The organism is Actinomycetaceae bacterium MB13-C1-2 (genome assembly GCA_035621235.1).
Taxonomy (GTDB): Bacteria; Actinomycetota; Actinomycetes; order Actinomycetales; family Actinomycetaceae; genus Scrofimicrobium.
This window is the reverse complement of sequence record CP141731.1, coordinates 1,378,922-1,436,592: the sequence shown is the minus strand read 5'-3', so window position 1 is coordinate 1,436,592 and position 57,671 is coordinate 1,378,922. Positions and strand designations below refer to the sequence as shown.

Sequence of the window (57,671 nt, the reverse complement as noted above, 5' to 3'; positions counted from 1 at the left end):
AGTCAATCGATGGCATGATTGTTCCCCCAATCGGTGCTGGTGGAGTGAAGGTAATTTCAATCGGGATGTTTGTTCCCGAAGGCCAGCCGATTATTTGGCGCGGTCCGATGCTCCACAGAGCACTGCAGCAGTTCCTGGCGGACGTTTTTTGGGGAGATCTGGACGTTCTACTCATCGACATGCCCCCTGGCACCGGCGATGTCGCAATCTCGGTTGCGCAGTTACTTCCGGGTGCCGAAACTCTGATAGTGACAACCCCCCAGGTGGCGGCGGCCGAGGTTGCCGAACGCTCCGGTTCGATCTCGACCCAGACACAGCAGCGCGTCATCGGTGTCATCGAAAACATGTCATACCTGGAGCAGGAAGACGGCACTCGACTGGATATCTTCGGGAAGGGTGGCGGCCAGATTGTCGCGAACCATCTTTCAACCCTTCTCGGATACAACGTCCCGCTTCTTGTCCAGGTTCCCCTGGACATAGAACTCAGGGTCGGAGGCGACAAGGGTGACCCCGTAATCAGCAACGCGGATGCTCCTAGCGCCATGGCCCTTGGTGAACTGGCACAGAACATCGGGTCAAAGGCTCGGGGGCTTGCTGGCCGCCCGCTTGGCGTCGCGCCGATCATTCACTAGTTTCGTCTCGCAGAGCCGTTGTTTTCACCGGGATGCCGGTAGATTTGAGTTAGGTGGAGCGAGAGGGCGGCGATGGCAACCGATAAGAACACGATTTGGTCCTTCTGCGAGGAGTTCCCTTTGGAATCTCCAGAGATCCAAGCAGCACGTGAAGTTGCGCTGGAGCTGGGGGTTGACCCTGTTTCTCCCTCAACCGGAGCGCTTCTGCGTGCGGTTGCGCGGTTAAGAAACGCAAAGTCAGCAGTTGAGATCGGGACCGGAACGGGTGTCTCCGGGCTGTGGATACTTGCGGGGATGGCGTCCGGAGGCGTACTAACTACGATCGATCCTGAGAGCGAGTTCCAACGGGAAGCTGCAAGAGCATTCCGCCAGGCACAGGTTCCCTCGCCCCGGACTAGGTTCATCAATGGAAGAGCGCTCGATGTCCTGCCTCGCCTGGCTGCTGACTCGTACGACATGGTCGTGCTGGACGGCCTTCCTGAAGAAACGTACGCATATGTCGAACACGCGAACCGGATTCTGAAGTCCGGGGGTGCAGTTGTGATCCCGAACGGTCTGTGGTTTGGAAACGTCGCGGACCCTGCCAGGCGCGATCCTCACACTGTAGCGATGCGTGAGGTCTGTAAGGAGCTAGAGGAGTCAGATTCGTTCGATCTCGCTATGCTCGCCGTAGGTGATGGAGTACTACTAGCAACGAAACGCTAGGGTCTCGCGTCGTGGTATGAACCCGGACCATCGGTGTTCGCCCGTCTATTCCATTGGCTAGGAAGCCAAGACTGGGGATCAACCCAATACATCCGACACACGCCGACCCGGATTTTAAGCATCCGCGTCCCCGTGGCCGGGAATGCGGATTGCAAAAGGTCGAGGACTTTCATCCTCGACCTTTTCTTGTCGGCTTCCTCGCGCCACCGACTACGCGGGAACGGCTCCCTTTAGAGCCTCTGCCAGTGCGGTTGCCTCATCCGGGGTCAACTCAATCACCAACCGGCCCCCGCCCTCGCTGGGGATTCGCATGACAATCCCCCGTCCTTCTTTGGTGGCTTCTAGAGGCCCGTCACCTGTGCGAGGCTTCATTGCTGCCATTACAGCTCCTTACGGCAAGTACGACTACGCGAGCCCAAAACCCGCTACAGGGCCTAGTCTACCGTGATTTACCCACCGATTCGCGGGACTTCTTCCCTGCGGACGACGCTCCACCCGAGATCAGCCCCCGTTTGTCATGGCTTCAATCCCCGCCCAGACAGCTTCCACGGCCTCCTCGGGAGTATCGACAACCTTCACAATGTTTAGGTCTGCGGCATCAATAAGACCACGCTGAACCAGTGATGTTCGCAGCCATTCCAGCAGAGGAGCCCAGAACTCGCTGTCGACCAACACGATCGGGAAACGCTCAATTTTCCGGGTTTGAACCAGAGTCATGGCCTCAAACAGTTCGTCAAGCGTGCCGAATCCCCCGGGTAGCACGATAAAGCCACGAGCATACCTAACGAACATGACTTTTCGGACGAAGAAATATCTGAAGTTGATCCCCAGGTCAACCCACTGATTCATCCCCTGTTCAAAGGGGAGTTCGATGCCTAGACCGACCGAAACCCCGCCTGCCTTGTAGGCGCCCTTGTTTGCGGCTTCCATGATGCCCGGACCGCCTCCAGTCACCACTGAAAAGCCCCGTTCAGCGATCAGACGACCAATCTCCTCCGCCACCTGGTAGTCCTTGGTCCCAGGCTTTGTGCGAGCCGACCCAAAGACAGAAACGGCGTTAACAATGTTCGAGAGCGAACCGAATCCTTCTACAAACTCGGACTGAATCCTCATTACCCGCCACGGATCGCTGCTTCGCGACTGAAGTAGCGCCGAATCGGCGGTGTCTGTGGGGATCTGCTTGCCACGCATTATTACGGATCCTCGGCGGTAACTCTCGCGTTTTGTCATTATTTCGCTCCCTATTGTCTGACGCGGGCCCATATACACGGGCGCGTCAGTTCTCGTCTAGTGAGGTTACACGGTGACTAATCCCAATGCGGCGAGACCTTCCGTTCGACTGTCTTACTGATCAGTTTCCGGTAGTTTTGGATGCATGACCAATGACGTTTTTGAGGGGCAGAGCCCCAAGGACATGGCCGAGAAAGCAGCGAGGGCAATCCGCGAACATTCCGGTGTAGACAAGTACGATATTGCCCTCGTTCTGGGTTCGGGCTGGGGCGGCGCTGCCGAGTTAATCGGCGAGACCATTGCCGAGTTGCCCGCCGCGGAGGTTCCTGGTTTCCAGGCTCCGGCTGTGGCCGGACACGGCGCGACGATGCGGACAATCAGAGTGAAGGGAACCGACAAGATAGCCCTGGTCCTCGGTTCACGTACTCACTTTTACGAGGGAAAAGGACTGCGAGCAGTTGCCCACGGCGTCCGTACCGCCGCCGCGCTTGGGGCCGAGCAGATGGTCCTCACCAACGGCTGCGGTGGACTAAACCCAGAGTGGAAGCCAGGCCAGGTGGTGTTGATTCGTGACCACATTAACCTAACGTCCGAATCTCCAATCGAGGGAGCCAACTTCGTTGATCTCACCGACCTCTATTCCCAGCGTCTACGCGACGTAGCCCACACCGTGGATGGGACGTTGCCCGAGGGAGTCTATGTTCAGTTCCGTGGCCCGCACTACGAGACACCGGCCGAAGTCAAGATGGCTGGAATCATTGGCGGAGACCTGGTGGGGATGTCTACAACGCTTGAGGCAATCGCAGCACGGGAGGCGGGACTTGAGGTACTGGGTCTATCCCTGATGACCAACCTAGCGGCAGGTATTTCCGATGCCCCGCTGTCGCACCAGGAAGTAATAGAGGCAGGAGCTGAAGCGGCACCTCGGATCGCCGGACTCCTCGCGAACATCGTCCAGCAGCTCTAGGCAAGACAGGAAAGACTATGAGTTACAACCGTAATGAAGTTCTGGCGTGGATTCAGGACGACCCCGATGTAAACGACGCAAAGGTACTGCAGAACCTACTTGAGTTAGCTGACGGCGGCGACACTGGAGCAGCCGCAGAGCTGTCAGATCGCTTCAGCGGCATGTTGACATTCGGCACCGCCGGTTTGCGCGGCGAGTTGGGGGCGGGACCGAACCGCATGAACCGTGCGGTCGTTATCCGTGCCGCTGCGGGCCTCACCGCATACCTCAAAGAACAACTTCCGGACGGATTCACCGTTGTCGTCGGGCATGACGCCCGTCATGGATCACGCCAGTTTGCCGAAGACACGGCCGCTGTGGTCGAGGCGGGTGGAGGTCACGCATATCTCTTTGACCACGCTCTCCCTACCCCTCTCACCGCGTTCGCGCTCCGACGGCTTGGGGCTGACGCTGGAGTTGTTGTCACTGCGTCGCACAATCCTCCCGCAGACAATGGATACAAGGTCTACCTGGGCGGAAAAGTCGTAAGTGACTGGGGTCAGGGATCTCAAATCGTAACTCCGTACGACGGCGCGATTCTTGAGAAGATCATGGCAGTACCGTCAGTGGCCTCGGTTCCCCGCGCCGAATCCGGCTGGGAGGAACTCGGTGATGACATGGTGCAGGCGTATGTCGACCGCATCAAGAAGGTTGTGCCCGAGGGTCCGCGCGACCTGAAGATTGTTCTCACCTCAATGCACGGAGTTGGTGGAGATACCGCGCTAAGAGCCCTTGAAGCAGTCGGGTTCACCGATGTGACCGTGGTTGCGGAACAGCACGAGCCCGATCCCAACTTCCCCACTGTCACGTTCCCCAATCCAGAAGAGCCAGGAGCTCTAGATCTAGCAATCTCACTGGCGCGCGAGGTCGGTGCAGACATAATCCTGGCAAACGACCCGGATGCTGACCGCTCGTCCGCCGCGATCCCTGATGCCTCAACCGCCACCGGCTGGCGTCAATTGACCGGCGATGAGGTGGGTTCACTTCTTGGAGATCAGACCGCTCGTGAAATCACAGGCGGAGAGAAAGTGGCATCAGACGAGGGGCCGAATGGACCAACCCTGGCGAACTCGATCGTCTCGTCAAGACTTCTGTCTAAGATCGCGGCAGCACACGGCCTGCACCACGAGTTCACCCTGACTGGTTTCAAGTGGATCTCCCGCGTGCCCGGCCTGGTATTTGGCTATGAAGAGGCAATCGGATTCTGCGTCGATCCTCAGTATGTGCGAGACAAGGACGGAATCTCTGCGAGCACTAAGCTGGCGGCTCTGGCTGCGTCGCTGAAGGCGGAGGGACGCTCGGTCCAGGATCGTCTTGACGAACTGGCCAGGGCGTTCGGTCTGCACGCCACAGCACCACTAACAATCCGCGTTGAGGACCTATCGCTGATCGCCAAGGGCATGGAGAACCTTAGGACCAACGGCATCACCTCAATCGCTGGAGCGTCTGTCGTGGAGACGGTCGACTTAGCCATTGGAACCGAGGACTTGCCGCCCACGGATGGTCTGCTGTACGTGACCGACCGCGATGACAGAGTTGTGGTTCGCCCCTCCGGAACTGAACCCAAGCTAAAGTGCTATATCGAAGTCATCGAGAACATTATCGATGATGACGTAGACACGGCCAGGGCACGCGCAGCAAAGCGCCTTGATGCGATTAGAGGCGACATGCGCTCGGCAATAGGGATCTAGGTAGTCTGCGGGTCCCCTCGTTTGATATGACAAGACCGGCCTGCGGATAATCTCCAAAGGCCGGTCTTGTGGGTGGAATTTAGTCCTCTAGTCCATCTAGCACTGCCTTTGTACCGGATAGACCCAGGCGGGTTGCCCCCGCGTCGATCATTGCCTGGGCTGCCGCTGCGTCACGGATTCCCCCCGACGCCTTTACCCCCAGATCGGGACCAACAGCTGCACGCATTAACGCGACTGCGTGTGCACTTGCACCACCGGATGGGTGGAACCCGGTCGACGTCTTCACAAAATCTGCGCCTGCACGCTTGCAAGCTTTGGACGTCTCCGTAACTTCCTCGTCCGTCAAAGCAGCTGACTCGATGATGACCTTTAGCAAGGCGCCGGGAACTGCATCGCGAACCGTCTTGACGTCGCCCTCAACCGCGTCCCAGTCGTGCTCCTTGACGAAGGCGAGGTTGATAACCATGTCTACTTCATCAGCACCATCTGAGACAGCCTGTGCCGCCTCTGCAGCCTTGATCGAGGACTTCACAGCTCCCGAAGGGAAGCCGACAACAGTCGCCACCTTCATTCCTTCGGGAACCTTTACGGGAAGCATCGAAGGCGAAACACAAACTGAAAACACGCCAAGCTCGGCACCCTCATCGATCAGGGCCTGCACATCCGCTGCCGTTGCCTCTGGCTTCAGTAGCGTGTGGTCAACCATTCGGGCGACTTCACTTCGGGATGTCATTTAAACTCCTTCTAACTCTTGTAACTCGTCGGCGTGCGAAATTGTCATAGGCCCGCAGGTGGTGCATTACGGACCCGGCTCTTCCGCAATATCCGAGTCCGGCCAGTCTCTCGGCTTAGTGTCCGGGACCGTCTACTCGGTCAAGGATGATCGAGGGAACATCTGTTGGCCTGTCCACACTGATCTTGATTGCGCCGTCTAGCGCCTCGATTGAGCGCTCAAAGCGTTCTGGCGTGTCCGTATGAAGGGTAAGCAGTGGCTGTCCCTTTTTCACGGAGTCACCCGGTTTCGCATGGATCTCAACTCCAGCGCCGGCCTGGACCGCCTCACCCTGACGGGTGCGACCTGCACCCAAGCGCCAAGCGCAGATCCCGACGCCCCAGGCGTCAAGTTCACTCAGGTACCCGGATTCCTCCGCCACAATCTGCTCTTGGTACTTCGCAACTGGCAAAGCTGCAGCTGGATCACCACCCTGATCGGCAATCATCTGGTTCCAGCGGTCCATTGCTCGCCCATCGCTCAGAGCAGCTTGCACGTCCACGTCGTCCTTACCCACAAGACGCAACATTTCGCGGGCCAAGCTCACGGTTAGGTCGACAACGTCCTGAGGACCGCCGCCCGCCAAGACTTCAACCGATTCACGGACCTCTAGGGCATTGCCGACCGTAAGACCAAGCGGAGTGGACATGTTGGTGAGCAAAGCCGATGTGCGCACACCCGCGTCCTCGCCCAGCGCAACCATTGTCTCAGCGAGCTTCTGCGCCTGCTCTAACTCACGCATAAACGCCCCAGAGCCGACCTTGACATCGAGTACCAGCGCCGAGGTCCCCTCCGCAATCTTCTTCGACATGATCGACGAAGCTATCAAGGGAATGCAGTCAACAGTCGCCGTTACGTCACGCAGTGCATATAGCTTCTTGTCAGCGGGCGCGAGCCCTGAGGTAGCAGCACAGATAACGGCGCCCGGACCATTTTCCAGCATCTCAAAGATCTGCTCCGAATCCAGGTTCGGATCCCAGCCTGGAATCGACTCTAGCTTGTCGAGTGTGCCGCCCGTATGGCCCAGACCGCGTCCCGAAAGCTGTGGCACCGCCACATCAAAACATGCAACAAGGGGTGCGAGTGGCAGAGTGATCTTGTCCCCCACCCCGCCCGTCGAATGCTTGTCGGCCGTGGGCTTGGTCAGCTTCGAGAAGTCGAGACGCTCACCCGAGTTCATCATCGCCATGGTCCAGCGAACAATCTCCTCGCGATCCATTCCGCGAAGAAAGATAGCCATTGCCAAGGCCGACATTTGCTCATCGGTAACGACGCCGCGCGTATAGGCATCAATTACCCAGTCGATCATCGGGTCAGGAATCCGCCCGCCGTCCCTTTTGATTCTGATTACATCTACGGCATCAAAGGCTTCTGTCTTTGCCAACACCTATTCCTCTTCCTGATTCTGTTCAGCAACTTCGCTGTCCCAAACGCGTTCGAGGTCCGCCGGGCCAAACCCGCCCGGCAGCACCCGGTCCATCGTCATTCGCCCTTCCGGCATTTCGAGGACCAGTTCCGCGCCACCATGCTCCCAGAGCAACTGGCGGCAACGCCCGCAGGGTGAGGCTGGTTCTCCCAAACCGTCAACGCAGGCGAATGCCACGAGGCGGCCGCCGCCGGTGCGGAATAGATCAGAGATCATTCCGCACTCGGCACACAGACACACTCCGTATGCGGCGTTTTCGACGTTGCAACCAGTCACGATGCGGCCGTCGTCCACGAGTGCCGCGGCCCCAACCGGGAACTTCGAGTAGGGCACGTAGGCGTTTTGCATGGCGCTGACCGCCGCGCTCCGTAGTTCTTGCCAGATCGTTTCGTCAATCTTTGCTTTAGTCACTAGTCCTCCAATAGTGATCCGGTTTACGGATATGGTTTGCCCTCGGCTGCCGGAACTCGAACGGCTCCGACGAATCCGGCTACAGCAAGGATGGTGACCAGGTACGGAATCATTAGCAGGTATTCAGCCGGGATCCCTCCACCGACCGCCTGCATGATGATTCCCAGGTTGGTAGAGAACCCGAATAACAGCGCTGCCATTAGCGCCCCGACCGGGTTATAGCGACCGAGGATCATGGCAGCCAGAGCGATAAAGCCGTTTCCTGCTGCCATGTCCTTCGAGAAGGCAAGCCCTTGACCCACGGTAAAGAAGGCGCCGCCGAGCCCGGCAATGGCGCCACCTAGAAGGACGTTGTGCCAACGAATGGAGTTGACCTTGATTCCCACCGTGTCAGCGGCCTGAGGCTTCTCACCAACAGAACGCATCCGTAGTCCCCACCTCGTTGAGAACAGAGCGAACTGAAGGATGATCACGGCCGCATACATCATGTAGACCAGGATTGTCTGGTTGAACAGGACCGGACCAATAATGGGAATGTCCTTCAAAATTGGAATCGGTAGCTGTGGCAGTCTCATCGCCTTGTTAAGGTGCGGTGAATCGCGGAGTAGCGTCGAGAAGATGAACGACGTGACGCCGAGTGCAAGCATGTTCAAGACAACGCCGACAACGATATGATCCGCTCGGTACTTGATTGTGAACAGAGCCAGCAGTGCAGCAAGCAACATGCCCGCGATCGGCGCACCGATCAGGCCCATCCACGGTGAACCAAAGGCGGAGGCCGTAATTGCACCAGCAAAAGCTCCGAACAGGAGCTGGCCTTCGATTGCGATGTTGACGGTTCCGGAACGCTCATTTATGACACCTGCAAGAGCACCGAAAACCAGCGGGGTAGCAAATGCCAAACCGCCCGCTAACAGCGAGACGACCGGGAGATTAGCGCTTGGACGGTCCGCAACAATCCAGACGAGGAATGCAAATACGAATGACACCCCAACCACAACGAGTGTCCATCCGGGTACCGCCCTTCGGTTGATTGCCTGGACCCAGACGAATACGGTCACAACAACCGCAAGAACCGCAAGAATGCCCGTGGTCAGCTGAGCGGGAGCCGTCCAGGTGAAATCCGACATCCACGCGCTCGCGCCTTTGAATGACAGGTTGGACTGTCCCCGAGATGTTGCGGCCAAAAGTACGGCCAGAGCCGCCATCACCGTCGTAACGATCGGGTCACGCCAGGAAATCGGAACTGTGACGCCGGCGAGTTCAGCCTCGGTAGCGTTTTTGGTAGGAGCTGTTACAGCGCTCATCAGCGACCGCCTTCCTTGGACGAGGAATCTACATTGCTCACGCCAGCCACGACCTCGACCGGCACACCGTCGTTGTCGACGATCACTGTCTCCCCCTCAGACTCGTCCTTATGCTCCACCTTCGAGACGGTTGCCTCACGGATACTGCGACGTTGGCGCATATACCTGATTGCCTCGGAAGCCGCGATCATTAGGACGATGATCGCCTGGGTGATTTGAACAATGTCGACAGGGATTCCTGCCGATGACTGCATCAGTGCTCCACCCGCATTCAGCGCCCCAAATAGAAGGCCCGCGAAGAACACGCCGATTGGACGTGACTTCCCAAGTAGCGCAACCGTGATCGCGTCGAACCCCAGTGATCCGGCCATACCGGCCGTCAGTGCTTTCTCGGTACCCAGAACAGGTCCGGTCGCCGCGAGTCCGGCGAGGGCTCCCGAAATGACCAGGGTCCACATGATTGTGTTTTTAACGCTCATGCCAGCGGTACGAGCAGCGTCCTGGTTTGCGCCGGAAGCCCTGATTTCGAAACCGAAGGTTGATCGGTCGATGAGCCACCACACGAAAATAGTCGCCAGGATTGCGACTATGATGCCGAAGTTCAATCGGAAACCCGAGCCGGCAAGAAGTGGGTAGGCCGAATTGGACCCAATCGGCCGTGACTTGCCGGGGAAGCCGTCTCCATGAAACAGCTTCGTGTTCAGCATGGCCGCCAAGAATAGGGTGGCGATTGAGTTGAGCATGATAGTCACGATGACTTCATTTGCACCCAACCTCGACTTCAGGAAACCAGGAATGAAGCCATATATCGCACCGCCGATCAGCGCCCCTGCAACAGCCAATAGAACGTGTAGCACCACGGGCAGATCAAAGTAAAAGCCGACGAAACCTGCGAACAGGCCGCCCATGATGAGCTGTCCCTGGACACCGATATTGAACAGGCCCGCAGTGAATGAGACCGCGATTGCCAAACCAGCAATGATTAGTGGTGTCGCACGAACGATGGTCTCGGTCAGCGGACGGAACATGCCCTGTACGGTGCTCTGTCGCCAGTCGAATATCGAGCCTCTGATCAGCGAGGTGAAGAAAGACGCAAATGCGTTCCACACCGCACCGAAGAAGTCTGCTGGCTGTGCGAACAGGTATCCGGCTGTGCGCTGAACATCTGAATCGAAGGCGACGACAATGAGCGCACCAATAATCAGAGCGGTCAGGATTGCTACCGCAGTCGTGGCAGCCGAAGGGTTGAACAGCGTGTCCAGGATTTTCCTGACCCACTTCTGAGACTTGTCCGGTCCTTCTACCGGCTCAAGCGTGGATGGCTCTGGATTTAGAACTGCAGGACCGTTACTCACTTGCCGCCCTCCTCAAGCTCAACGTCAACGGGGTCTTCCCCGTCGCCGGGGTAGGCTTGCGGAACATCGGCCGTCGCCGCCAGCGCTTCCTCATATGGCACACCCGCCATCATTAGGCCGAGGGTGTCGCGCTTGGTATCCGCCGGCACGATTCCAACAATCTGTCCGCGATACATTACTGCGATGCGGTCTGCGAGCGAGGTCACCTCGTCCAGTTCCGTTGAGACAACCAAGACTGCGGAACCGTTGTCGCGCTCTTGGATTATTCTCTTGTGTACGAATTCGATGGAGCCGACGTCGAGGCCACGGGTTGGTTGTGCTGCGACCAGGACCTTGACCGGACGAGAGAGCTCGCGAGCCAAGATCGCCTTCTGTTGGTTACCACCAGAAAGGGTCGAGATCGGATCTTCGACGTTGGTCAAACGAACGTCAAATTCAGTTGCTAACTTTTCCGCATTCTCTAGCACCGCATCGGGATGCATATTGACACCGGTCGCGAATGGTTCGCGGTCGTAAATGTCTAGGATCATGTTCTCGGCCACCGAGAAACTAGAAATCATGCCATCCTTTGAACGGTCCTCGGGAATGTACCCCAGTCCCTTACGGAGACGTTCCTTTATGGAAGTGTGGTCGATCGGTTCTCCCTCAATGGTGATACTGCCACCATCGGGCACAGACAGACCTAGGATCGTCTCGCAGAGCTCGGTTTGTCCGTTACCTTGGACTCCGGCAACGCAGAGAATCTCTCCGGCCTTGACGTCAAAGTTCAGGTGATCGAGTAGCAGGTGCTTGTTGTCATCCACCAGAGTCACATCGTTGAACTCCAGAACCTGAGCGCCCGGCTTGGGCGCCGTTTTTTCGACGTCCAAGATGACCTCGCGGCCAACCATCATCGACGCCAAATCCTTCTCAGAGTCAGTCGGCTTCGCCTGTCCTACCACCTTGCCGCGTCGAATAACGGTGATGTGATCGGCAATCGCCCGTATCTCGCGTAGCTTGTGGGTAATGAAGACGATCGAAGTACCGGACTCCTTGAGTTGACGCATGATCTCAATAAGTTCGTCAGTCTCTTGGGGAGTCAGAACTGCGGTCGGTTCGTCAAGAATTAGGACTTCTGCGTCCCGCGACATTGCCTTGATGATTTCGACGCGCTGCTGTGCACCAACCGGTAGGTCCTCGATCACGGCGTTCGGGTCAAGATCGAATCCGAACTTCTCAGAAAGCTCGCGGACCTTCTTCTCAGCATCTCTTTTCTTGATGATGCCTAGGACCGTCGGTTCGTATCCGAGTGCCACCGACTCCGCGACCGTAAATACCGGCACCAGCATAAAGTGCTGGTGAACCATTCCAATTCCGGCGGCCACGGCATCGCCAGGCCCGTCGAAATGAACGACTTTATCGTCGATCAGAATCTCGCCACCGTCCGGCTGATACAGGCCATACAGCACGTTCATCAACGTTGATTTGCCGGCTCCATTTTCGCCGAGCAGTGCGTGGATTTCACCGGGCTCAACGACAAGACTTATGTCGTCGTTGGCCACCAGCGGTCCGAAGACCTTAGTGATCCCTCTCAGTTCGAGCTTCACATTGTGTCCTTTGTGGGCAGGTAATTCGCATCCTTGCGTAAGGGCGGAGAACCTAGTGTAGTAGGTCTTGATGGTATGTAGCGCCACTTTGCGCGCGAGTTTAGATTCTGGGTATCACCCCAAAGTAATCGGGAGGGTGCAGGCATTGCACCCTCCCGATGTGTTCTAGTCATTGAAGACCACTGAGTCGGAAGCCCGTCTAGTGTCCTCCATACCAAAACTACTTAGGCGTGTTCACGCTCTCAACTACGATGCTTCCGTCGATGATGCCATCGCGAAGTGCGGAGATCTCGTCGTCAAGGTCAGCGGGGACCTTGTCAGCAAAATCGTGCCACGGAGCAATTCCAACACCGTCGTTGGCGAGGGTGCCAATGAACGGATCGGAGGTCCATGAGTCGTCAACAACCATCTTGATCGAGTCGAACACAGCTGCTTCGATCTGCTTGAGAACGGAGGTGAGGATAACGCTGCCCGAGTCAGGCTCAGTCAGGTAGCCATCGGCGTCAACCCAGACGACCATGGTGCCTTCGTGTTCCTTGGCTGCTGCCAGTGTTCCTAGACCGACGGGGCCGGCAACCGGCATGACGACGTCAGCGCCCTGGTTGAAGAGCTCTTCAGTGAACTGCTTGCCCTTTGCCTGGTCCTCGAAGTTTCCTACTGCCATGCCGGTCTGGGCGGCCTTGTCCCAGCCGAGAAGCTCAACGTTCGTTCCCTTGTCCTCGTTGTACTTTGCAACGCCATCTGAGTAGCCATCAGCGAAGACGGCAGTCGATGGGATTTGCATACCCAGGTAGGTGCCGACCTTGCCGGTGGTCGACATTGCTGCCGAAGCGTAGCCTGCCAGGTAACCGGCCTCTGCCGTGTTGAACAGCAACGCGCGAGTGTTCTCAAGTGAGCTGTCACCAATGGTGGAGTCAACCAGAGCAAACTTAACATCCGGGTACTTAGCAGCAGCCTCAGCCATTGCCTGGTCCATCAGGAAGCCAACGCCAATGATGATGTCGCAGTCGCCCTGCACCATGTTCTCGATGTTCGGTGCGAAGTCCTGATCACCGGTCGACTCAGCCTGAGCAATCTCAACACCCAGTTCCTTCTCAGCCTTAGTTAGGCCGTCGTGACCCGACTGGTTGAAGGACTTGTCGTCGAAGCCGCCCTGGTCAGAAACCATGCAAGCCTTAACATCAGACTTTTCTACTGTTGCCTCACCGCCGTCGCCACTAGCTGCTTCAGACTGAGTATCTTTGCTTTCTGTAGGGGCCTGTCCACAAGCTGCAAGGGACAGTGCAACTGCTGCGGCGATAGCGCCGAATCGCAGAGAGTTCTTCAAAATTCCTCCTGAACGGATAAAAAAGCGCGAGCGCCAATAGACAAAATCAAACTTCGATGCTCACGTCATTTCCCATGTTAGTTGGGGGTGAACACACTAACAGGCCAACGCGTCCCTCGCCACCGAAACGCAACGTTTCCGTTACACATCGTGTGTGACAGACCACCACGAGACGAGAGCGCAGGGTTAGCCGCGACGCAACTGCACCGCGTTCTGAGTCCATCGGTGGTCGAAGCCTGGTTAGAGAAAGCGTTCCTGCCCGTCAGCCCTCAGGGCATCTACCCCTTCTTTCACTCTTTGCGCATTCGCTCTCGTCGTCACCAACAGGGCATCGCCAGTGTCAACAACAATCGCTCCAGGAACGCCCACGACGACCACGGCCTTGTCAGAGGAAACACGGATAACAGAATCATTCGAATCTATTGCAACGTGAGCCGGGTTATTCGGACTACTGTCCCCCAGGGCATCCAACGCCTCAAAGTCGCCCAAGTCTGTCCAACCCGAATCAGACATGATCACCGTTGCAACCCCACCTTGAGAGGCCACCGGCTCTGCGATGGCATGGTCTATCGCAATGCGCTCTATTGATTTCCACTCGCGCTTCAAGATCTCCTGGCGTTCCAGCAGGGACCATCCGTCTGCAATGTGGTTGAGCGACTTGTCCATTTCGGGATGAAGTTTCGCCAGGTGCTTCTTCAGTACCCCAGCCTTCATCACAAACATGCCGGCATTCCATAGGTATCCGGCTTTCAGGTACTTGGCCGCGGCCTCTGCACTCGGTTTCTCGACGAATCGCTTTACTAGGAAGGCCTCGTCCGTTATCAGTTCAACGGTAGGTTGGATGTAACCAAACGCTGTCGAAACGGACTCGGGCTTGAGCCCAATAGTCGTCACATACCCCTCTTCGGCCGCTCCGATTGCGCCGCGTACCGCATCCTGAAAGATCGCGGGACGAAGAATCGAGTGATCCGCAGCAAAGGATCCAACTACCGCATCATCGCCGTACTTCTTCGCTAGCAAATAGGTCGCCAATCCGATGGCGGCCATTGAGTCCCGTGGCGCAGGCTCGGTTATCACTGCGACCGGCAGGTTCTCCGGCAGCTTCTTTAGGTCCACCAGAGCCTGGAGTTGTTTTTGAACCTCGCCCACGTGTTTGTGTCCCGTAACAACCGTAATCGACGCCGATACGGGGGCTAGGCGAAGTGCGGTTTTTTGCAGTAACGACTTGCCAGACGTTTCCAGATCCAGCAAGAACTTGGGGCGAGACTGCCTCGAAAGAGGCCACAGCCTTGAGCCGGCGCCCCCGGCCGGGATGATTGCGTGTAGCTTTTCCAAGTTTGACCTCCAACTCTCTGGGCACACTTGCCAGCCCATCTATCAGGGGAACTCTATCGGCAAGCCGACTTCCCTTTCTCTAAGCTCCAATCAATTCGGGGCACGGCACCCCTCGAGCTCGGCACGAAAAGACTCCGGATTGATTGGAAATCCGGGTGTAGAAGAGACGCCGAACGCCGGCCCCGCAGACGGGACCGGCGCTCTTGATGGGATTCGCGACGAACCAGAACGGTCCGTCTAAAGAGTTCCTACTCTGCGTCCTTCGCCGCTTCCTCGACAGCCTCCTCGACTGCGGTTTCTGCGGACTCAATCGCAACATCCTGAATGGTCTGGACAGCCACGATTTCACGTTCACCGTCAAGCATCGTTTCGACGCCCTCTGGAAGAACTAGGTTCTCGACGCGGATAACAACGCCCTCTTCAAGTCCCTCAACATCGACTTCGATCGACTCAGGAATCGAGGTTGCCGGAGCCTTTACCAGGACCGCGAACTCTTCCTGGGCCAGCTGGGTGCCCGAGATAGGCTCGCCGACGATCACGATCGGAACCTCAACTTCGACCTTTTCATCGGCGCGAACTGCAAGCAGGTCAACGTGCAGGATGTCGCGTCGAACCGGGTGACGCTGAATCGACTTCACAAGTGCGAGCTGCTTCTTCTTGCCATAGTTCACTGTCAGAACAGCGTTGGCATTGTCCTTGACAATCAGGAATACCGCGTGACCAGGCAGATCCAAATGAACCGGGTCGATACTGTGACCGTAAAGGACTGCGGGGATATTTCCCGCCTGACGCGAACGACGCGAGGGGCCCTTACCAAACTCCGTGCGTTCAACACCGGTAATAGAAAGTTCTGTAGCTGCTGCCATGGTAAAACCTCTTTCACTCTGCGGGCCGGGCCCGACTTCTTTGCCTACCCGACGACCATCGCAAGAGCGATAACCAACCACGTCGATCACGGAGCGATATTTCTGCTCCCTCGCCGGGGCAACTCAAAAAGCATAGCCACTAATTCGCACAGTAACCAAGACGAGGGGCTATCACTTTGCTCACCCCGGACTCAATTACCATTCCACGGCCCCCGTAACCCGGTTCGTGGCAGTCGAGTGATCCCCACCCATCACAATCCGAAAGACTACAAACGCGCCAGTTTGGGAGCGCAAATCAGACTCCGAGATCGGCACCAGACCGCACCGAAGGTGGCGCAACTGCCAGCACCGCGTAGAAATCGCAAAGCTCGCGGTCCGTGTCTGGAAATAGGAAAGAGGGGGCTTAAGCCGCTCCGTCGAACATGGAGGTTATCGATCCGTCCTCGAACACCTCGTGAATCCCCTTTGCGATCAGCGGCGCGATCGGCAAGATGGTGAGGGACGGGAAGCGCTTGCTCTCAGGGACTGGGAGCGTGTCAGTGACGACAACCTCGGTCGCACCGCAACCGGCAAGGCGCTCAGCTGCAGGATCAGAAAAGACGGCATGTGTCGCGGCAATTAAAACGCTCCTGGCCCCGGCTTTGTAGAGAACCCGGACGGCTTCTGCAATGGTCCCGCCGGTATCAATGAGGTCATCGGTGATAACACAGTCCCGACCAGCGACATCGCCCACAACGCGATTCGCAACAGCGACGTTGGGACGCGTCGTATCCCGTGTCTTGTGAACAAAGGCCAGCGGGCAGTTGCCAAGCTTCGCGGACCATTTCTCCGCGACGCGGATCCGGCCGGCGTCCGGTGACACAACAGCTACGTTTCCCAGATCGACTCTGTCCTTCACATAGTCGACCAGCACGGGCATCGCCCAGAGGTGGTCAACGGGACCATCAAAAAAGCCCTGCTCTTGAGCCGCGTGCAAGTCAACACTCATGATCCGATTCGCCCCGGCCACCTTGTACATATCTGCGACCAACCTGGCAGAAACGGGTTCGCGCCCCTGGTGCTTTTTGTCCTGACGAGCGTACGGATAGAACGGGGCAACGGCAGTAATTCGCTTTGCCGATGCTCGCTTGGCCGCATCGATCATGATTAGCTGTTCCATCAACCACTTGTTCGTGGGGGGTGCCATCGACTGAATCAGAAACACGTCAGCGCCGCGAACCGATTCGTTAAATCGGAAATAGATCTCACCGCTCGCGAAGTCGTACGAGGTGGTTGACATGACTTCGAGGCCGAGTTCTTCACCGATTTCTTGTGCCAGCTTCGGGTAAGCGCGGCCGGTAGCAAGAACTAGACGCTTGTCTACAGAGGTCACGATTCCACTCAAGGTGCGATCCCTTCGCCTCGGTCGGTCATCAGCCCGACGCCCGTGCAGTGCGCATGTACAACCCTAGCCGCCGTTCGCAGACCTTGTGTTCCTGTCTTGCGGAAGTGCGGCTGACCGATTCCTTCCACGGACGGGAATCTCGCTCCGCCGCATGGACTCGAACCACGACTAAGGGCACCAAAAACCCCTGTGCTGCCATTACACCACGGCGGAAAAGCAACACCCATTCTTCCACATATGTCGGGCGAGACTCCCGGCGAGCACTGTGATCCTTTCCGCGTAGTCCCTTTCCAGTTCGAGAGTGCGATCTTCGGTCCGGTTCACAGCGAACGCAGCCCGGCGACCATTGCGCTTCCGATCAGAACCTGGGAAATCCTCTGGAGCCGCATGGACGGTAGCATGAGGTGCGGCTTTCGTTAGGAGATTTCTTTGGCATTCACGCCCTTTTTTACTCATCGCCGAACCGGAATGGTTCGCTAATGGCCGCTCCCCTGTTGGTCGCCGAGAACCTGCACCTCGAATACCCCACCGAAGTCGTGTTTGATTCGCTTTCACTGGGAGTGGAAGAGGGAGACCGTGTCGGCATCGTCGGTCGAAATGGCGACGGAAAAACCAGTCTGCTTGGTCTTCTTTCCGGTGAGATCAAGCCTCAGCAAGGGCGAGTGATCCGACGAGGAGGACTGAGCTTCGGCGTACTGAGTCAAGGCGATCACCTGGATGAGAAAGCCACCGTGGCCCAGGTGATCGTCGGTGAACGACCCGAGTTCGAATGGGCGGGCGATCCGAAAGTCCGTGATGTCATTAGCGGACTTGTCTCCGACATTCCCTGGGAAGCAAGGATCGGAGAGCTAAGCGGTGGACAGCGACGCCGAGTTGACCTCGCTGCGCTACTGGTAGAGGACTGGGATCTCATCGCCCTTGATGAGCCAACTAACCACCTTGATGTTGAGGGTATCGCCTGGCTGGCTCAACACCTGAAACAGCGCTGGCCCAAGAACCAGGGTGGCCTATTGGTCATTACCCACGACCGCTGGTTCTTGGACGAGGTATGCAATGAAACCTGGGAGGTTCACGACGGGATAGTCGAACCGTTCGAGGGAGGGTATGCCGCCTATGTTCTGCAGCGCGTGGAACGCGACCGGATGGCGGCTGCTACCGAGGCCAAGAGGCAGAACCTCATGCGAAAGGAGCTTGCATGGTTGCGGCGGGGCGCACCCGCCAGAACCAGCAAGCCGAAGTTCCGCATCGACGCTGCGAACCAGCTGATCGAGGGAGTGCCGCCTGTACGCGACCAGATCGAGTTGCAGCGCCTCGCCGTGGCCCGCCTTGGCAAAGATGTTGTGGACCTCGAAGACGCGAGCGTGAGTTTCGGAGACAATCATGTCCTGAACGGCGTAACTTGGCGGATCGCTCCGGGTGAGCGAACCGGGGTCCTTGGCGCCAACGGCGTTGGGAAGTCCACCCTGCTCGCCCTAATCAGCGGGAGTCTGAAGCCGAGCACTGGGCGAGTAAAGCGTGGCAAAACCGTACAGATCGGAATGCTCGACCAACAGTTTTCCCAGCTTGCTGACATTGGTAATGATCGTGTTCGTGAGGTGCTCGCTAGAACGAAAACCACGTTCCAGGTCGATGGTAAGGACATGACTCCCGCCCAACTTTTGGAGCGCCTCGGTTTTTCGAAGGCGCACCTCCAGGCCCGGGTTAGAGAGCTTTCTGGCGGTCAGAAGCGACGTCTGCAACTATTGCTTCTATTGCTCAGCGAACCTAACGTGATCGTCCTTGACGAACCAACGAACGACGTTGACCACCAAATGCTCACTGCGATGGAAGATCTGCTCGACTCGTGGCCAGGAACCCTGATCGTCGTTTCGCACGACCGCTATCTCCTGGAACGAATCACAGACCAGCAGTACGCGATCCTCAGCGGTCATTTACGACATGTTCCTGGCGGAGTGGACGAGTACCTGGAACTAAGAAAGCAACAGGCACTGGGCCCACCTACGTTTGGAGGGAAATCGGTACCAAATACGGAATCCAGCAGTGGAGATGCCGTCGTCGTTGGCGACAAGGCCCAAAACAGTAGCGCGAAAGGCCAGGAATCATCCTCGTCTCAGAACTCCGCATCGCGGACCACGGTGGCAAGCGGCGCGGAGCTACGGGCAATACAGAAGGAAATTGCCGCGACCGAGCGGAAGATGGATAAGCTCGAGATGTCCGTTGAAAAGCTGCACGAAAAGATGGCGAACCATGACCAGAGCGACTTCGAGGGCCTTTCGGAACTGACGGGTGAACTCCACCGCCTAACCGAGGAAAAGGACCAACTGGAAGAACGTTGGCTGGAACTCTCGGAACAACTCCCCTGACTCGAGAAACTGCCGGGTGAGAAGGAGGCCAGTGCCCGTCCACGCCGACCGGGTCGCAGCGTTGCGAGACCGGAAGGCAAAAGAAGGACAGTAAGCGACTTCTATGCTGGGATGAAAACCTTGTCCTACTCCATGTGCTTCACGGTTGCCACAGATAATCTCATCGGGATTTGAGCCGAAAGAAATACATGAGTTGTTGACCACGCTAGATGCATGTCGACCTCACCCTCGTCTTGGTTCCCCTCAGCTCGCACCCTCAACGAGGGTGAGTTGGAACTGATTGAGGGCGGCACGGTACTGTCCCCGCCCCTCCACCCTGGGCAATTGTCTGCCGGAGTGGCCCGTCAATCCCTCAGATAATGCATGGTTTCGTACGGGGAATGGCCATTCCGGCGGATATCAGGCGGGGCGAAGGGTCCAATAGACCACACTGGCAGATATTCCACTGGATAACCCGCACGCAGACCCTCCGCGACGAATGCCGGGCGAGAAACACCCAGATAAGGATCACAAAGGCCAACCCGGCAAACACGCCAAAGGTCAACCCAGCAGGTGCTCCAGCGGACCTAGAACAATGGGCCGCATTTTCCCGACACGAGAGGGAACAATGCAAGACCGACTACTTGTTCTCCCCGAGGTGGTCGTGTGACATGCCCAGAGTGCCTTGCGCCGCGATAGATCCAACGCTTCCCCCTCCCGGACCCCTTAGCAGGTAGGCGACCCCTGCCGCGAGAATAGCTCCCGCAAAAGGTCCCGCAACATACACCCAGTAGTCAGAGAAATTCAACGAAGCCATATTTGGACCAAAGGTGCGCGCCGGGTTCATTGAGGCACCCGAGACGGGAGACGCCCACATCCCCGCAAGCGCGATATAGGCGCCCACACCGATAGCCCCGATTACACCGATGTTCTGCGCACCTGACGAAGTACCGAGAATCACCGTGACTAGCCCGAAAGTAAGAACTAGTTCCATCCAGAAGGCCGTGCCCGGTCCGAAACCACCGCTCGGATAGTTTGATCCACTACTTGCTGAGACGCCAAGAAGCGCCTGAAGAACGTAGGCGGCGATCGAAGCCCCGAGCAGTTGAGCCAGCAGGTACCCAGGAACACGTCTCCAGGGGAAATCACCTCGCAGAGCGAACGCAAAACTTACAGCTGGATTAAGGTGAGCGCCCGAAACCTTGCCCATCGAAAGGATCACGGCCATAACCATCGCACCAGGCACGATAACCGACACGGTCCGGCTCACCGACCCGGGGACAGCAACGTTCATCATCGGGCCGCCAGCGGCCGTCAGCACCAGGAAAAATGTTCCTACCATCTCAGCAAAAAGCCGTCGCCACTTCCGGTGTGGATCGTCAAAGTCGCGACTTATCTGATCGAGGTCGGTTACGGTCCCCCAATTGGAAAGCTCACGTCGCTCCAACTCACTGGTACGTGGACGAGGATCATTCTGCTGCCCCATCGGTGTCTCCTTCATAGGCCAAGATTAGTCGTCCCACTCGCGGACGCCCTAATGCGAACGTTTCGCAGAGAGTTCGAGTCTTTCGAATCACCTGGGTTTCACTCACTAAATTCGGTCTTTTTTGAAGATGCGAGTGAGCAGAGCCAAAAGGATTGCTCGATGATTTCGCCATGCAACTTGTCTGGTCAAGAAGTCACTGCCGCGCGAGGCTTTCGTGTAAGTCGTTCCGGCATTACGTTTAGTGGAGATCCATCGAAGCGCGTTGCGTTCACCACTGCTCAAGGAAGAAATGGAAATGACAGATCTAGAAGACCTAACTCTCGAAGAGAAGGCATCACTCGCCAGTGGATCAGACTTCTGGCATACCGAGCCAATCGAACGAGTAGGTATCCCCGAGCTCATGCTCACCGATGGCCCTCACGGCCTACGCAAACAAGCTGGTGGAGGCGACAACCTTGGCCTTGAAGGCAGTATTCCCGCCACATGCTTCCCACCACTGGTCGGAATGGGATCGTCATGGGATCCGGAAGTCCTGGAGAAGGTTGGTGAGGCACTGGGCGAAGAAACCTCAATCGAAGACGTCGCTGTCGTTCTTGGTCCAGGAATCAACATCAAACGTTCGCCCCTTTGCGGCCGTAACTTTGAGTACATCTCCGAAGATCCGATCGTTGCAGGAGTTCTGGGTGCCGCGTATGTAAACGGCGTTCAATCCAAGGGCGTCGGCACCTCCGTTAAGCACTTCGCTGCGAACAATCAGGAAGAAGAACGCATGCGGGCCAGCTCAAACATTGATGAGCGAACCCTGCGCGAAATCTATCTTCGCGCCTTTCAGCGTGTGGTTGAGGACGCTCAGCCGTGGACCATCATGTGCTCTTACAACCGTATCAACGGTGTTCACGCTTCTTCTGACCGCTGGTTACTCACCGATGTTCTTCGCAGTGAATGGGGCTTCAAGGGTCTGGTGGTCTCTGACTGGGGCGCAACCGTCGACCGAGTCAAAGGCATCGAAGCCGGGATGGACCTTGAGATGCCAGCGACCGCGGGAAAGACCGACGCCCAAATCGTTGCCGCCGTCAAGGACGGTTCTTTGGACGAAGCTGAGCTAGACATCACCACCCAGAGAGTCCTCGACCTGATCGACAAGGCAACCGAAGGCGCGGGCCACGTCAAGGGTCCCCTTGACGTGGATGCTCACCATGAGGTTGCCCGTGAGGTGGCAGGACGCTCGATGGTGTTGCTACGAAACAAAGATAACCTCCTCCCACTCAGCCCCGACGCAAAGATCGCCGTAATCGGGGCCTTCGCCGAAGAACCCAGATACCAGGGTGCAGGATCATCAATGATCAACCCGACCAAGCTTGATAAGGCTCTGGACGGAATTCGTGAGGTTATCCCATCGGCAACCTACGCTAAGGGATTCGGCCTTGGTCCGGGTGTCGATGCTGCCGAAGAAGCGAAGCTGAAGGCCGAGGCTGTAGCAGTCGCGAAGGACGCGGATGTCGCAGTTGTCTTCCTGGGACTCCCGGCACGCCTTGAATCCGAGGGCTATGACCGTAGCAACATTGATCTACCCCAAGAACAGCTTGATGTCTTGGACGCAGTACTTACGGTAAACCCGAACGTGGTTGTCGTTCTTTCAAACGGATCGGTTGTCGCGCTTCCATTCAAGGAGCGCGTGCCCGCGATCCTTGAGGCTTGGCTTCTGGGTCAAGCTGGCGGAACTGCTACAGCGGACGTCCTGTTTGGCAAGGTCAATCCCTCCGGCAAGCTCACCGAAACCATTCCGGTTCGTCTTGAGGACACCCCTGCCTATCTGAACTTCCCCGGAGAGTTCCTTGAGGTCAACTATGGTGAAGGCCAGTTCGTCGGCTACCGCTGGTATGACGCCCGTGGCATGGATGTCACCTATCCGTTCGGATACGGATTGTCCTACACCACCTTCGACTACTCGAATGCTTCGATAGAGGTGAATGACGAGGGCGATCTTGAGGTTTCTGTGGACGTCACCAATACCGGGGGTCGTGACGGTCGCGAGGTAGTTCAGGTTTATACCGGCCTTGATCCCAGTACTGTTCAGCGCCCCGTCAGGGAGCTGAAAGCATTTGCTTCCACCCGGCTAGCGCCCGGAGAGACGAAGACCGTAACCATGCTCGTTCGTCGGAAGGATCTGGCCTACTGGGACACTCGTGTCTCTAAGTGGGTTGTCGAAGGCGGCAACTACACAGTTGACGTTGCAGCTTCCAGCCGTGATATTCGACAGACGCTCTCGGTCGAAGTTGAAGGTGAACCTGTTGTGTTCCCGCTGAGCTACGAGTCTTCCTTGGACGAGGCCCTGACTCATCCAGTCGTTGGCCCAATGCTCAAGGAGACCATCGCCCAGCTCACCAACGGGATGACCGGCGACAACACCATCGTCTCTGAGGGAGTTGACCTGACGAGCATGATCGGCTCGATGCCGCTGGGCAGCGTGGTCCGCATGGGAGGCGGCATGATCCCCGAAGGAGCGATTGATCAGCTCATCGCCGCAGCAAACACCAGTATGGCAATGACCAACGGAACCAACTAAGTAACCACCACTCACCTCAGCGAAAGAGGCTGTCTAGGGCGCTAATGTCCCGCGACGCAAGTTCGTTTCCAAGATCGCTTGCGGAGTCGGCGCATCGCAAGGCAAGTGAGAGCGGCGCCCGGAGGCGCTGTCTCGGCGCGAGGCAGCGGCTGAACCTATGGTGCAGGACGCTCTAGAGAGCGACTGAGTGTCTTGCTCGCAGAGACGTCCCGGCACTGATTGATTCAGTGTCGGGACTCGTCATTTCCCCGCTAGACTTCGAACGTGGACGAATTCCTCCAACCCTTCTATAGCCTTGTCGCCTCGTCATTTGAGTTGTTTGGTGTCGCGGCCATGGTTGTCGGCGCCATCGTGGCAATGATCCTGGCCTACCGCTCCCTAAGAAGCGGAGAGGCGGGCAAAGATGCTTACAAGGTCCTGCGTATCACCATCGGTGGTGCCATCCTTCTGGGCCTAGAGATTCTTGTCGCCGCGGACCTAGTTAGGACGATCACTTCGGACCCGACCATGGAAGAGGTACTTGTCCTCGGACTAATCGTGGTGATTCGAACAGTCCTCTCAATGTCGATTTCAATCGAGATCGAGGGAGTTCTGCCGTGGAAGAAGGCCCTGCTTCAGTCGGGAGCCAGTGTGGTTGCCGGGCAAGTAAAGGCCGACCGCGCAAAAGCTCGGGCCACCAGTAGCGATACACCAGAGTTCCGCGGCGACTCCAAAGCTTAGCGAGAGAGCCAAATCAGCAGCGCCACAGTCAGGTTCGCGAATTCTCCAGTTTGCACGAACCGAAGCCAAAGCTGGTTCGCGCGACATGCATCTGGATAGTCGTTCCCGGTCAAAGCGAGCCGAAATCAGAAATGGTTCACAGCGCGAATGCCTAGGTCGTCGTTCCCGGTTAGCGCAGGCCGAAGCTGGTTCGTGCGACATGTATCTGGGTCATCATGCCCGGTCAAAGCGAGCCGTGATCAGATCGCTAGTCAGTCAGGTTCCGTCCTGGCATTGAATCAGCCCAGGACGGGAGAGTCCTCTCGATCATCGCTCCGGGTACCGGACCCCACGCGACAGCGACCGCTCTAACTCCCTCTGGCTTCTGACTCTCCACGGCCCGAGCCGTCCGCAGGGCCGCATCCTTTCCCGGAGCCAGTCCCGCTACCGTCGGGCCCGATCCCGAGACCAACCAGGTTAGACAGCCCATAGCAACCAAATGCTCCCCGATCACCCGAAGTTCTGGCCTAATCGAAAGTGCCGCATCCTGTAGCTCGTTCTCTAAAAGATCGCGAAGCTCCAACGGACTATCAGGTTCGCGGAGCGCGTTGAGTTGCCCCTGCGTGATAGTCGGTGCAGCCGACGACGCAGTGGGGACAGTTCTCTCTCGCAGCTCATCTAGCGCCCCGAACACTCGGGGCGTTGACAAACCTCTGTCTGAGAAAACCAAGACCCACCAGCTACTCAACGGTCTCGGCGCTACCGTTCCAGGATGCAGGACCTCCATCGTGTCTCCGCGTCCAGTTCCAAGCGAGATACCCCCGACCAAACAGGCAGGAACGTCAGCCCCCAAGGTTCGACCGATCGCCTGCAATCTGCTCAGGTCGAAGCCCAGACCAAGCAGTTCGTTGACCGCAACCAAAGTCGCCGCGCAGTCTGCCGACCCACCGGCCATGCCGCCCGCAATCGGGACCAGCTTATGGACAGTCAGGCTCACTCGCGAGTCGCCGCCCATGGCCCGCGCTGCACGCACGGCCAGATGGGACTCGGGATCAAGCTCGGAAAACACTCGGGTCAAGCGGGAAGAAAGACGAGGCTCTTCGCCCACTTGTTCCTCATACACCAGTGTCCTTACGGACGGAAGTTCGCCTCCCGCCTCACCGCTAAGGTCCGCCACGACGAACTCGCGGATACTAAGTGCCTCGAACACCGTTGCTAGCGCGTGATACCCCTGCTCGTCAGTCGCACCCACCCGCAGTATCAGGTTCACTTTCGATGGTGCCGAAGCAATGACACGGGCGGGGCCGCTAGGGTTCATTGGTTCCCTCCCCGGTGAGTTCAACATCGGACAGAGAAAGCATCGCGCGACCCAGCGCAACAAACTCATCTATGCCCAGGTCCTCCGGGCGGCAGGTCGGATCAACGCCCGCAGATTCGAGTACCAGGCGAACCCTCGCCTCATCTCCAATCGTCGTCTTCAGGGACGAGCGCAACATCTTTCGTCTCTGTCCGAACGCGGCGTCAACCAAGGCGAACGTTGCATCACGTAATTCTTCGCGGCCACGAGTAGGACTCAGTACATCAACAGCCACCAGCGCCGAATCAACATTCGGTTCGGGCCAGAAGACTTTTCTTCCCACCACCCCGGCCAGTTTCGAGTCTCCGTACCACGCAAGCTTGACGGACGGAGCACCGTAGACGCGCGAACCCGGAGCAGCGCTGAGCCGCTCCGCGACCTCTTTTTGCACCATCACGACGATCCTCTCAATAGTGGGGAAGGTAGCGAGTACGTGCAGCAGCACCGGAACAGAAACGTTGTAAGGAAGGTTTGCAACCAGTGCCTGAGGATCGCGTGCCGTGTCCGGACCGAGCTTCATCGCATCCTGGTTCACCACGCTCAGACGTTCGGCCCACTCTTGACTGAACTCACGGACTGTCCTAGGCAGTCGCGCCGCAAGGCGGGGATCGATCTCAACAGCAGTCACCCTCGCCCCGGCTTCCAAGAGCGCCAAAGTGAGTGATCCGAGGCCCGGACCGACCTCAATGACTCCGTCACCTGCTTCCAGACCCGCGAGTCCAGCTATCTTCCTCACTGTTCCGGAATCATGTACGAAGTTCTGTCCAAGCTTCTTTGTAGGTCGCACCTCAAGTTCAGCGGCAAGCCGACGAATCTGAGCGGGACCGAGCAAACCCGAAGCACTCAAATCTGACAACTTGGCCCCCTGTGATCAATCGGCTATGCAAGTCTACGGTTAGTGTGCCGATCACAGTTCGGTAACTATCTTCACTTCCGCGTTTTTGCGTTGCCGACAATAAGTTAGTAGGCCATACTAAATGCATGGGTTCAGAGATGAAGACCAACTCAACCGGACAGCTTACGAACGGCTCCTCGTCTGTCGCGCCATTTGACGGTATGGAAAACACTCGCGCGCTTCCCCGCCATACCCGCGAGCATAACCGTTCATTGGTTGTTCGTGTTCTTTATCATCACGGTCCGATGTCACGGGCGGAGATCGCTAGAGCGACGGGCTTGGCGAAAGTGACCATCTCGGACCTAATTGCTCAACTCATGGAGGCGGGCTACGTTGAGGAACTCGGACTTCAGGAAGTTACCGGACCTGGCAAGCCCGCAATTCTGGTGGACCTGGCCCGCAAATCCCAGCTGGTCCTCGCCATTGATCTCTCTGACTACCACGTTTTCCGCGGGGCTCTTCTGGACCTTGATGCCGAGGTAGTTCATCGGATAAACCTTGACCGTGATGGGAAGAGCGGCGAGGAGGCCGTGGGACTACTTTGCTCACTTATCGGCCAACTGGTTGGAGAGGCGGATAGACCTATTCTCGGAATCGGAATTGGCACTCCCGGAATCGTCAACACCGAGGGAACCGTGGTGTTGGCTCAGAATCTCGATTGGAAAGACGTTCCCCTTCAAACCCTAATCTCAGAGCAGTTCAACATTCCGGTTGTAGTCGACAACGACGCAAATCTTGCGGCCATGGGCGAGCATCTACACGGTGAGGCCCCAGATGACTTTGTGCTGATCACAATAGGACACGGTATCGGTGCCGGAATTATGTTGGGTGGCTCTTTGGTTCGTGGGACCAACGACTCGTCAGGCGAGGTCGGTCTGGTCATGGTGGGAACCGAGGACGGTTTCGATTCTCCCTACAATTTCGACTACACCCTGGAACACTGGCTTTCTCTCCGGGCCCTAGAGTCGCACTGGGACGGCAAGAGCGCGGAGGAGCGCGAACAGATCCTTCGAAACGCGGGAAAACTCTTGGGAGTAAATCTTGCAACTCTGGTCGCCGCGCTCGATCTTTCTGAGATCGTCATAGCCGGGCCTCCCGAGGTCGCCAATGAGACCTTGGTTTCCGTCACGGCAGAGGTGATAAGGCGTCGAACCCTGCCGGGAAACTATTCGGACCTGGTCGTTCGCACTAGCTCAAGAAGTGAAGACGTTGTCTTTCTTGGCTGTTCAGCACTGGTTCTGTCCAAGTTCCTCGGCGTATCTTAGCCAGAACTCACCAGGTACCGTAGACATTCCTTGAGTTCCGCATCAGGATATGACAGGTCTGTTCTACACTTTCGTCCCACAGTTCCGCTATGGCACGCACTGTGTAGGGCATTACGTACGAGGCGTTCGGACACCCGCGATAGGGAACGGGCGTCAGATACGGGGCATCCGTTTCGACAAGAACTAACTCCCGCGGCATCGTTCTCAACGCTTCGCGCAACTCGCTATTTGCCGGGTACGTTAAGGAACCGCCGAATGAGGCATACCAGTCGTTCTTTGCCAGTTCCTTCGCCATCGCTTCGTCACCGGAGAAACAGTGGAACACAATCTGCTGGCCTGACCAGGCAGCTCCGTGTAACACCGCGAGGGTATCCGCGTGAGCTTCACGATCATGAATTTGAAGAGGTAGTCCGTGTTCTCGTGCCATCTCTAGGTGAATCTCGAAAGACTCCCGTTGTGCTTCACGTCCTTCTGGACCGGTTCGGAAGTAGTCGAGCCCGGTCTCTCCGACGGCGACCACCTCAGGGTCACCAAGAGACTCGGAAACACGCTCCAGGGCAGCAACCAAGGGGATATGGCGATCCTCAAGCTCGTGTTCAAATCCATCGGGAGACTTCTGGGTAAAACCTGCGTGGAGCGCGGCCTCGTTCGGATGAATCGCGATTGCGGCCTTAACCTGTGGCCACTCACGTGCAAGAGCGAGCGTTGGATCAATGTCTGGGAGGGAACACCCGACCGTAATCAGCCGACTCACTCCAACCTGCTCGGCACTGTTGAGCTGCTGCTCGAGCGGCATTTTGAAGCCTTGGGCGTTCGGAATTTCTCCCTCGTGCACCGGGAGGTGGGTATGGTTGTCCATCACCTCTGCAGGCAGGACCTCCCCAAGTGGCGGCCATTCGCGACTCTTCTTTCCCATAGAAGGGTCCTACTCCCACTCGATAGTCCCCGGGGGTTTGGACGTCACGTCCAAGACCACACGATTGACCTCGGGAACCTCATTAGTTATCCGATTCGAAATCTTGGCAAGCAGATCGTAAGGCAGTCGGACCCAGTCAGCAGTCATTGCGTCCTCAGAGGTAACCGGTCGCAGAACAATGGGGTGACCATAGGTTCGTCCGTCTCCCTGGACTCCGACGGAACGAACATCGGCCAGTAGTACCACCGGGCACTGCCAGATTTCGCTATCTAGGCCCGCCGCGGTAAGTTCCTCACGAACGATCAGGTCGGCGGCTCGCAGAGTCGCAAGATTCTCACGGGTCAGTTCCCCAACAACGCGAACTCCGAGCCCCGGGCCCGGGAACGGCTGGCGGGAAACGATAACTTCGGGAACGTCTAGGACTCGACCCAACTCACGGACCTCATCCTTGAACAGCAGTCGAAGGGGCTCAACTAGTTTGAACTCGAGATCCTCAGGCAGTCCACCGACATTGTGGTGACTCTTGATGTTTGCGGTGCCAGCACCGCCACCAGACTCAACCACATCGGGGTACAGCGTGCCCTGAGCAAGGAAATCAATCGTGGCGCCCTCAGAGGCGGCCTCGGCCACCAGATCGGACGCAGCCTCTTCGAATACCCTAATGAACTCAGTTCCGATGATCTTCCGTTTGGCCTCAGGATCGGTAACCCCCGCCAACGCATCGAGGAACCGGTCGGAAGCGTCGATGACAACCAACCGAATCCCGAGATTTCCCGCGTAATCACGCTCGACTTGCTCGCGCTCCCCCGCGCGCAACAGTCCGTGATCGACAAAAACGCAGGTAAGGCGATCCCCAATGGCACGATGAATGAGAGCGGCAGCAACCGACGAATCAACCCCGCCGGAAAGAGCACAGAGAACCCGTCCATCACCAACTTGTTCACTGACCTGTTCAATCAAATCATGCGCAATATTCTCGGTGTTCCAGGTTGGAGTGAGTCCCGCGCCATCTCGCAGAAAATTCTCAAGTAGCTTCTGCCCATAGTCGCTGTGCTTCACCTCGGGGTGCCACTGAATGCCGTAAATCCTGTGCTCGGGGTCCTCGATTGATGCGACGGGTGCCTTTTCGGTCGCGGACGTCACGGTGAAGCCTGAGGGCACGCCCTCAATCCGGTCAGTGTGACTCATCCAGACGCTCTGCAAGTCGGGAGTTCCCTCTAGTAGCACCGAGGGAACCTCGGCCACCCGCCGAAGCTCTGTTGAGCCGAACTCGCGGACATCCGTCTGGCGAACCGTGCCACCGAGCTCTTGAGCGATCAGCTGACAACCGTAACAAATGCCAAGGATCGGAACCCTGCCAACGAACGCCGCTACGTCAGTGCGAGGAGCGCCCTCCTCCCAGACAGACGACGGTCCACCGGAGAGGATCACCGCAGCCGGATTCTTCGCCAGGATCGCCTCCGTGCCAAGCGAGTGCGGAACAACCTCAGAATAGAAACCTGCCTCGCGAACCCTCCGGGCGATGAGTTGAGCGTATTGGGCGCCAAAGTCCACGACAAGAACTGGGGATGGAGTAGAAGTCACGGTCCCATTCTATCCGCCATCGAAGCAGGTCGAGATCAACGTCTGCCGCTGTATGCGGCATGCTTGTCCCGGTACTCGCCAAAGAACTCGGACATTCGCCCAATTGCCTCTTCAAGCATCTCAACATTGGGGAGCGTCACCAATCGAAAATGGTCGGGATTCGGCCAATTGAAACCCGTTCCATGGGTGACCAGAATGTGCTTGGCACGCAACAACTCGATAACGAACTGCTGGTCATCCTCGATTGGATAGACCTCCGGGTCCAGACGCGGGAAGCAGTAGAGAGCACCTTCTGGACGAATCGAAGTAACCCCGGGAATCTCGTTCAGCAACCTGTCCGCCAGCATCGCCTGCTCGTAAAATCGGCCACCGGGGACTATGTACTCGTCAATCGACTGATACCCGCCCAGAGCCGTCTGAATCGCATGCTGAGCCGGAACGTTCGCACACATTCGCATGTTGGCCATGAGTGTCAGGCCCTCGATGAAGTCTGTCGCGCGATACTTCGGCCCGGTGATTAGCATCCACCCGGAGCGGTAGCCACAGACCCGGTAGGCCTTTGAAAGGCCCGAAAAGGTCAGGCAGAGTACATCATCGCCAGCGTAGGTGGCGGTGTGATGATGTTTGGCGCCGTTGAACAAGATCTTCTCGTAGATCTCGTCGGAAAACAGGACCAGGTCGTGGCGGCGTGCGATATCAACTAGACCCTTGACGATCTCTTCTGAATAGACCGCTCCGGTCGGATTATTGGGGTTGATTAGAACCAGACCGTATGTGTTGTCGGTTATCTTGGACTCGATGTCCTCCAGATCGGGAGCCCACCCGTTGGACTCGTCACACAGATAGTGAACCGGAGTGCCGCCGGCCATGGTGACGGCACCTGTCCACAGCGGGTAGTCGGGGGCCGGAACCAAAATCTCGTTACCGGGGTCAACGAAGGTCTGTAGGCTCATCGAGATGAGTTCAGAGACCCCGTTGCCGACATATATATCATCGACGTGCGCGTCCTTAAGTCCGTGACTCTGGTAATACTGGGCGATCGCGGTCCGGGCTGAGTAGATTCCCTTCGAATCAGAGTAACCCTGGGCGTGGGGAAGGTTCTGCATAACATCGGCCTGGATAGCTGCGGGTGCCTCAAAGCCAAACGGGGCCGGATTACCGATGTTGAGCTTGAGGATTCGATGTCCCTGAGCCTCAAGACGCTCGGCTTCTTCCAGAATCGGTCCGCGAACGTCGTACCTGACGTTCTTCAGTTTCTTTGCCTGGGTGAATCTGCGCATTTTAGTAATCTTCCCGGGCCCGGGACCAACCCGGACTCGGGACGATTCTAGTGCCTAGGGTGTGTCTCCTAAATCTGCGCTCAGCCGAGGATGCCCCAGTCGCTACAGCAAGCAGGGATTGGGGCACACACCCTAGTGTCTCGTGTCGCCGGGTCGCTCCCTATCACGCACAGAGGGATAGCACCTCTCGGCGGCGCTCTCGCTTGACTTGCCCCGTCAAGCTTTCACTTCCTTGCCTCGCAATGCTTCGACTCGCCACGCGATCTAGGCGAGCGACCCGGCGACGCGGCGACACTAGTTCTTCTGCCAAGACTCCCACAGCGAGGCGTACTCGCCGCCGCAGTCAACCAGTTCATCGTGACTGCCGAGCTCCGCCAGGTTGCCGTCGATCATGACTGCAACTCTGTCGGCGTCCTGGGCGGTGTAGAGGCGGTGCGCGATTGCCACCACGGTCCGCCCATCGAGAACCTTAGCCAAGGAACGCTCGAGCGAGCGCGCAGCAGTTGGATCCATTAGCGAAGTGGCCTCATCAAGCACCAGTGTGTGCGGGTCCATCAAGACGATTCGAGCTAGTGCTAGCTGCTGAGCCTGCGCCGGAGACAGAGCCAGACCACCGGCACCGACCTCGGTCTCCAGTCCCTTTGGAAGGTCATCAACCCACGATGAAGCCCCAACCGCCGCCAATGCCGCGTTCATCTGCTGATCGGTGGAGTCCTCTTTCGCCAGTCGCATGTTGTCCGCGATGGTTCCTACAAAGACGTGATGCTCTTGAGAAACCAGAATGACCTGACGCTGAAGTTCCTCCTCCGTGAGATCGACCAGGTTCACTCCACCAACCTTGACGGAGCCGCCGGTCGGAGGGTGAATTCCCGCGATCATTCGCCCAAAGGTCGACTTGCCTGCACCAGATGGACCAACCATCGCCAGAGTCTCACCGGGAACCAGGTCAAGGTTCACCCCATGAAGCACATCCCTACCAGTCCGGTACGCGTACCGGACATCCTGAGCAATCATCTCGCTGGATGTCGGATGCTCACCGGTTGGCTCGCGATCATCATCGACAAGGAAGACACCGAAGATACGTGAGAGGGCGGCCTGCGCCGATTGCATCTCGTCAATCCAGAAGGTGAAGTTCCAGATCGGACCGCGAATCTGCAAGGCGAACAGGGCAACACCAACGACCTGCGCGTCCATGACAACACCCTGACCCATGAGGTGTGCCCCGAACAGGAGAACCACGATCACCGGAAGATTGACAGCGGCCTCAAGACCTAACATCAAGAACATTCGCTGCCAGGCGGTATAGCGCTCAAGGCGCCAGACCTCGCGAATCGCCTCATCGATCCGACGGTTCCGAAGCGACTCAAGGTTCAGAGCATCAACGGTCTCGGCGTTCTCGATGGTCTCGGTGATGGTCCCGGACATCCGGGCCCAAGCACTGGCCTGAGCCCGATAGGCAGGAATAGTCCTAGGTAGGTACCAGCGCATTACCAGATAGACCGGAATGTAAGGAAGGAACATTGCGAGGGACAGAATCGGCGACATGATCACTGCGGCGCCGATCGTGACAACGATCGTGGTGCTCAGGATGAGTATGGCGCTGATACCGTTCCGCACCATGAACTGAACCTGCTCAACGTCACGAGTAGTGCGCCCGAGCAGATCACCTGTTCCTGCTTCCTCAACGGTCGAAAGCGGGAGGTGCGTCACCTCGTCCACCAATGATTCGCGCAACTGAGCGAAGATCCTCTCACCCATGATCTTTGAGAAGTACTCGGCCAGGTATGCCAGGATCGCTCCAACTATCACCAGGACCAGAGCAACAACAATCAGGTTGCCAATCACCTTTGCGGTCGTGCCCTCATTGATGCGTCGAAGCGCAAAGTTGACGATCCACGGAATCCCGACTCCGGTAAGGGCCGAACCGACCTGTAACAGAACCACGAGCGTGAAAATTCCCTTGTGGTGGCGGATGATGAGGGCAAGTTGCGCCAGGATTTGGCGGCCACTAGCTACGGGGAGCTTCATGCTCTTCACCCGCCTCTCGTTGAACGATTCTTCGGTATAACTGGGCTCCGGCGTCACCGGCTTCTGCGGCGCGGCGCAGTTCGGAATGGCTTCCGCGAGCGACCTCCCGCCCCTCCTCGTCCATCACGACAATCTCATCGCACTTTTCGAGCCACAGCGGAGAGGCGGTCACGACGACAGTCGTCTTCCCCTGCCTCTCATCACGGATGCGCGAGGAAATCCGCTCTTCTGTGTGCGAGTCAACTGCCGAGGTCGGCTCAATCGCAATCAGAACCGGAGCATCTGCGTAGACGGCGCGGGCGAGTGCAACGCGCTGCCGCTGTCCTCCCGAGAGGTTCCTTCCCCTCTCAGTTAGCCACCCGGCCATACCACCTGCCAAAGAATCAAGAACGTCCGGGGCGTCAGCAACGTACATTGCATGCGCCAAACGAGGATCGTCTGGGACGCGGTCGGCACGGAACAGGGTTCCCTCCTGCCGGGCGGCCTCTTCAAGGTGCTCTCGGTAGACCAGCTCAGTCACACCTCGCGATGGCGGATCAGTCGCCGCTGATGCCCGAAGTCCGGAGTGGAGGGTACCGCGGAATAGCTGTGCATCGGCCTCGGCAAGAAGTATTCCTTGCCGGACGGTCTCTAACGGTAGTGCACGAAGGTCGACACCACCCGCCTTAGCCTCGTATTTATCGTCGATGCGAGCCATCCTCTTGGCGACCTCGGCCGAGGTATCGGGCGAGGGCGCGACCAGAGCGGTGAGCACCCGCGGTCGGATGGCGATGCCCGAATCTGAGTCTTCGATTGGCAGCGTTCCAAGTTGCTCCGAGATGACCGAACCCGCGTCCCCCGCAGTGGGCAAAGCCTCCCCGGTCGCCTGAACTACCTGCTGCGCAGCCTCAGTAAATATCCGGTTTACTTCCTTGGCATCAGTGGCCGCGTTGTCCTCGGCATAGGTGCTACCGACGGGAGGTTGTAGCGCGTTGAACTCCGCCAGCTTCTTTACCCCAACCCAGGCCCGCGTGCCGATCTGCGCGGCCCACGCAGCAACATTCAGTGGGTTCGCGAGGAAGGCAGTTAGTCCGGCAAAGGTCAGCAGGTCTCCGGGGGTCATCTCACCCTCGAACACCATCATTGATCCAAAACCTGCCACGACCGCCAGGAACAGCATCGGAACCGAGGACCGCATGACCGCGAGAAGCGCCTGGTTTGAAGCAACCCGAATCGCAGCCGCTTTGACCCTTCCTGACTGTTCCTTGTAGCGAGCGTTGTAGTAGTCCTCGCCCCCGATTCCTCGCAGAACACGCAGACCCACGACCGCATCCGTGGAGATGGTGGTGAGCTTGCCCTGCTCCTCGCGTTGGACAGCCAACTTTCTTTGAATCGGGCCGGCAAGAGCCGTGACAGCCAAAATCGCTAGCGGGAAGCCGATGATTATTACCAGTCCCAGCCTGGGCGAAATCGTCAACATGATCACCGCGACAGCCACGAATGAGACCAGGGCGGCAATGACCTCCGAGACAAACACGACGAAAGCACCGAGGTGGTCTGAATCGTTGAGGATCGCGGTAACAACGTCACCGGCGGGCTTATCCTGTTTGGCTGACCGTCCAGCACGAGCGACGCGATGGGCGACAGTACGCGAAGCACCAAGAGCTCCCCTAAGCCAAGCGGAGATCTCCGCTACCTGGTTCAGGCCGTTTGTGACCGCGAGGACAATGACAAGCAGGGCAAACACTCCGACCCACTGCCAGACGTGAATGTTGAGTCCGCTGTCGATGCCCGCGTCTACCGCCCGCCCAACGACCACATTTAGGAATGTGGCCGCAATGGCGTTGATGGTCAACATAGTGGTCTGAAAGACGATGGGCTTGCGGCACGTGCGAACAACACCCTTGAGGAACTCCCATGGAGTCTCTCCGAGATGATCGGCTTTCCCGGTCGGAGCCTGGAGGATTCCGAGCCAGCGTCGAGGAGTCTTTCCTAGCGGCGGAAGCGTGGTTTTCAGTTCTTCTGCCCTGGAGCGAAGAAACTCCAAAGTCTCCTCGGTGGCAGCTCGCCCACTGGCCGAGGAATCCCGGTTCTGTCCCGGAGCATTGTCTGGAACTGGCTGACTATTAGGCGCGGTTGTTTTACTCAAGTTTCTAGCCTTTGAACTGTGTCTCACGATAAATGCGCGCAGAGCACGCTGGCCGCGGGGATTAATGGGGCGCACGGCGGGCCCACCGGACCGCGAAGGGCAATCTCAGGACTCTGACCTGGTCTGATGCACTTCGCGCGGTTTCATTTCACTTGAGACATGTCCGCAAGGTTATCACTGCCAGTGTGTCCAAACGAACCTGGAACGTAACGATTTGAACATTTGTGGGCCAGATGACTCCGCTACGCTGAGAAGTGTCCAAAGTCCCGGCTTTAGGGCCGCTTCCTAGCTCGAAGGATGAGAACTTGTCGAATCGACTAATGGTGATCGGTAGTGGCGCTTCTACGGTGATTGACCGCGTCTATGAAGAGGTGAAGTCAAATCTCACCGCTGGACTATCCGCTCAGACGCTTCAACTTGAAGGAGTGGACAGCATAGGGAACGCGGGGAGCGATTCCCTACAGTTCCGCGATGTCGCAGACGATGTGACAGCCACTTCGGTAGTACAGGACCCTGAGGCGGCCTCTGCGGAAGAAGCCGTCAGTCTTCGCTCCTCCGGCGAGGGCATCGTTTTGGTCAAGGCCCTATCCGAGGTCTTGGTTCCCAGCTTTGATCTTCTAGGCTGGAATCTGACCGTCGCCGCAGACTCGGGTCTTAGTGTTCTTTACGCCCTCGACGCCTCTGGTATGAGTGCAGACTTGATTCGGGTGGATGTCGAGTCGTTCTTGAGCCGAGCAACAAAGCACCATGCGACAATCGCAGGAGTTGTCCTGACCGGCGCACGCGGAGTTCAGGTCGAGGCGAGTGTGCCAGTTCTGTCCTCTCCGATTTCTCTTGAAGACGTTACTGCGCTACTGGCAACCGAGCCGAGTGCGGTCACTCCCATTGCGTTCAAGGCCGACCTCCTAGCTCGCGCTGGCGCGAACCGCAAACGGATTGTCCTCCCAGAGGGCGACGAACCCCGCATATTGAAGGCAACGGAGGAACTATTGGCGCAGGGGGTCGCTGACATCGTCTTGATCGGCGATCCTGACTCAGTTCGAGCTAAGGCGATGCAGGCCGGAGCCTCCATCGATGGAGCCCGGATTGTTTCAACCTCTGATCCCAAACTCGCCCCGAAATACGCGGAGGAACTCGCGAAGATTCGTGCTTCTAAGGGAATGACGTTGGAACAGGCCGCTGAACTCGTTGCTCAGCCGACCTACTTCGCGACGATGATGGTACAAATGGGCGACGCGGATGGAATGGTATCAGGTGCGACTCACACCACTGCTGACACTATTCGGCCAGCTTTTCAGATCATCAAGACCGCGCCCGGTGCCGGCATGGTTTCCTCTGCATTCCTGATGCTGATGGCAGACAGGGTTTTGGTGATGGCTGACTGCGCCGTGGTTGTTGCCCCCACCTCGGACCAACTCGCCCAGATCGCCATCAGCAGTGCGAACACCGCACGCCAGTTCGGAATCGAACCAAAGGTCGCTCTGCTTTCTTACTCCACTGGCACATCCGGGATGGGGCCGTCGGTCGATATGGTCACCGGTGCGGTGAAGAAGGTACGTGAGGATGCACCGTCCCTGGCCGTTGAGGGGCCGATCCAGTACGACGCCGCCGTTGATCCGACCGTCGGCAAGCAGAAGGCTCCTGATTCGAACGTCGCAGGCCAGGCCAATGTTCTGGTCTTCCCCAGCCTTGACGCCGGAAACATCGCTTACAAGGCAGTTCAGCGTTCTTCGGGGGCAGTCGCGGTTGGGCCGATCCTTCAGGGCCTAAATAAACCGGTAAACGACCTCTCCCGCGGCGCCCTGGTAGAGGACATCATCAACACAGTCGCCATCACGGCGATTCAAGCCGAAGGCGAGAAATAGTAATGCCCCAGACAGTACTGGTAATCAACTCCGGTTCGTCCTCAATCAAGTATCAGCTGGTTGATCCGGCAATCGGCCACAACCTCGCCAGCGGAATAGTAGAGCGTATCGGTGAGCCTATGGGGCACATTCATCACCGCTACTCGGTCAAAGAGGTCGACATCAACGAGCCGATCCCGGACCATGCAACCGGATTGAAGATGGTTCTGGATCTGTTCGAAGAAGTCGGACCGACCCTGGCGGAAGCGCACATTGCGGCCGTGGGCCACCGAATCGTCCAGGGCGGCCGCTACTTCTCCGGGCCGGCGGTGGTCGACGAGCGCGTAGAGCGGCTTATCGACGAGCTCTCGGCTCTAGCTCCACTTCACAATCCTTCGGCGCTGGTAGGAATCAAAGTGGCGGAGAGCCTTCTGCCCGATATCCCGCAGGTTGCGGTCTTCGACACCGCCTTCTTTCAGGACCTCCCCTCCGAATCAGCCCTCTACGCCATCGACCGCGAAGTTGCCGAGCGCTACTCGATCCGGCGCTACGGTGCTCATGGAACCTCGCACCAGTTCGTCTCAAAGCGCGTCTCGGAGATCCTTGGTGACAAAGAGCTAAAGCAGATCGTGCTTCACTTAGGAAACGGCGCCTCGGCCTCCGCGATTGTCGGCAGCCACGCGGTGGATACTTCCATGGGTCTAACTCCCCTGGAAGGCCTGGTAATGGGGACCCGTTCGGGCGACATCGATCCCGCCGTCGTCATTCACTTGCAGCGTGTCGGTGGTTTCACGTACGAGCAGGTCGATGAACTGCTCAACCGCAAGTCTGGGTTGAAGGGTCTGGCAGGTGACAACGACATGCGCGAGGTTCGTGAAATCGCCAAGTCGGGCAACGACTCTGCCCGCAAACGTGCACGCGAGGCGCTGGACGTCTATATCAACCGCATCGTCAAATATATCGGTGCTTACACCGCCGAGATGGGCGGAGTCGACGTCATTTCGTTCACTGCTGGCATCGGCGAGAACGACATCGAAATGCGCCGAGAGATCTGTAAGCGTCTGGAGCCTCTGGGCGTTCTCATTGACAACGAGGCAAACAATCAGCGTCCCCGCGACCCAATCACAATCTCGAAGCGCGACAGCGTTTGCCGGGTAATGGTCGTCCCAACCAATGAGGAACTGGCGATCGCTGTTCAGGCAATGACGGTCGTCTAGCATCCCCATGAGGTTGCCAATCAGATAGGGGAGCGACACGCCGCATTTTCGGGCCAAAAAGTCCCCCATCTGATTGGCAAAAGCTATACCGAAGAACAATCGGCACTGGCGTCGGCCGGTCCCAAACCAGCCAGCATTAGACCCATAGGTTGGCAGTTTCTAGTGAAGGAGTTCTCGTGAGCAAACTTCGTGAGCAGTCGATCTACGACCAGGGGTTCACGCGGGTGGCCGCCGTCAGCCTACCGGTCGCACTTGCGGATCCAGATGCTAATTCTCAGTCGATCATCAATGCCGCCCGCGCGTGCGATGAGCAGGGCGCCTGCCTGGTTGTCTTTCCCGAGATGTGCGTTACAGGATACTCACTTGACGATCTGTTGGCTGCGCGTGAGCTACTGCGCGGAGCCATCCGTGGCATTGAGGCGATTACCGTAGCCAGCCGTGACATCGCACCAATACTGCTCGTCGGGGCTCCACTGGAGTTCTCAAACGCACTCTACAATTGTGCGGTCGTGATTCACCGCGGACGGATTCTAGGCGTGCAGCCGAAGGAACACCTCGCCTCGTACCGAGAGTTTTACGAAAAGCGGCACTTCTCCACCACCAAGGCCTCGCTCTTGGATGACGAGGTTCGCTGGGTGGGCTGGGATTCGGGTTTGAAGGAAGTCCCGAGCAACAATGAGGTCTTCCTTTCGACGGTTGACGGTGAACTGAAAGATACACGCTCTAAGGAGCAGTTCGCCTCGGAACCGATCTACAACGCCTCCCGGCTAATTCCATTTGGCCAGTTCAGGGTTGACGTGACTGACATTCCGGGCATGCAGGTAGCCATCGATATCTGCGAGGACGTTTGGGTTCCGATTCCCCCCTCGTCCATCGCGGCGCTCAGAGGGGCGACCGTAATCGCGAATCTCTCAGCCTCACCCGTGACTGTCGGCCGGGCGCGCAGGCGCGAGGAACTGGTGAAAGCACAGTCCTCTGCCACCGTCAGCGCCTATATCTACACGGCCGCAGGGTTTGGTGAGTCTTCAAATGATCTGTCGTGGGACGGGCAGTCCCTCATCTATGAGAACGGCCAGAAACTGGCGGCCGGGACTCGTTTCGCTGAGGACACGACGATCACGGTAGCGGACGTGGACCTACAACTGCTGGAATTTGTGAGGTTGCAACAGACCTCGTTCACCGATAATGCGCAGAAGCTCGATGTGGGAACTGGAGTCGTCGTCCAAACCAGCATGGGTGTTCCAAGCGCGGTGGCTTCGTCCTCATTCACTGACCTGCTTCGCCCGCTCACGCTGTTCCCCTTTGTCCCCGATGATCCGAGTGCCCTGGATGAGGACTGCTACGAAGCTTTCAATATCCAGAGTAGCGCTCTCCAGAGACGTATGGTCTCGATTGGACAGCCAAAGCTAGTGATTGGCGTTTCTGGCGGACTGGACTCAACACTCGCCCTACTTGTTTGCGCCAAGGCGATGGATTCACTTGGGCGTCCGCGGACCGATATTATCGGTTACACAATGCCCGGATTCGGCACCTCGTCACGGACCCGCGAAAACGCTGAAACTCTGTGTCGGGCGCTCGGAGTGACGTTCCACGAACTCGACATCCGTCCGGCCGCCAAGGAAATGCTCTCAGCGATGGGGCATCCCTACGGCAAAGGCGAACCTGTCTATGACGTTACCTTCGAGAACGTTCAGGCAGGCCTGCGCACTGATTACCTATTTCGCCTCGCTGGCCAGCACGGTGGGTTCGTCGTTGGCACAGGAGATCTCTCTGAACTGGCGCTCGGATGGTGCACCTACGGAGTCGGCGACCAAATGAGCCACTACGGCGTAAATGCAGGGCTTCCCAAGACTTTGATCCAGCACCTAATTCGCTGGGTTGCACATAATCAAGAGTTCGCTGCCGGAACTGCGGAGGTACTTGAGTCGATCTTGGGTACGGAGATCTCGCCGGAGCTAGTTCCTTCGGACGAGGACGGTCAAGCTCAGTCCACGCAGGCTGCAATCGGCCCATACGAACTGCAAGACTTCACTCTGTACTGGATTCTGAAGGGTGGAATGACCCCAAAGAGGATCGCCTATCTGCAGGCGCACGTCTGGGGAGACAAGTACACAGATGAGGACATCCTGCACTGGCTTGAGGTGTTCCATCGTCGCTTCTTTGCCAACCAGTACAAGCGGACAGCAGTGCCGAACTCCCCAAAGGTTGTCGGTGCCGGGTCACTGTCACCGAGGGGCGACTGGCGTATGCCGTCGGATGCCCTGTCGAAGATGTGGCTCCGTGAGATCGAGGAACTGCAAGCTCAGTTGGCGTAGGTGTAGGAGCCACCTGGCATAGGTGTTGGTGGCTACTCTGGCAGATGTTTGGCAGGGGGAAGGTCCCGACGAGCCACACTGGCAGATACTCGCGCCCGTGACGGCTCAAACCAGGACTCAACTCGGAATATCTGCCCAAGTGCCCGCACGCGTAAGTGACAACCAGAGACACCCGCCGGTTTGCCTGCACGCGTAAGTGACAACCAGAGACACCCGCCGGTTTGCCTGCACGCGTAAGTGACAACCAGAGACACCCGCCGGTTTGCCTGCACGCGTAAGTGACAACCAGAGACACCCGCCGGTTTGCCTGCACGCGCAAGTGGCAACCAGAGACACCCGCGGGTGTGGCACTCTCACCCGGCACTCGGTTCTTAGCTCCGCCTTGACCTCGATTCCCTAAGCTGTTTTCTAGCGAAGGCGCGATCAATCCTGTTTTGAATGATTGGGGCCAGTTCGCGCACTAAACGCTCTCTGGACATCGAGGCAATCGGCTCAAGCCGCACTATGTAGCGCATCGTCGCCACACCGAACATTGTCGCCATTGCGAATTCGATCTCTTCAGCCAGTTCAGCATCCATTCCGAGCTCTTTTTCCACTATTCCCAGGATGTCGTTGCGGAAGTAGTTGCGAAAACGCTGACTGGTGGCTGCGTCGGTCAGAAGCGCCGAAGCAAGGGCGATCATAGTGTCAGCCGTTATCGAGTCCTCATAGAGTGCAAGGGACTGACGTGCGATGCGCTCTCCCGCGCCTTCCCGCCCCTCAAGCAAAACCCCCAGAACCATTTGCGCCGGGTCAATCGGCAGGTTCAGACACTCGCGGAACAGGCGCTGTTTCGACTCGAAATAGTAGGTGACCATAGCGGGGGTACAGCCCGCTTCCTTGGCGATCGCTGACATGGTCGTCGCGTCGTATCCACTGCTCAGGAAATGCTGCCTGGCTACGGAAATAATGCGATCCCGGACCTCACCCCGCTTAGCGGACGGTCCGCGACTAACGTCATTTGAACGTTTCCCTCCATCTGGGACTTCAGTCCCAGATGGAGAAACCTGCTGTTCCTGTTGCAATCTCAAGGAGGGTGAGTCTTCGGCCTTCATACCCTTATTCTAATTTATCTCACCTAGAAATTACCGGACTATAGTCCTTAAGGTTACGAGTAGCCGCAGTATTTGTAGGAGTTTCACGTGTCAAATGGGAGTCACACGGTCCAGTTGGGCCTCGACATCGGATCAACGACCGTAAAAGCCGTGCTCATGGATTCGGGCCGCATCATTTTCTCCGACTACCGAAGGCACAATGCGGACGTTCGCGGCGAACTCCTCAATCTGCTTGAGGAAATCTCGGAGCAGTTCCCCAACGAGATTGTCGAAGCCGCTGTTACCGGCTCAGCTGGCATGTCACTGGCGGCAGCAATGCGCATTCCTTTTGTCCAGGAGGTTATTGCCGGCACTGAAGCCGTCCAACTGCTGCACCCCGAGGCCGATGTCGTCATTGAGTTGGGTGGCGAAGACGCAAAGATCACTTACCTGCACCCCACTCCTGAACAGCGGATGAACGGCACCTGCGCCGGAGGAACCGGCGCGTTCATCGATCAAATGGCAACTCTGCTCCACACGGATCCCACCGGACTCAACGAGCTAGCCTCCAAGCACACGCAGCTCTACCCCATCGCCTCCCGCTGTGGTGTCTTTGCTAAGTCCGATCTACAGCCCCTCATCAACCAGGGAGCGGCGCACGAGGACCTGGCCGCCTCGATCTTTGCCGCCGTCGCCACACAAACCATCGCGGGACTTGCGAACGGGCGCCCCGTGCGAGGTAACGTGATCTTTCTGGGCGGTCCTCTCCACTTTCTCCCGGAACTCCGGCAGGCCTATAAGAATCTTCTGACCAAAGCCGACACATTCATTACCCCGGAGAATGCTCAGCTATACGTCGCCGTCGGCGCGGCACTGTCAGCGGGATCGGCTCGCCGCACCGCCATGGGCGACGGACCTAAGACGGTCGCGACCCTGGCCGAACGACTTGCAACCGCGACCATCGACTCCGACTCGAAACGGATGAAGCCTCTGTTCGCCAGCGACGCTGACAAGGAGGAGTTCGTCCGAAGGCATGCCCGCGCGACCGTCCCTGTCATCTCAATCTCGGAGGCCAAAGGGCGATGCTGGCTTGGCATCGATGCGGGCTCCACCACCATCAAGGCGGTGATCCTGGACTCGGAAGACCGCGTAGTTTTCTCTCACTACGCCCCGAACGAGGGCGATCCGGTCCAAGCGGCGGTCGACATTCTGAAGCGAGTTCGGACTGAGCTTCCCGAAACCGCCACTATCGGTCGTGCCTGCTCTACGGGATACGGCGAAGCTCTTGTGGCCGCCGCACTATCGATGGACGAGGGTATCGTCGAGACCATGGCTCATTTCCGGGCCGCCGATCATATGATGCCGGGAGTCACTTCAGTGATCGATATTGGTGGGCAGGACATGAAGTACCTGCGCATCCGCGACCGAGCCGTTGACTCGATTTCGGTGAATGAGGCGTGTTCCTCTGGTTGCGGTTCCTTCCTTCAGACATTTGCCACCACCATGGGCACCGACGTCCGATCATTTGCTGGCCTGGCGATGGAGTCAAGCGCTCCGGTCGACCTCGGTACTCGCTGTACTGTCTTCATGAATTCTTCGGTCAAGCAGGCCCAAAAAGAGGGAGCGAACGTCCGCGACATCGCTGCCGGACTCTCGTACTCGGTGGTTCGCAACGCCCTCTACAAGGTCATCAAACTCAAGGACCCGTCAGACCTCGGTGAGAAGGTCGTGGTCCAGGGCGGAACCTTCCTCAACGACTCGGTCCTTCGCGCATTCGAACTACTCACGGAGCGCGAGGTCGTTCGTCCCTCGCTCGCTGGCCTCATGGGCGCTTACGGCGCAGCACTGACCGCCAAGATACACGATGAGGGCGAAGAAAGCGCCCTCGCCCAACTGTCCGATCTTGAAGACTTTAGTGTCGAGACGACCCGCAAAACCTGTCGCCTGTGCCAAAACCACTGCCAGATGACCATCTCCACTTTCTCCAATGGTGAGCGCAACGTCTCTGGAAATCGCTGTGACCGAGGTGCCTCGCTTGAGCGAGTTCCGAAAAAGTCTGAACTACCCAACATGTACGACTGGAAGTACAAGCGGATGTTCGGATACCGCCGACTCACGGAAGCTAAGGCATTCCGCGGCGACATCGGTATTCCCCGCGTACTCAACATGTACGAAAACTACCCGTTCTGGTTCACGCTTCTGACAGAACTGGGCTTCCGCGTCATGATCTCGGGGCGCTCTGACCACGACCTGTTTGAAAAGGGGATGGAATCCATTCCCTCTGAGAATGTGTGCTATCCGGCGAAGTTGGTTCACGGTCACATCGAGTCGCTCATCGAAAAAGGCGTAACGACAATCTTCTATCCGTGTGTCAGCTTTGAACAGACGGAGTTTGAGGGCGCTGACAACCACTTCAACTGTCCCGTCGTTGCAACGTACCCGGAGGTAATCCGGAACAACATGGAGCAGTTCGCCGGCGATGAAGCCATCTTGATCTCACCGTTCGTCAATCTGGGAAATCGCGAGTATCTCGCGGCCCACCTGGCGGATGCTTTCTCTAAATGGGAAATTCCGGTCGAAGAAATGCAGCAGGCCCTCGACAAGGCCTGGGAAGAAGATGCCTCTGTCAAGCGGGAGATCCGCGAAAAAGGCGCTGAGTACATGGACTGGATGAAGGACAAGGGGCTCAAAGGCATCGTCCTTGCCGGGCGCCCTTATCACCTGGACCCAGAGATCAACCATGGAATCCCTGAACTAGTGAACGGCCTCGGAATGGGTGTTCTCACAGAAGACTGTGTCGCTGATGGTCGTCTGGAACGCCCTCTGCGGGTCCGCGACCAGTGGTCTTATCACTCTCGCCTGTACGAAGCGGCAGCTCGCGTCGGCGATGAGTCCGACCTGCAAATGGTTCAGCTGAACTCCTTCGGCTGCGGGGTTGACGCAATCACCGCGGACCAGGTACAGGAAATCCTTGAAGGACGCGGCGACGTTCACACCGTTCTCAAGATTGATGAGGTCTCGAACCTTGGTGCCGCGCGTATTCGACTCCGCTCGTTGCAGTCGGCGGTGGCTGAGCGCGAGGCTGTCGTTTCGGAGCACGTCGAAACTGCCGGAGTTGTTGACCCCTCGGGGCGGGCCGCTGACGAAGAGACACGTGAGACCGAAGCCGGGCACATCCAACCTCGGGTTTCGTTCACGAAGGAAATGCGCGAGGAGGGATGGGAGATCCTCGCCCCCCAAATGGCTCCAATCCAGTTCCGTCTGCTTCAGCCGGTTCTGCGGAATGCTGGCTTCAACGTTCGCGTCTTGGAACACACCAATAGTGAGACCATGGAGACGGGACTGAAATTCGTCAACAACGACTCCTGCTATCCCGCAATCGTCGTGATCGGACAGCTTATCGATGAGTTTATTGCTGGCAGATCGAACCCTGACCGGACCGCGGTCGTAATTACCCAGACCGGCGGAATGTGTCGAGCCACCAACTACGCAGCCCTACTGCGTAAGGGCCTACGCGACGCTGGATACCCGCAGGTGCCGGTGGTCACCGCGTCGGTTCAAGGCCTTGAGGACAATCCTGGATTCAACCCCAAGTTGCCGACTATCCACCGCGGAATTCAGTCGATTGTCCTCGGTGACCTGCTGCAATCGATGCTACTGAGGATTCGCCCCTACGAAGCTGTCCCCGGTTCAGCAATGGCGCTTTATGAACGCTGGAACAAACTGTGTACTGACTGGCTGGTAAAGGGCGGCTACTCGGACGAATGGCGCGGACACCTTTCATTCAAGAAACTCGTAAACTGGTGCGTTTCCGAATTTGACGACTTTGAGATGCTTGACATCCCCCGTAAGCCCCAGGTCGGACTGGTTGGTGAGATTCTGGTTAAGTTCCATCCTGATGCCAACAATCACGCTGTAGACGTGATCGAGGCCGAGGGCTGCGAGGCGGTGCTTCCGGGGCTGATGCAGTTCTTCCACAACTCCGCCGCCTCCGGCGCATGGAACCAGAAGAATCTGGGAATGTCGGCCAAGAATAAGTGGGCTCGATCAGCGGCACTCTGGGCGATGGAGAAGTATGAGGCGCCAGTTCATGCCGCCCTCGCGAAGACAAACGGCAAGTTTGTGCCCCACCGCGGGATCATGGAGATGGCTGAACGCTCAACCGATATCGCAAGAATGGGTAATCAGGCGGGCGAGGGCTGGTACTTGACGGCCGAAATGGTTGACATGATCGAGCACGGTTGTCCGAACATTATCTGCGCACAACCCTTCGCCTGCCTACCGAACCACATCGTCGGCAAGGGTATGTTCCGGGCTCTACGAAACCGCTATCCTCAGGCAAACATCGTTTCGGTTGACTTTGACCCGGGTGCCTCCGAGGTAAACCAGCTCAATCGCATCAAGCTAATGCTCTCGACTGCTCTCCAGCAGCACGACGGAGGGAGCAAGCTCAACTTCGCAAGTGGTGAGCAGATTGTCTGGGATGACAAGCCACAGACTGCGAGTTGCGGTGGTTGCGCCCTGGTCGACCTGGTCGACGGAACTGATCAGTCCGAGGGTCCGCACCCGGTAAGCCTAGGAATGCCGACAATCCGCGAGCGTGAACCGGTCGGATAGTATCCACCCCTCCCCTCGTCCACCCCCTTCTTCTGGTTTGCCAATCACATAGGGAGAAAACACGCCGCGTTTCCGAGGTTACTAGACTCCCTATCTGATTGGAGTTCGAAGAAAGCTGCTTACCAACGATCTGGCTCGCCAAGGTCATCTGACCGCGTTTCCGGCAGATCCTTATCAAGGATTGAGTCGGTGCTCAATCAAAGTAGACAAAGCAAAGTGGACAAAGCAAAGCCCGGGCTCCTCTTCAGGAGTCCGGGCCGCTTTGTCGCTGGGTACTACTAAGTGTCTGTCAACTACTTGCTTGCTGGGCCCGTCATAGAGTGAACGTCCAGAGCTACGTCGAGTTGCTCAGGCGTTACCTCTCCGCGCTCCACGAAACCGAGGTCCTCAACAGCCTCACGAACCGTCATATTTGCTTTGACCGAATGCTTCGCGATCTTCGCAGCATTCTCGTAACCAATCAGACGGTTTAGCGGGGTAACGATCGAAGGAGAGGATTCGGCGTAACGCAGGCACGCGTCCTCGTTCGCGACGAGCCCGTCAACGCAGCGGTCAGCCAGAACACGCGAGACGTTGCCCAGAATGTTGATTGACTGAAGCAGGTTCGCAGCCATAACCGGAAGCATAACCAACAGGTCAAAGTTGCCCTGCGCTCCAGCAAACGCAATGGTCGCGTCGTTTCCAACGACCTGAGCCGCGACCTGGATAGTCGCTTCCGGCAGAACCGGGTTCACCTTGCCGGGCATGATCGAGGAACCCGGTTGCAGGTCGGGCAGGCTAATTTCGCCGATGCCGGTACGAGGACCCGATCCCATCCAGCGTAGATCGTTCGCGATCTTCACCAGAGAAACCGCAACTGTACGGAGTTGGCCGGACAACTCAACCAGTGAATCTTGAGCCGCTTGAGCCTCAAAGTGGTTCGGTGCCTCAACGAAAGGGAACCCCGTGTTCTCTGCGATGATCTCAATGACACGCTCCGAGAAGCCAGCGGGCGTGTTGATGCCTGTGCCAACGGCAGTGCCTCCGAGTGGTAGCTCGGCCAGTCGCGGTAGCGCCGACTCGACGCGGTCAATGCCGTACTGAATCTGTTGCGCGTAGCCGGAAAACTCCTGCCCCAGGGTGATCGGGGTGGCGTCCATCAGGTGGGTCCGACCGGACTTCACCACATCCTTAAACTCGACGGCTTTGTTGGCCAGGGAGTTCTGCAGAGTCTTAAGTCCGGGAAGAAGAACTTCCTCTACCGCCTGGTACGCGGCAATGTGAATGGACGAGGGGAAAACATCATTGGACGACTGCGATGCATTTACGTGATCGTTCGGATGGACCGTATCTCCCTTGATCCTGGTGGCGATGTTCGCGACAACCTCATTGGTGTTCATATTCGATGAGGTGCCCGAGCCGGTTTGGTAGACATCAATTGGGAACTGGTCATCGTGCTTGCCATCGATAACCTCAGTCGCGGCCTCGACAATCGCGGAGGAAGTGGCCTCGTCGATAACTCCCAACTCCTTGTTGGCGAGGGCCGCTGCGCGCTTGATCTGTCCAAGAGCGGCAATATGGTGCGGCTTGAGGGTCTCACCCGAGATCGGGAAGTTCCCTACCGCGCGCTGCGTTTGCGCGGCGTAGAGCGCGCTTGCGGGAACCTTGACCTCGCCCATAGTGTCGTGCTCGATCCGGTACTCAGTTTCTGGCTGGGCCATTTGTTCTCCTTCAGTTTCCAATACTCGGTTGGAGGGTTCGCAGACCTTGATTGGCCTGCCGGGTCCTATGTGGGGTGGTAGGGGCTCACGACTACCTCGACTCGTTGCAGGTCCTTGACCTCGGAGTATCCCGTCGTTGCCATTGTCCTGCGCAGGGCTCCGACGAAGTTCAGATATCCGTCATCCCTAACGGAGGGGCCGTAGAGAATCTCCTTTAGCGTTCCGACCGTCTCAACCTCGGCTCGGTGACCGCGTGGAACCTCTGGATGCGTTGCTTCTGATCCCCAGTGCCACCCGCGCCCAGGAGCATCGACCGAGCGCGCAAGCGCCGCGCCGAGCATGACAGCATCCGCACCACACGCGATCGCTTTGATCATGTTGCCACTTCGTCCGACACCACCGTCAGCGATTACGTGGACATAGCGGCCGCCTGACTCATCGAGATAGTCTCGCCTGGCCGCTGCAACATCGGCGATAGCTGTGGCCTGCGGTGCGTGGATTCCTAGGGATTGCCTGGTAGCGTGAGCGGCTCCTCCACCAAATCCAACCAATACTCCTGCGGCTCCCGTACGCATCAGGTGTAACGCGCTGGTGTAGGTCGCAACTCCCCCGACGATGACAGGAACGTCAAGCTCATATATGAAGCGCTTGAGATTCAGGGGCTCACGACGGCTGGAGACATGCTCCGCTGAAACAGTGGTTCCGCGGATCACGAAGATATCAATACCCGCCTCGGCGGCGGTCCGCCAGTGATCCAGAACCCGTTGAGGTGAGAACCGACCTGCCGTGACGATTCCCGCGTCACGGATCTGTTCTACTCGCTCCCTAATCAGCGAGTCCTTGATCGGCTCGGAGTAAATCTCTTGCAACCGTGAAGTGGTCTGACCCTGGGGCAGAGCGGCGATCTCTTCGAGCAGAGGCCTCGGGTCTTCGTATCTAGTCCAGAGTCCGTCGAGGTCCAAGACCCCGAGGCCACCGAGTTTGCCAAACTCAATGACAGACTCAGGACTCATGACAGAATCCATCGGAGCCGCAACAACCGGGATGTCTAGGTGGTATGCGTCAAATTGCCACGACACGTTCACGTCTTCAGGGTCACGGGTCCGACGCGCCGGAATCAAGGCAACATCATCCAGGGAATAGGCCTGGCGTCCTCGCTTACCGCGACCAATCTCCACCTCTGAACTCACCCGTCTATTCTACGTTGTCATGCCTGGCCTTCCCCACCCAAAAGTCTCAGACTCCAAACTGCCCGACTGGAGGCAGAGCTTCTCGATCAGCCAGGAACATGGCGCCCCACCGCGCTCCAAATGTTGCAATGTGCCTTCACTGGCCCTTGGAACACGACCTACTATTCATGTCCTGTCCGCCGACTTCGCTGAGCATCCGGACGGCCCTCACCCGGATGCCACGTCAGAACCAGACTCGGCTGATCTGGCTAGTCTTTCCCTTTGAGGCAAGGAACTTCTGAAAATCCTCGGCCCATCTCGAATGAGAATCGCGCTGGTACTGATGAAGCTCACTCAAAGACATAGCACCCAGGCTTGGGTATCTGTCGAGGATTGCGCCTAGAACTTCGAGTGCCAGGATCGAGTCGACATGTGCCTGGTGCGTGTCCTCGGGAACCGCGATTCCGTACGCCAGTGCCACATCGGCCAGGGTACGTTTGCCTTTTCGGTAGCGGTCGAGGGCTCGGTCCAGAACCAGCGGGTCAGCCACGGGGGCCACTTCACCATCCAGTCGCTCACTTAGGCTCTTTACTCCGTGACGCTTTGAATCAGCCTCAAGTAGAGGAAGGTCAAAGCCCGCGTTGAAAACGACAATGATCCTTCCCTGGGACATGTGGTTAGCCAAGACCTCGCTGATCTGATCAAGCCCTTCGCGTGGATCTTGACCGTTCGAAGAGGCGTATTCGGTAGAGATGCCATGAACTGCGGTAGCACGGGCAGGAATCGGAACCTGGGGGTTGATGAGCCAACTCTTAGTCTCTGTCACGCCGGTACTGAATCGAGTCACGGTCGCCGCTGTTACGATCCTGTCGCATGTGGGCGACACGCCCGTGGTCTCGGTGTCAAAACCAAGCCACGGATCGGAAACCCACTGTGCCATTCCCGCAGTCCCGGCCTGAGCAGTGTCTGGGTAATCCAGCATCGGATGACAAACCGCCTTTTTGTCGGACCCTGGGCGAGCGGCCTCCGGGTGATCCATCTCTGGCTGGTCGACCGCCAGAGTGACGGTGGCCGGGTCGGTAGAGTCCGTTCGACCAGCCCTCGGCCAAACGCCTTCCGGGCCGGAAACTACCCGATTCGTCGTACTTTCGCTCATGCGATCAGTGTGCCGCAAGACTCCGACATCTCCGGCTACTTCTCGGAGGTACCTTTATAGTTCGGGGCCTGGGCAGTGATGACCACGTCGTGTGGGTGGGATTCACGAAGCCCTGCCGGAGTAATCCGAACTAGACGACCCCTTCGCTTCAGCTCGTCAAGCGTGTTTGCACCCGCGTAAAACATCGACTGGTGTAGCCCGCCAACCAACTGGTACACAATATCCGCCACGGTTCCCGCATAGGGAACTTGTCCTTCGATGCCCTCGGGGACCAGCTTCTCGTCAGAGTCAACATCGGCCTGGAAGTAACGATCCTTTGAATAGGACTTGCGACCGCGAGAGCTCATTGCCGCCATCGCACCCATGCCGCGGTACTGCTTGAACTGCTTGCCCCCAGAGAACACAACATCGCCCGGCGACTCATCACTTCCTGCAAAGAGCGATCCAAGCATGACCGTCGAAGCGCCAGCAACGATTGCCTTGGCAATATCACCGGAGTACTGAAGGCCACCATCGGCGATTATCGGAACGTCCGCTTTTGCACAGGCCTTCGAGGCGAGATCAATCGCGGTGACCTGTGGAACACCGACCCCCGCCACAACGCGCGTGGTGCATATGGAACCCGGGCCAACACCGACCTTGACCGCGTCGACACCGGCATCGATGAGGCCCTTTGCCCCCTCTTCCGTCGCGACGTTACCTCCAATAATGTCCACACCCTCGAAACCGCTGTCGGACCTTATTCGCGCGATCATTTCGCGCGCTGCCAGGGCTCCGCCGTTCGCGGTGTCAACGACCAGAACATCGGCTCCGGCATCGGCAAGTGCGGCCGCTCTGTCGTAGGCGTCACCGTAGAACCCGACGGCCGCACCGACCAGCAGTCTCCCCTCGGTGTCTTTGGATGCGTGCGGGTAGCGATCCGTCTTGACGAAGTCCTTGACGGTGATGAGCCCGGCCAGATGCCCTTCCTCATCCACCAGTGGAAGCTTCTCGATACGGTGCTCAGCTAACAGAGCGCGGGCATCCTCACGGGCAATGCCGGCGGGACCGGTAATAAGCGGCATAGGAGTCATGCACTCCTCGACCGTGGTAGTAGCCCACTGACTCGCGGGAAGGAAGCGCAGGTCGCGATTGGTGATGATGCCAACGAGGGTCCCGTCATCATCCAGGACCGGAAGACCGGAGACCTTGTACTTACCGCAGAGTTGATCGAGCTGATCAATCGTTGCTGTACGCGGGACAGTGACGGGGTCCGCGACCATCCCCGACTCGGAGCGCTTGACCTGTCGAACCTGATCGGCCTGGTCCGCAATCGAAAGGTTGCGGTGAATGATCCCAAGACCACCTTGGCGAGCCATCGCAATCGCCATTCGTGCTTCGGTTACCGTGTCCATCGCTGCCGAAAGCAGCGGGATGTGCAGACGAACGTTCCTGGTGACGAAAGTACTTGTGTCTACCGATGATGGAATTACGTCGGTGAGTTCGGGAAGTAAGAGAACGTCGTCATAAGTGAGGCCGGTACCAACAAACTTGTCTTCTCTATAGTCACCCATGTACCGAGTCTAATCAGGGGTGACCGGGCCTCCTTACGAGGTCCATGTGGAATACGCAACGCCCCGTATCGAATCAAGGACTGGCTCGCGCCTTCCATGTAAGGTGCGCGTTGCGTACGACCATGCTTGCGCAGCCCGTATGGGGTGTGCAAGCGCGCTAACGGCGAAGCAACTTGTACCGGTATGAAAAATGCCGGAGCGCCCACTTGGACACTCCGGCATTCCACCCAAAACTGGGATTTGAATCAGATGCTACTAGCCAACTTTGGCCAGAACGTCACGAGCACCCAGGATCAGGTACTCGACGCCCTCGTGCTTGACCTCAGTGCCACCGTAGCGGCTGTAGATGACGATGTCGCCAACGGCAACGTCCATAGGAACACGGTTCCCGTTGTCATCGACACGACCGGGACCCACTGCAACCACTTCGCCCTGCTGGGGCTTTTCCTTAGCGGTATCGGGGATCACCAGGCCGGACGAGGTGGTCTGTTCAGCGTCAACCTGCTTGATCACAATGCGATCTTCCAGGGGTTGAATGGTAACTGACACAGTTACTCTCCCTTTCTAACTTCTTATGAATGATTTCCCGGTGCCCTGCCGTCGCGGGGATCAAGGCGCCAAATGGGATTGAGGCGAACCTCAATCTGGGGATAAGTCTATGCCTGCATTGGCACTCAAACAAGCCGAGTGCTAGCGGTCTATTCCACACCTGCATCGACTCGGTAGTTTTCACATGCAATGATTTCTACCAGGCAGCACGTACCGCCACCGGAAGTGAGCCAAGATGACTCTGAAGTTCGCACAGTCCGAACGCTCAAGCGTGGGCATTGAGTGGGAGTTGCAACTGGTCGATAAAGACTCCAATGATCTGCGCCAAGCTGCCGATCCTGTCTTCGAAGAGGCTCAACAGGATCCTGATTTGGCACCGCTGGTTCGCAGAGAGATGCTTCTTAACACAGTAGAAGTCGCCTCGTACCCGCACCGCGACGTTACCGGGTGCGTGGAAGACATTCACTTCGCAGCAAGCAAACTCCGTCCCATAACTGACGGATTCAGGATCGATCTGGCAACTGCCGGAAGCCACCCGTTCGCCAGGCCAGCCTTCCAAAGAGTGACAGACTCGAAGCGCTATCAAGAGTTGGTTGAACGTACTCAGTACTGGGGGCGCCAGATGCTGCTCTATGGGGTTCACGTTCATGTTGGAGTCGAGGACCGGGCCAAGGTGCTCCCGATCGTCAATGCCATCATTTCCCGAGCTGGTCAACTCCAGGCCCTAGCTGCTTCTTCCCCGTTCTGGAGTGGTGAAGATACAGGCTATGCTTCCAACCGCGCCATGGTATTCCAGCAACTCCCCACCGCTGGGCTGCCCCCTCAGTTTCATGCTTGGTCGGAGCTAGAGAACTACCACCACGGAATGAAGAAGACCGGGGTTATCAAGAGCTTCGATGAACTTCGATGGGATGTTCGCCCTTCCGTGAAGCTCGGCACCGTGGAGGTCCGAATCTTCGATGCCTGCACCAACATTCTTGAGGTCGAAGCTCTAGCTAGCCTAACTCACGCATCGGTTGAGTATGCCTCCCGAAAGCTCGATGCAGGTGAAAAACTGACGGTTCTCCCCGAATGGTTCATCTCCGAAAACAAGTGGCGCTCTGCTCGGTATGGGCTAGACGCGAAACTAATCGTTGATGCAGAGGGGAATGAGGAACACGTACGCGACACGGTCGAGTACTACCTGGAGGAACTTCTTCCCGTAGCGCAAGACCTGGGTTGTGCCGAGGGAATGCTGAAGATCAGGGAGATCCTCAAACACGGTGCTTCATACCAGCGGCAGAGAGCGGTCGCCGCGGCCGACCCCAAGCATGCCCTCGATACCGTGGTCGAATTGATGCGGGCCGAAATGGCCGCCGACGGACCGCTGGATCCGGAGATGTTCCTCGACACCCGACGCGATGGAACCTCGAACGTTGGAGCTGGCCGCCGAATCTAGGTAGCGCGCTGAGTTTGAGCCGAAGTGGCCCATTCTCTGATTCCCCGAGTGGAATATCCGCCGGAGTGGCACTTCCGCCCGGCAAACACGCAGGTGACACGGGAAGCCCCCGGCCGCACCGGTAGATACTCAGCCAGCAACGTCCCGACCTTCTATTCGCTCGGAGCCAGGTACGGCTGCTCCAAAGACATGCTCGACCTAGGTCCGAAATCGCTAGGAGAAGGAGGAAGTCCGGCGGCGACAATCTGTGCTCCGATAGCGGCAATCTGTGCCCCGTTATCCGTACAGAGTCTCATCGGAGGGATTCGAACCCCAACACCAGCCGCCGTCGCCCGTTCATCGAGTAGCTCCCTCAACCTTGAGTTCGCAGCAAAACCACCTCCAACGACAATCCACTCACAATCGTTAGCAACCGCCGCTGCAACGGCCTTGGCAGTCAGCGAGTCATTAACCGACTCACTGAACCCAGCAGCGATGTCGGCGAAATTCGCACTAGGATTTGCCTTCAGGTAACGATTGACAGCAGTCTTCAGACCCGAGAATGAGAAGTCGTATCGGTGCCGCTCTTTGTCCTTACCGGCGGCGAGACCACGCGGGAACAATATGGCATCCCTGTCACCTTCGCGGGCCAAGCGGTCGACATGTGGGCCGCCGGGATAGGGCAGGCCAAGAAGTCGGCCCACTTTGTCGAATGCCTCGCCCGCCGCATCGTCTAGGGTTCCACCAAGCTCGATAATGTCGGTCGCGATGTTGTTGATGAGCAGCAGGTTAGAGTGTCCGCCCGAAGCAACCAAGCCGATAAACCGATCCGGAAGGGGACCGTGTTCAAGTGCGTCAATGGCAAGATGCCCGATGACATGGTTGACGCCGTAGAGGGGTAATCCAAGGGAAAGAGACAGCCCCTTAGCGGCAGTAATTCCTACGGTGAGAGAACCGACCAGACCAGGACCGGCGGCGCAGGCGATGACATCAACATCGTTGAGTTCGAGGCCCGCGCGTTCCAGCGCTAGGTCAAGGGTCGGAAGGAAGCTCTCAAGATGAGCCCTCGATGCAATCTCGGGAATGATCCCGCCGTACCTAACATGCTCATCCATCGAAGTTGCGACGGCCTCACCCAACAAATCTATGCCTCTAACGAGGGCAACTCCGGTCTCATCGCAGGTGGACTCGATACCAAGGATCAAAGCTTCAGAACTCACGAACCAAGCATAGAACCTCTCACCGTCGGCTCCGAGTCAGTTCTATCGGTGCCGAGGCCCGTTTCCCCTCGGGTCAGCAATCAAGACTGTTGGGTTGGTGATCATTTTATGGCGTATCGGCTTCCTGTCTGATTGACAACCCAAAAGGATTAGGTCTGGCGACCGAAATCGGGGGCGTCAACAAGCGAATCATCGACGACACCCCGGATTCCGGTCGTATCGTCACCCCATGCAAGAGTCTCGAAAAAGGCGGTACCGAGGTTCCCCTCAGCACCGCCTTTGTGTTCGATCAGGCTTGCCTAGACTCCCGCGAACAGCGCCTTTCCAAGCTGACGGTTGAGCGTAGCAATGACGTCCAACGGAATTTCCTTCGGGCAAACCGCAGCACATTCACCAATGTTGGTGCAGCCACCAAAGCCCTCAGCGTCCATCTGGTTCAGCATGTTCACAACGCGAGACTTGTTCTCGGGCTGGCCCTGCGGCAACAGACCCAAGTGGGTCACCTTAGCCGCAGTGAACAGCATTGCCGAGGCGTTAGGACACGCTGCGACACACGATCCACAGCCGATGCATGCCGCGGCGTTGAACGCTGTGTCAGCATCAGGCTTTGGAACCAGGACGACGTTTGCGTCCGGAGCAGCCCCTGTGTTGACCGAGATGTATCCGCCCGCGCGAATGATCCGGTCGAATGCCGACCTGTTTACGACCAGGTCCTTAATAACGGGGAACGCCGTCGCACGCCATGGTTCGATCGTGATCGTGTCGCCATCGTGGAACGTGCGCATGTGCAACTGACACGTCGTAGTACGTTCCGGACCGTTGGCGATACCGTCGATAACGATGCCGCACTGACCGCAGATTCCTTCGCGGCAGTCGGAGTCGAATGCAATCGGCTCCTCCCCTCGTGCGAACAGTTCCTCATTCAGGATGTCCAGCATTTCAAGGAACGAGGAGTCCTCAGACACGCCCCGCACCTCGTACTCATGCAGCGCACCCTTGTCCTTGGGGCCGTCTTGGCGCCAGATTCTTAGTTTTAGGTTCACTTGTAGCTCCGCTGCTTGAGTTCGATGTTCTGATAAACGAGCGGTTCCTTGTGGAGGATCGGCGGGTTACCCTCACCGGTCCACTCCCACGCGGAAACGTAGAGATAGTCCTCGTCGTTTCGCAGGGCCTCGCCCTCGGGCGTCTGCGACTCGAGTCGGAAGTGACCGCCGCAAGACTCCCTGCGGTTCAGCGCGTCGATACACATGAGTTCCCCGAGTTCCATGAAGTCGGCAACTCGACCTGCCTTCTCAAGGGACTGGTTGAGCGTGTCGGGGTCGCCCGGAACCCTCAGGTTCGTCCAGAATTCCTTGCGGAGTTCGCGGATGAGGCCAATCGCCTTCTTCAGCCCCTCCTCCGTGCGAGCCATACCGCAGTACTCCCACATGATGTTACCCAACTCCTTGTGGAAGGAGTCAGCGCTGCGCGAGCCGTTGATCGACATGAGTCGGTCAATCTGTGACTGAACGGTCTCACGTGCCTCAACAACCGACGGCGAGTTTTGATCGAGGTGAGGTCGGTTCAGCGCATCAGCCAAATAGTTACAGATGGTGTCCGGCAGGACGAAGTAGCCGTCCGCCAGTCCCTGCATCAGAGCAGATGCACCAAGTCGGTTCGCGCCGTGATCGGAGAAGTTTGCCTCTCCCGCCACGTACAGACCCGGGACATTGGACTCTAGATCGTAGTCAACCCACAGGCCGCCCATGGTGTAGTGAACGGCGGGGTAGATCCGCATCGGCACCTCATACGGATCTTCACCGGTGATCCGCTGGTACATGTCAAAGAGGTTGCCGTACTTGGCGGACACAGCGGGCTTCCCGAGCCGATCAATTGCCTCAGCGAAGTCCAGGTAGACCCCGCGGCGCTCGCCGCCGACCTTCGGTCCAACACCGAGTCCGGCATCGCACATGTTCTTCGCCTGCCGTGAAGCGATGTCACGAGGAACCAGGTTGCCGAACGCCGGGTAAATCCGCTCAAGGTAGTAGTCACGGTCTTCCTCCGGAATGTCACGAGGATCCTTTTCGCAATCCTCGACCTTCTTCGGCACCCAGATACGTCCGTCGTTACGAAGCGACTCAGACATGAGGGTGAGCTTCGACTGCTGGTCACCGTGCTGTGGAATACAGGTCGGGTGAATCTGTGTGAAGGCGGGGTTGGCGAAGTAGGCACCCTTACGGTGTGCGCGCCAGATCGCCGTCGCGTTGCAGCCCATTGCGTTCG

General features: G+C 57.7%; 42 protein-coding genes and 1 tRNA gene (2 of these 43 running past the window's edge). 13 read left to right on the top strand and 30 right to left on the bottom strand.

Annotated features, from left to right (window positions below):
• Positions 1–632, top strand: partial view of an Mrp/NBP35 family ATP-binding protein gene (locus U6G28_06340; GenBank protein WRS29154.1) — the 3' portion only. Its footprint begins 493 nt before the window's first position; 632 of the gene's 1,125 nt are visible here — the last part of the coding sequence; its start codon lies beyond the left edge, outside the window; the stop codon is at positions 630–632.
• 72 nt (positions 633–704) lie between these two features.
• Positions 705–1,337 carry an O-methyltransferase gene (locus tag U6G28_06335; protein WRS29153.1) on the top strand — a complete coding sequence of 211 codons (633 nt, stop codon included), beginning with the start codon at positions 705–707 and terminating at the stop codon, positions 1,335–1,337.
• 210 nt (positions 1,338–1,547) lie between these two features.
• Here U6G28_06335 and U6G28_06330 read toward each other — a convergent pair whose 3' ends face one another.
• Both U6G28_06330 and U6G28_06325 read right to left on the bottom strand, forming a co-directional pair.
• Positions 1,548–1,718: a DUF3117 domain-containing protein gene (locus U6G28_06330; GenBank protein WRS29152.1), complete on the bottom strand. Its 171-nt coding sequence runs from the start codon at positions 1,716–1,718 to the stop codon at positions 1,548–1,550.
• A 120-nt stretch (positions 1,719–1,838) separates the two neighbouring features.
• Positions 1,839–2,567: a TIGR00730 family Rossman fold protein gene (locus U6G28_06325; GenBank protein WRS29151.1), complete on the bottom strand. Its 729-nt coding sequence runs from the start codon at positions 2,565–2,567 to the stop codon at positions 1,839–1,841.
• Between the two features lie 145 nt (positions 2,568–2,712).
• Between U6G28_06325 and U6G28_06320 the strand changes: the two genes are divergently transcribed.
• Positions 2,713–3,534 carry a purine-nucleoside phosphorylase gene (locus U6G28_06320; protein ID WRS29150.1) on the top strand — a complete coding sequence of 274 codons (822 nt, stop codon included), beginning with the start codon at positions 2,713–2,715 and terminating at the stop codon, positions 3,532–3,534.
• Between the two features lie 17 nt (positions 3,535–3,551).
• Positions 3,552–5,264 (top strand): phospho-sugar mutase, encoded by a 1,713-nt coding sequence (locus U6G28_06315; GenBank protein ID WRS29149.1) that lies wholly within the window; start codon positions 3,552–3,554, stop codon positions 5,262–5,264.
• Positions 5,265–5,343: 79 nt separating this feature from the next.
• On the opposite strand, the gene deoC is transcribed toward U6G28_06315, so the two are convergent.
• The 11 genes from deoC to U6G28_06260 form a co-directional block, all read right to left on the bottom strand.
• Positions 5,344–5,997, bottom strand: coding sequence for a deoxyribose-phosphate aldolase (gene deoC, locus U6G28_06310; protein ID WRS29148.1), 654 nt, complete (start codon positions 5,995–5,997; stop codon positions 5,344–5,346).
• Between the two features lie 115 nt (positions 5,998–6,112).
• Positions 6,113–7,420, bottom strand: coding sequence for a thymidine phosphorylase (locus tag U6G28_06305; GenBank protein ID WRS29147.1), 1,308 nt, complete (start codon positions 7,418–7,420; stop codon positions 6,113–6,115).
• Between the two features lie 3 nt (positions 7,421–7,423).
• Complete coding sequence (locus U6G28_06300) at positions 7,424–7,873, bottom strand: cytidine deaminase (GenBank protein ID WRS29146.1); 450 nt, start codon at positions 7,871–7,873, stop codon at positions 7,424–7,426.
• 23 nt (positions 7,874–7,896) lie between these two features.
• Entirely contained in the window at positions 7,897–9,180 is a 1,284-nt protein-coding gene (locus tag U6G28_06295; GenBank protein ID WRS29145.1) for an ABC transporter permease, read from the bottom strand.
• On the bottom strand, positions 9,180–10,535 hold the full coding sequence (locus tag U6G28_06290) for an ABC transporter permease (GenBank protein ID WRS29144.1): 1,356 nt from the start codon (positions 10,533–10,535) through the stop codon (positions 9,180–9,182). Before U6G28_06290 ends, U6G28_06295 begins: the two co-directional genes overlap by 1 nt.
• Positions 10,532–12,121 carry an ABC transporter ATP-binding protein gene (locus U6G28_06285; protein ID WRS29143.1) on the bottom strand — a complete coding sequence of 530 codons (1,590 nt, stop codon included), beginning with the start codon at positions 12,119–12,121 and terminating at the stop codon, positions 10,532–10,534. The genes U6G28_06290 and U6G28_06285 overlap by 4 nt, the downstream gene beginning before the upstream one ends.
• A gap of 220 nt (positions 12,122–12,341) precedes the next feature.
• A complete protein-coding gene (locus U6G28_06280; protein WRS29142.1) occupies positions 12,342–13,448 on the bottom strand; it encodes a BMP family ABC transporter substrate-binding protein in 1,107 nt (368 codons plus the stop codon).
• A gap of 240 nt (positions 13,449–13,688) precedes the next feature.
• Positions 13,689–14,783 (bottom strand): mannose-1-phosphate guanylyltransferase, encoded by a 1,095-nt coding sequence (locus tag U6G28_06275; GenBank protein WRS29141.1) that lies wholly within the window; start codon positions 14,781–14,783, stop codon positions 13,689–13,691.
• A 248-nt stretch (positions 14,784–15,031) separates the two neighbouring features.
• Positions 15,032–15,649 carry a 50S ribosomal protein L25/general stress protein Ctc gene (locus tag U6G28_06270; GenBank protein ID WRS29140.1) on the bottom strand — a complete coding sequence of 206 codons (618 nt, stop codon included), beginning with the start codon at positions 15,647–15,649 and terminating at the stop codon, positions 15,032–15,034.
• Between the two features lie 403 nt (positions 15,650–16,052).
• Positions 16,053–17,033, bottom strand: coding sequence for a ribose-phosphate diphosphokinase (locus U6G28_06265; GenBank protein WRS29139.1), 981 nt, complete (start codon positions 17,031–17,033; stop codon positions 16,053–16,055).
• 142 nt (positions 17,034–17,175) lie between these two features.
• Positions 17,176–17,246 (bottom strand) — tRNA-Gln (locus U6G28_06260).
• A gap of 266 nt (positions 17,247–17,512) precedes the next feature.
• Here U6G28_06260 and U6G28_06255 point away from each other — a divergent pair.
• Positions 17,513–19,396 carry an ABC-F family ATP-binding cassette domain-containing protein gene (locus U6G28_06255; protein ID WRS29138.1) on the top strand — a complete coding sequence of 628 codons (1,884 nt, stop codon included), beginning with the start codon at positions 17,513–17,515 and terminating at the stop codon, positions 19,394–19,396.
• Between the two features lie 619 nt (positions 19,397–20,015).
• Here the strand turns inward: U6G28_06255 and U6G28_06250 are convergent.
• On the bottom strand, positions 20,016–20,861 hold the full coding sequence (locus U6G28_06250; protein WRS29137.1) for an aquaporin: 846 nt from the start codon (positions 20,859–20,861) through the stop codon (positions 20,016–20,018).
• A gap of 295 nt (positions 20,862–21,156) precedes the next feature.
• On the opposite strand from U6G28_06250, the gene U6G28_06245 reads away from it, so the two are divergent.
• Complete coding sequence (locus U6G28_06245; GenBank protein ID WRS29136.1) at positions 21,157–23,427, top strand: glycoside hydrolase family 3 C-terminal domain-containing protein; 2,271 nt, start codon at positions 21,157–21,159, stop codon at positions 23,425–23,427.
• Between the two features lie 264 nt (positions 23,428–23,691).
• Positions 23,692–24,147 (top strand): DUF1622 domain-containing protein, encoded by a 456-nt coding sequence (locus U6G28_06240; GenBank protein WRS29135.1) that lies wholly within the window; start codon positions 23,692–23,694, stop codon positions 24,145–24,147.
• 247 nt (positions 24,148–24,394) lie between these two features.
• Here U6G28_06240 and U6G28_06235 read toward each other — a convergent pair whose 3' ends face one another.
• Together U6G28_06235 and rsmA are read right to left on the bottom strand one after the other, a co-directional pair.
• Positions 24,395–25,444 carry a 4-(cytidine 5'-diphospho)-2-C-methyl-D-erythritol kinase gene (locus tag U6G28_06235; protein ID WRS29134.1) on the bottom strand — a complete coding sequence of 350 codons (1,050 nt, stop codon included), beginning with the start codon at positions 25,442–25,444 and terminating at the stop codon, positions 24,395–24,397.
• The gene (gene rsmA / locus U6G28_06230; GenBank protein WRS29133.1) at positions 25,434–26,339 is read right to left on the bottom strand and encodes a 16S rRNA (adenine(1518)-N(6)/adenine(1519)-N(6))-dimethyltransferase RsmA; all 906 of its coding nucleotides are present in this window, start codon (positions 26,337–26,339) and stop codon (positions 25,434–25,436) included. The genes U6G28_06235 and rsmA overlap by 11 nt, the downstream gene beginning before the upstream one ends.
• A gap of 125 nt (positions 26,340–26,464) precedes the next feature.
• On the opposite strand from rsmA, the gene U6G28_06225 reads away from it, so the two are divergent.
• Positions 26,465–27,643: an ROK family transcriptional regulator gene (locus U6G28_06225; protein ID WRS29132.1), complete on the top strand. Its 1,179-nt coding sequence runs from the start codon at positions 26,465–26,467 to the stop codon at positions 27,641–27,643.
• A 7-nt stretch (positions 27,644–27,650) separates the two neighbouring features.
• Here the strand turns inward: U6G28_06225 and U6G28_06220 are convergent, their stop codons facing one another.
• The 5 genes from U6G28_06220 to U6G28_06200 all read right to left on the bottom strand — a co-directional run bounded on the left by U6G28_06220 (position 27,651) and on the right by U6G28_06200 (position 35,579).
• The gene (locus tag U6G28_06220) at positions 27,651–28,559 is read right to left on the bottom strand and encodes a TatD family hydrolase (protein ID WRS29131.1); all 909 of its coding nucleotides are present in this window, start codon (positions 28,557–28,559) and stop codon (positions 27,651–27,653) included.
• A 9-nt stretch (positions 28,560–28,568) separates the two neighbouring features.
• Positions 28,569–30,143 (bottom strand): glutamine-hydrolyzing GMP synthase, encoded by a 1,575-nt coding sequence (guaA, locus tag U6G28_06215; GenBank protein ID WRS29130.1) that lies wholly within the window; start codon positions 30,141–30,143, stop codon positions 28,569–28,571.
• Positions 30,144–30,178: 35 nt separating this feature from the next.
• Positions 30,179–31,423 (bottom strand): pyridoxal phosphate-dependent aminotransferase, encoded by a 1,245-nt coding sequence (locus tag U6G28_06210; GenBank protein WRS29129.1) that lies wholly within the window; start codon positions 31,421–31,423, stop codon positions 30,179–30,181.
• Between the two features lie 294 nt (positions 31,424–31,717).
• On the bottom strand, positions 31,718–33,451 hold the full coding sequence (locus U6G28_06205) for an ABC transporter ATP-binding protein (GenBank protein ID WRS29128.1): 1,734 nt from the start codon (positions 33,449–33,451) through the stop codon (positions 31,718–31,720).
• Positions 33,432–35,579, bottom strand: coding sequence for an ABC transporter ATP-binding protein (locus tag U6G28_06200; GenBank protein WRS29127.1), 2,148 nt, complete (start codon positions 35,577–35,579; stop codon positions 33,432–33,434). Before U6G28_06200 ends, U6G28_06205 begins: the two co-directional genes overlap by 20 nt.
• A gap of 305 nt (positions 35,580–35,884) precedes the next feature.
• Between U6G28_06200 and pta the strand changes: the two genes are divergently transcribed.
• The 3 genes from pta (at position 35,885) to U6G28_06185 (ending at position 40,955) form a co-directional block, all read left to right on the top strand.
• Positions 35,885–37,444: a phosphate acetyltransferase gene (pta, locus tag U6G28_06195; protein WRS29126.1), complete on the top strand. Its 1,560-nt coding sequence runs from the start codon at positions 35,885–35,887 to the stop codon at positions 37,442–37,444.
• Between the two features lie 2 nt (positions 37,445–37,446).
• On the top strand, positions 37,447–38,640 hold the full coding sequence (locus U6G28_06190; GenBank protein ID WRS29125.1) for an acetate kinase: 1,194 nt from the start codon (positions 37,447–37,449) through the stop codon (positions 38,638–38,640).
• Positions 38,641–38,816: 176 nt separating this feature from the next.
• Positions 38,817–40,955 (top strand): NAD(+) synthase, encoded by a 2,139-nt coding sequence (locus U6G28_06185; protein WRS29124.1) that lies wholly within the window; start codon positions 38,817–38,819, stop codon positions 40,953–40,955.
• Positions 40,956–41,326: 371 nt separating this feature from the next.
• On the opposite strand, the gene U6G28_06180 is transcribed toward U6G28_06185, so the two are convergent.
• Complete coding sequence (locus tag U6G28_06180; GenBank protein ID WRS29123.1) at positions 41,327–42,049, bottom strand: TetR family transcriptional regulator; 723 nt, start codon at positions 42,047–42,049, stop codon at positions 41,327–41,329.
• A gap of 87 nt (positions 42,050–42,136) precedes the next feature.
• On the opposite strand from U6G28_06180, the gene U6G28_06175 reads away from it, so the two are divergent.
• Positions 42,137–46,645, top strand: a complete 4,509-nt coding sequence (locus tag U6G28_06175; GenBank protein WRS29122.1) for an acyl-CoA dehydratase activase-related protein — start codon at positions 42,137–42,139, stop codon at positions 46,643–46,645.
• 293 nt (positions 46,646–46,938) lie between these two features.
• On the opposite strand, the gene U6G28_06170 is transcribed toward U6G28_06175, so the two are convergent.
• From U6G28_06170 to groES, 5 genes are all read right to left on the bottom strand, one after another.
• Entirely contained in the window at positions 46,939–48,345 is a 1,407-nt protein-coding gene (locus U6G28_06170) for a class II fumarate hydratase (GenBank protein ID WRS29121.1), read from the bottom strand.
• 65 nt (positions 48,346–48,410) lie between these two features.
• Positions 48,411–49,535 carry a GuaB3 family IMP dehydrogenase-related protein gene (locus U6G28_06165; protein ID WRS29120.1) on the bottom strand — a complete coding sequence of 375 codons (1,125 nt, stop codon included), beginning with the start codon at positions 49,533–49,535 and terminating at the stop codon, positions 48,411–48,413.
• A 223-nt stretch (positions 49,536–49,758) separates the two neighbouring features.
• Complete coding sequence (locus tag U6G28_06160; protein WRS29119.1) at positions 49,759–50,670, bottom strand: exonuclease domain-containing protein; 912 nt, start codon at positions 50,668–50,670, stop codon at positions 49,759–49,761.
• A gap of 35 nt (positions 50,671–50,705) precedes the next feature.
• A complete protein-coding gene (gene guaB / locus U6G28_06155; GenBank protein ID WRS29118.1) occupies positions 50,706–52,223 on the bottom strand; it encodes an IMP dehydrogenase in 1,518 nt (505 codons plus the stop codon).
• Positions 52,224–52,478: 255 nt separating this feature from the next.
• A complete protein-coding gene (groES, locus tag U6G28_06150) occupies positions 52,479–52,772 on the bottom strand; it encodes a co-chaperone GroES (protein ID WRS29117.1) in 294 nt (97 codons plus the stop codon).
• Between the two features lie 235 nt (positions 52,773–53,007).
• On the opposite strand from groES, the gene U6G28_06145 reads away from it, so the two are divergent.
• Positions 53,008–54,210, top strand: a complete 1,203-nt coding sequence (locus U6G28_06145) for a glutamate--cysteine ligase (protein ID WRS29116.1) — start codon at positions 53,008–53,010, stop codon at positions 54,208–54,210.
• 152 nt (positions 54,211–54,362) lie between these two features.
• On the opposite strand, the gene tsaD is transcribed toward U6G28_06145, so the two are convergent.
• The 3 genes from tsaD to U6G28_06130 all read right to left on the bottom strand — a co-directional run.
• Positions 54,363–55,409: a tRNA (adenosine(37)-N6)-threonylcarbamoyltransferase complex transferase subunit TsaD gene (gene tsaD, locus U6G28_06140; GenBank protein WRS29115.1), complete on the bottom strand. Its 1,047-nt coding sequence runs from the start codon at positions 55,407–55,409 to the stop codon at positions 54,363–54,365.
• Between the two features lie 299 nt (positions 55,410–55,708).
• On the bottom strand, positions 55,709–56,452 hold the full coding sequence (locus U6G28_06135) for a succinate dehydrogenase/fumarate reductase iron-sulfur subunit (protein WRS29114.1): 744 nt from the start codon (positions 56,450–56,452) through the stop codon (positions 55,709–55,711).
• A protein-coding gene (locus U6G28_06130) for a fumarate reductase/succinate dehydrogenase flavoprotein subunit (protein ID WRS29113.1) crosses the window boundary here: on the bottom strand, positions 56,449–57,671 show its 3' portion. It continues 763 nt past the right edge of the window; the window shows 1,223 of its 1,986 coding nt (coding positions 764–1,986); its start codon lies off the right edge, out of view — the gene reads right to left on this strand; it ends in the stop codon at positions 56,449–56,451. Before U6G28_06130 ends, U6G28_06135 begins: the two co-directional genes overlap by 4 nt.

Excerpts from the sequence above, each read along its gene's own strand:
- U6G28_06335 (WRS29153.1), top strand. The coding sequence starts at position 705 with ATGGCAACCGATAAGAACACGATTTGGTCCTTCTGCGAGGAGTTCCCT.
- U6G28_06330 (WRS29152.1), bottom strand. The coding sequence starts at position 1,718 with ATGGCAGCAATGAAGCCTCGCACAGGTGACGGGCCTCTAGAAGCCACC.
- U6G28_06325 (WRS29151.1), bottom strand. The coding sequence starts at position 2,567 with ATGACAAAACGCGAGAGTTACCGCCGAGGATCCGTAATAATGCGTGGC.
- U6G28_06320 (WRS29150.1), top strand. The coding sequence starts at position 2,713 with ATGACCAATGACGTTTTTGAGGGGCAGAGCCCCAAGGACATGGCCGAG.
- U6G28_06315 (WRS29149.1), top strand. The coding sequence starts at position 3,552 with ATGAGTTACAACCGTAATGAAGTTCTGGCGTGGATTCAGGACGACCCC.
- deoC (WRS29148.1), bottom strand. The coding sequence starts at position 5,997 with ATGACATCCCGAAGTGAAGTCGCCCGAATGGTTGACCACACGCTACTG.
- U6G28_06295 (WRS29145.1), bottom strand. The coding sequence starts at position 9,180 with ATGAGCGCTGTAACAGCTCCTACCAAAAACGCTACCGAGGCTGAACTC.
- U6G28_06270 (WRS29140.1), bottom strand. The coding sequence starts at position 15,649 with ATGGCAGCAGCTACAGAACTTTCTATTACCGGTGTTGAACGCACGGAG.
- U6G28_06255 (WRS29138.1), top strand. The coding sequence starts at position 17,513 with ATGGCCGCTCCCCTGTTGGTCGCCGAGAACCTGCACCTCGAATACCCC.
- U6G28_06250 (WRS29137.1), bottom strand. The coding sequence starts at position 20,861 with ATGGGGCAGCAGAATGATCCTCGTCCACGTACCAGTGAGTTGGAGCGA.
- U6G28_06245 (WRS29136.1), top strand. The coding sequence starts at position 21,157 with ATGACAGATCTAGAAGACCTAACTCTCGAAGAGAAGGCATCACTCGCC.
- U6G28_06235 (WRS29134.1), bottom strand. The coding sequence starts at position 25,444 with ATGAACCCTAGCGGCCCCGCCCGTGTCATTGCTTCGGCACCATCGAAA.
- U6G28_06225 (WRS29132.1), top strand. The coding sequence starts at position 26,465 with ATGGGTTCAGAGATGAAGACCAACTCAACCGGACAGCTTACGAACGGC.
- U6G28_06220 (WRS29131.1), bottom strand. The coding sequence starts at position 28,559 with ATGGGAAAGAAGAGTCGCGAATGGCCGCCACTTGGGGAGGTCCTGCCT.
- U6G28_06210 (WRS29129.1), bottom strand. The coding sequence starts at position 31,423 with ATGCGCAGATTCACCCAGGCAAAGAAACTGAAGAACGTCAGGTACGAC.
- U6G28_06205 (WRS29128.1), bottom strand. The coding sequence starts at position 33,451 with ATGAAGCTCCCCGTAGCTAGTGGCCGCCAAATCCTGGCGCAACTTGCC.
- U6G28_06190 (WRS29125.1), top strand. The coding sequence starts at position 37,447 with ATGCCCCAGACAGTACTGGTAATCAACTCCGGTTCGTCCTCAATCAAG.
- U6G28_06180 (WRS29123.1), bottom strand. The coding sequence starts at position 42,049 with ATGAAGGCCGAAGACTCACCCTCCTTGAGATTGCAACAGGAACAGCAG.
- U6G28_06170 (WRS29121.1), bottom strand. The coding sequence starts at position 48,345 with ATGGCCCAGCCAGAAACTGAGTACCGGATCGAGCACGACACTATGGGC.
- U6G28_06160 (WRS29119.1), bottom strand. The coding sequence starts at position 50,670 with ATGAGCGAAAGTACGACGAATCGGGTAGTTTCCGGCCCGGAAGGCGTT.
- guaB (WRS29118.1), bottom strand. The coding sequence starts at position 52,223 with ATGGGTGACTATAGAGAAGACAAGTTTGTTGGTACCGGCCTCACTTAT.
- U6G28_06145 (WRS29116.1), top strand. The coding sequence starts at position 53,008 with ATGACTCTGAAGTTCGCACAGTCCGAACGCTCAAGCGTGGGCATTGAG.